Source organism: Bacteroides sp. D55t1_190419_B8, from assembly GCF_015558905.1.
Lineage (GTDB): Bacteria > Bacteroidota > Bacteroidia > Bacteroidales > Bacteroidaceae > Bacteroides > Bacteroides vicugnae.
The window spans coordinates 57,672-115,342 of sequence record NZ_JADMOU010000018.1 but is presented as its reverse complement, the minus strand read 5'-3'; the positions used below and the strand labels follow the sequence as shown (position 1 = coordinate 115,342).

Annotated in this window: 47 protein-coding genes and 2 tRNA genes (2 of these 49 cut by a window edge); 28 read left to right on the top strand and 21 right to left on the bottom strand. The window is 41.6% G+C overall.

The features are described 5' to 3' along the window. The 10 genes from I2I13_RS15765 to I2I13_RS15720 form a co-directional block, all read left to right on the top strand. Positions 1-53, top strand: the 3' portion of a protein-coding gene (locus I2I13_RS15765) for a MotA/TolQ/ExbB proton channel family protein (protein WP_148367038.1). 745 nt of this gene lie to the left of the window's left edge; the window shows 53 of its 798 coding nt (coding positions 746-798); its start codon lies beyond the left edge, outside the window; the stop codon is at positions 51-53. Positions 54-86: 33 nt separating this feature from the next. Continuing rightward, positions 87-692 (top strand): biopolymer transporter ExbD, encoded by a 606-nt coding sequence (locus I2I13_RS15760; protein WP_004296287.1) that lies wholly within the window; start codon positions 87-89, stop codon positions 690-692. Positions 693-707: 15 nt separating this feature from the next. Beyond that, entirely contained in the window at positions 708-1,361 is a 654-nt protein-coding gene (locus I2I13_RS15755; protein WP_122138839.1) for a biopolymer transporter ExbD, read from the top strand. A 26-nt stretch (positions 1,362-1,387) separates the two neighbouring features. Then, positions 1,388-2,203, top strand: coding sequence for an energy transducer TonB (locus I2I13_RS15750; RefSeq protein ID WP_148367039.1), 816 nt, complete (start codon positions 1,388-1,390; stop codon positions 2,201-2,203). A gap of 3 nt (positions 2,204-2,206) precedes the next feature. Beyond that, positions 2,207-3,151: a PstS family phosphate ABC transporter substrate-binding protein gene (locus I2I13_RS15745; protein WP_195649944.1), complete on the top strand. Its 945-nt coding sequence runs from the start codon at positions 2,207-2,209 to the stop codon at positions 3,149-3,151. Positions 3,152-3,172: 21 nt separating this feature from the next. Continuing rightward, positions 3,173-4,639, top strand: coding sequence for a tetratricopeptide repeat protein (locus tag I2I13_RS15740; RefSeq protein ID WP_167511885.1), 1,467 nt, complete (start codon positions 3,173-3,175; stop codon positions 4,637-4,639). Positions 4,640-4,811: 172 nt separating this feature from the next. Beyond that, positions 4,812-5,657, top strand: coding sequence for an ATP-binding cassette domain-containing protein (locus I2I13_RS15735; RefSeq protein ID WP_148367041.1), 846 nt, complete (start codon positions 4,812-4,814; stop codon positions 5,655-5,657). A 6-nt stretch (positions 5,658-5,663) separates the two neighbouring features. Beyond that, positions 5,664-6,488 carry a hypothetical protein gene (locus I2I13_RS15730; RefSeq protein WP_148367042.1) on the top strand — a complete coding sequence of 275 codons (825 nt, stop codon included), beginning with the start codon at positions 5,664-5,666 and terminating at the stop codon, positions 6,486-6,488. A gap of 11 nt (positions 6,489-6,499) precedes the next feature. Further along, positions 6,500-6,868, top strand: a complete 369-nt coding sequence (locus tag I2I13_RS15725) for a GntR family transcriptional regulator (RefSeq protein ID WP_004296279.1) — start codon at positions 6,500-6,502, stop codon at positions 6,866-6,868. A 17-nt stretch (positions 6,869-6,885) separates the two neighbouring features. Beyond that, positions 6,886-7,692 carry a hypothetical protein gene (locus I2I13_RS15720; protein WP_195649943.1) on the top strand — a complete coding sequence of 269 codons (807 nt, stop codon included), beginning with the start codon at positions 6,886-6,888 and terminating at the stop codon, positions 7,690-7,692. A gap of 171 nt (positions 7,693-7,863) precedes the next feature. Here the strand turns inward: I2I13_RS15720 and I2I13_RS15715 are convergent, their stop codons facing one another. Next, entirely contained in the window at positions 7,864-9,501 is a 1,638-nt protein-coding gene (locus tag I2I13_RS15715; RefSeq protein WP_195649942.1) for an alpha-galactosidase, read from the bottom strand. A 1,453-nt stretch (positions 9,502-10,954) separates the two neighbouring features. Here I2I13_RS15715 and I2I13_RS15710 point away from each other — a divergent pair. After that, positions 10,955-12,610, top strand: a complete 1,656-nt coding sequence (locus I2I13_RS15710) for an ATP-binding protein (protein ID WP_195649941.1) — start codon at positions 10,955-10,957, stop codon at positions 12,608-12,610. Positions 12,611-12,635: 25 nt separating this feature from the next. Next, complete coding sequence (locus I2I13_RS15705) at positions 12,636-14,222, top strand: hypothetical protein (RefSeq protein ID WP_195649940.1); 1,587 nt, start codon at positions 12,636-12,638, stop codon at positions 14,220-14,222. A gap of 104 nt (positions 14,223-14,326) precedes the next feature. On the opposite strand, the gene I2I13_RS15700 is transcribed toward I2I13_RS15705, so the two are convergent. Together I2I13_RS15700 and I2I13_RS15695 are read right to left on the bottom strand one after the other, a co-directional pair. Further along, a tRNA-Pro gene (locus tag I2I13_RS15700) sits at positions 14,327-14,399 on the bottom strand. 13 nt (positions 14,400-14,412) lie between these two features. Further along, a tRNA-Phe gene (locus tag I2I13_RS15695) sits at positions 14,413-14,485 on the bottom strand. A gap of 199 nt (positions 14,486-14,684) precedes the next feature. Between I2I13_RS15695 and I2I13_RS15690 the strand changes: the two genes are divergently transcribed. After that, entirely contained in the window at positions 14,685-15,953 is a 1,269-nt protein-coding gene (locus I2I13_RS15690) for a cell wall metabolism sensor histidine kinase WalK (RefSeq protein ID WP_148367044.1), read from the top strand. Positions 15,954-16,188: 235 nt separating this feature from the next. Here I2I13_RS15690 and gadC read toward each other — a convergent pair whose 3' ends face one another. After that, the gene (gadC, locus tag I2I13_RS15685; RefSeq protein ID WP_195649939.1) at positions 16,189-17,916 is read right to left on the bottom strand and encodes a putative glutamine/gamma-aminobutyrate antiporter GadC; all 1,728 of its coding nucleotides are present in this window, start codon (positions 17,914-17,916) and stop codon (positions 16,189-16,191) included. Between the two features lie 216 nt (positions 17,917-18,132). On the opposite strand from gadC, the gene I2I13_RS15680 reads away from it, so the two are divergent. Then, positions 18,133-18,912 (top strand): potassium channel family protein, encoded by a 780-nt coding sequence (locus tag I2I13_RS15680; protein ID WP_148367046.1) that lies wholly within the window; start codon positions 18,133-18,135, stop codon positions 18,910-18,912. A gap of 161 nt (positions 18,913-19,073) precedes the next feature. Here the strand turns inward: I2I13_RS15680 and glsA are convergent, their stop codons facing one another. Continuing rightward, on the bottom strand, positions 19,074-20,039 hold the full coding sequence (gene glsA / locus I2I13_RS15675; RefSeq protein ID WP_148367047.1) for a glutaminase A: 966 nt from the start codon (positions 20,037-20,039) through the stop codon (positions 19,074-19,076). Positions 20,040-20,047: 8 nt separating this feature from the next. Continuing rightward, positions 20,048-21,490 (bottom strand): glutamate decarboxylase, encoded by a 1,443-nt coding sequence (locus tag I2I13_RS15670; RefSeq protein ID WP_148367048.1) that lies wholly within the window; start codon positions 21,488-21,490, stop codon positions 20,048-20,050. A 250-nt stretch (positions 21,491-21,740) separates the two neighbouring features. Between I2I13_RS15670 and I2I13_RS15665 the strand changes: the two genes are divergently transcribed. Then, positions 21,741-22,997: an MFS transporter gene (locus tag I2I13_RS15665; RefSeq protein WP_148367049.1), complete on the top strand. Its 1,257-nt coding sequence runs from the start codon at positions 21,741-21,743 to the stop codon at positions 22,995-22,997. Between the two features lie 4 nt (positions 22,998-23,001). Further along, the gene (locus tag I2I13_RS15660; protein WP_148367050.1) at positions 23,002-23,898 is read left to right on the top strand and encodes a DMT family transporter; all 897 of its coding nucleotides are present in this window, start codon (positions 23,002-23,004) and stop codon (positions 23,896-23,898) included. Between the two features lie 56 nt (positions 23,899-23,954). Here I2I13_RS15660 and I2I13_RS15655 read toward each other — a convergent pair whose 3' ends face one another. The 3 genes from I2I13_RS15655 to I2I13_RS15645 all read right to left on the bottom strand — a co-directional run bounded on the left by I2I13_RS15655 (position 23,955) and on the right by I2I13_RS15645 (position 26,196). Then, positions 23,955-24,347: an HIT family protein gene (locus tag I2I13_RS15655; RefSeq protein ID WP_195649938.1), complete on the bottom strand. Its 393-nt coding sequence runs from the start codon at positions 24,345-24,347 to the stop codon at positions 23,955-23,957. A 51-nt stretch (positions 24,348-24,398) separates the two neighbouring features. Continuing rightward, complete coding sequence (greA, locus tag I2I13_RS15650; protein WP_032844195.1) at positions 24,399-24,863, bottom strand: transcription elongation factor GreA; 465 nt, start codon at positions 24,861-24,863, stop codon at positions 24,399-24,401. 181 nt (positions 24,864-25,044) lie between these two features. Continuing rightward, positions 25,045-26,196, bottom strand: coding sequence for a DUF4369 domain-containing protein (locus I2I13_RS15645; RefSeq protein WP_074636488.1), 1,152 nt, complete (start codon positions 26,194-26,196; stop codon positions 25,045-25,047). 196 nt (positions 26,197-26,392) lie between these two features. Between I2I13_RS15645 and pnp the strand changes: the two genes are divergently transcribed. After that, entirely contained in the window at positions 26,393-28,519 is a 2,127-nt protein-coding gene (gene pnp, locus I2I13_RS15640) for a polyribonucleotide nucleotidyltransferase (protein ID WP_004323285.1), read from the top strand. A 411-nt stretch (positions 28,520-28,930) separates the two neighbouring features. Next, positions 28,931-31,915: a hypothetical protein gene (locus I2I13_RS15635; protein ID WP_195649937.1), complete on the top strand. Its 2,985-nt coding sequence runs from the start codon at positions 28,931-28,933 to the stop codon at positions 31,913-31,915. A 454-nt stretch (positions 31,916-32,369) separates the two neighbouring features. Here I2I13_RS15635 and I2I13_RS15630 read toward each other — a convergent pair whose 3' ends face one another. Beyond that, complete coding sequence (locus I2I13_RS15630) at positions 32,370-32,633, bottom strand: hypothetical protein (protein ID WP_148367054.1); 264 nt, start codon at positions 32,631-32,633, stop codon at positions 32,370-32,372. A gap of 219 nt (positions 32,634-32,852) precedes the next feature. Between I2I13_RS15630 and I2I13_RS15625 the strand changes: the two genes are divergently transcribed. Both I2I13_RS15625 and I2I13_RS15620 read left to right on the top strand, forming a co-directional pair. Continuing rightward, entirely contained in the window at positions 32,853-33,302 is a 450-nt protein-coding gene (locus I2I13_RS15625; protein ID WP_148367055.1) for a helix-turn-helix domain-containing protein, read from the top strand. Positions 33,303-33,331: 29 nt separating this feature from the next. Continuing rightward, a complete protein-coding gene (locus I2I13_RS15620) occupies positions 33,332-35,089 on the top strand; it encodes an ATP-binding protein (RefSeq protein ID WP_195649936.1) in 1,758 nt (585 codons plus the stop codon). A 214-nt stretch (positions 35,090-35,303) separates the two neighbouring features. Here I2I13_RS15620 and I2I13_RS15615 read toward each other — a convergent pair whose 3' ends face one another. The 3 genes from I2I13_RS15615 to I2I13_RS15605 all read right to left on the bottom strand — a co-directional run bounded on the left by I2I13_RS15615 (position 35,304) and on the right by I2I13_RS15605 (position 40,050). Next, on the bottom strand, positions 35,304-37,586 hold the full coding sequence (locus tag I2I13_RS15615) for a GH92 family glycosyl hydrolase (RefSeq protein WP_195649935.1): 2,283 nt from the start codon (positions 37,584-37,586) through the stop codon (positions 35,304-35,306). A gap of 417 nt (positions 37,587-38,003) precedes the next feature. After that, entirely contained in the window at positions 38,004-39,065 is a 1,062-nt protein-coding gene (buk, locus tag I2I13_RS15610) for a butyrate kinase (RefSeq protein WP_074560082.1), read from the bottom strand. A gap of 25 nt (positions 39,066-39,090) precedes the next feature. Then, positions 39,091-40,050, bottom strand: coding sequence for a phosphate acyltransferase (locus tag I2I13_RS15605; RefSeq protein ID WP_195649934.1), 960 nt, complete (start codon positions 40,048-40,050; stop codon positions 39,091-39,093). A 179-nt stretch (positions 40,051-40,229) separates the two neighbouring features. Between I2I13_RS15605 and I2I13_RS15600 the strand changes: the two genes are divergently transcribed. The 4 genes from I2I13_RS15600 (at position 40,230) to I2I13_RS15585 (ending at position 43,548) form a co-directional block, all read left to right on the top strand. Further along, positions 40,230-41,033, top strand: a complete 804-nt coding sequence (locus I2I13_RS15600; protein WP_148367059.1) for a glycoside hydrolase family 16 protein — start codon at positions 40,230-40,232, stop codon at positions 41,031-41,033. An 8-nt stretch (positions 41,034-41,041) separates the two neighbouring features. Beyond that, the gene (locus I2I13_RS15595) at positions 41,042-41,950 is read left to right on the top strand and encodes an LD-carboxypeptidase (protein WP_195357894.1); all 909 of its coding nucleotides are present in this window, start codon (positions 41,042-41,044) and stop codon (positions 41,948-41,950) included. Between the two features lie 70 nt (positions 41,951-42,020). Next, positions 42,021-43,016 (top strand): M28 family peptidase, encoded by a 996-nt coding sequence (locus I2I13_RS15590; RefSeq protein ID WP_074636473.1) that lies wholly within the window; start codon positions 42,021-42,023, stop codon positions 43,014-43,016. A 109-nt stretch (positions 43,017-43,125) separates the two neighbouring features. Beyond that, the gene (locus I2I13_RS15585; RefSeq protein WP_074636471.1) at positions 43,126-43,548 is read left to right on the top strand and encodes a SufE family protein; all 423 of its coding nucleotides are present in this window, start codon (positions 43,126-43,128) and stop codon (positions 43,546-43,548) included. 75 nt (positions 43,549-43,623) lie between these two features. Here I2I13_RS15585 and I2I13_RS15580 read toward each other — a convergent pair whose 3' ends face one another. From I2I13_RS15580 to I2I13_RS15560, 5 genes are all read right to left on the bottom strand, one after another. After that, the gene (locus I2I13_RS15580; RefSeq protein ID WP_074636469.1) at positions 43,624-44,418 is read right to left on the bottom strand and encodes a CPBP family intramembrane glutamic endopeptidase; all 795 of its coding nucleotides are present in this window, start codon (positions 44,416-44,418) and stop codon (positions 43,624-43,626) included. A 102-nt stretch (positions 44,419-44,520) separates the two neighbouring features. Then, positions 44,521-45,468 (bottom strand): bifunctional riboflavin kinase/FAD synthetase, encoded by a 948-nt coding sequence (locus tag I2I13_RS15575; protein WP_195357902.1) that lies wholly within the window; start codon positions 45,466-45,468, stop codon positions 44,521-44,523. A gap of 10 nt (positions 45,469-45,478) precedes the next feature. Next, a complete protein-coding gene (locus I2I13_RS15570; protein WP_074636464.1) occupies positions 45,479-46,102 on the bottom strand; it encodes an HAD family phosphatase in 624 nt (207 codons plus the stop codon). Further along, positions 46,092-48,797 (bottom strand): calcium-translocating P-type ATPase, PMCA-type, encoded by a 2,706-nt coding sequence (locus I2I13_RS15565; RefSeq protein WP_195649933.1) that lies wholly within the window; start codon positions 48,795-48,797, stop codon positions 46,092-46,094. Before I2I13_RS15565 ends, I2I13_RS15570 begins: the two co-directional genes overlap by 11 nt. A 90-nt stretch (positions 48,798-48,887) precedes the next feature. Further along, entirely contained in the window at positions 48,888-50,063 is a 1,176-nt protein-coding gene (locus I2I13_RS15560) for a HAMP domain-containing sensor histidine kinase (RefSeq protein WP_099146908.1), read from the bottom strand. A gap of 222 nt (positions 50,064-50,285) precedes the next feature. Between I2I13_RS15560 and rd the strand changes: the two genes are divergently transcribed. Further along, entirely contained in the window at positions 50,286-50,450 is a 165-nt protein-coding gene (gene rd / locus I2I13_RS15555; protein ID WP_004306971.1) for a rubredoxin, read from the top strand. Between the two features lie 134 nt (positions 50,451-50,584). After that, a complete protein-coding gene (locus I2I13_RS15550; protein WP_195649932.1) occupies positions 50,585-51,283 on the top strand; it encodes a hypothetical protein in 699 nt (232 codons plus the stop codon). A 79-nt stretch (positions 51,284-51,362) separates the two neighbouring features. Here I2I13_RS15550 and I2I13_RS15545 read toward each other — a convergent pair whose 3' ends face one another. Beyond that, positions 51,363-53,060 (bottom strand): Na/Pi cotransporter family protein, encoded by a 1,698-nt coding sequence (locus tag I2I13_RS15545; RefSeq protein ID WP_074636458.1) that lies wholly within the window; start codon positions 53,058-53,060, stop codon positions 51,363-51,365. A gap of 82 nt (positions 53,061-53,142) precedes the next feature. On the opposite strand from I2I13_RS15545, the gene I2I13_RS15540 reads away from it, so the two are divergent. Together I2I13_RS15540 and I2I13_RS15535 are read left to right on the top strand one after the other, a co-directional pair. Continuing rightward, on the top strand, positions 53,143-54,816 hold the full coding sequence (locus I2I13_RS15540; RefSeq protein WP_074636456.1) for a nucleoside kinase: 1,674 nt from the start codon (positions 53,143-53,145) through the stop codon (positions 54,814-54,816). Positions 54,817-55,033: 217 nt separating this feature from the next. Continuing rightward, positions 55,034-55,435, top strand: a complete 402-nt coding sequence (locus I2I13_RS15535; protein WP_099146918.1) for a hypothetical protein — start codon at positions 55,034-55,036, stop codon at positions 55,433-55,435. A 4-nt stretch (positions 55,436-55,439) separates the two neighbouring features. On the opposite strand, the gene I2I13_RS15530 is transcribed toward I2I13_RS15535, so the two are convergent. Beyond that, on the bottom strand, positions 55,440-56,750 hold the full coding sequence (locus I2I13_RS15530; protein WP_167511886.1) for an acetylxylan esterase: 1,311 nt from the start codon (positions 56,748-56,750) through the stop codon (positions 55,440-55,442). A gap of 213 nt (positions 56,751-56,963) precedes the next feature. Beyond that, positions 56,964-57,671, bottom strand: partial view of an aminopeptidase P family protein gene (locus I2I13_RS15525; protein ID WP_195649931.1) — the 3' portion only. 666 nt of this gene lie beyond the right edge of the window; the window shows 708 of its 1,374 coding nt (coding positions 667-1,374); its start codon lies off the right edge, out of view — the gene reads right to left on this strand; the stop codon is at positions 56,964-56,966.

The following is a 57,671-nucleotide window of genomic DNA, read 5'->3' as shown; positions in this document are numbered from 1 at the left end:
GACTCGACGAAGTCGGATTCTCTATCGTGCAAACTTTTGCTGCTACTCACTAATTCTGCGAACCCTTATAAAATCTATTATTAATCATGGGTAGAGCGCAAATTAAAAAGAAAAGTACGTTCATAGATATGACAGCTATGAGTGACGTTACTGTATTGCTTCTGACTTTCTTTATGTTGACTTCAACATTTGTGAAGAAAGAACCAGTACAAGTTACCACTCCGGCTTCCGTATCGGAAATCAAGATTCCGGAGACGAATGTACTCCAGATTCTGGTTGATCCGGAAGGAAAAATATTTATGAGCCTCGACAAGCAGCAGGATATGCAGGCTGTATTGGAGAGCATGGGTGAAGAGTATGGCATTAAGTTTACTCCGGAACAGGAGAAGAGATTTATCTTGTCTTCTACTTTTGGAGTACCTATCAGAAGTATGCAGAAATATCTTGATCTCCCGGAAGATCAACGGGATAAGATCTTAAAGAATGAAGGTATTCCATGCGATAGTGTTGACAATCAGTTTAAATCGTGGGTACGTAATGCACGTACTGCTAACGCTGATCTACGTATTGCTATCAAGGCAGACGCTACGACTCCATACTCAGTGATAAAGAACGTTATGAACTCACTTCAGGATTTGCGGGAAAATCGGTACAATCTGATTACTTCTCTCAAAGCAGAATCTGAAAATTAAAAAGGAGGAAATACAATGAGTGCTGAAGTACAAGAGAGCGGCGGAAAAAGAGGAAAAAGCAAGCAAAAGAAAATATCTGTCCGGGTGGACTTTACACCGATGGTGGACATGAACATGTTGCTGATTACTTTCTTTATGCTTTGTACCACACTGAGCAAACCTCAGACGATGGAGATAAGCATGCCGAGTAATGACAAAGATATAACTGAACAACAAAAGAGTATGGTGAAGGCTTCACAAGCAATTACGTTATTGCTGGGAGCTGATAACAAACTCTATTATTACGAGGGAGAACCTAATTATAAGGATTATACCTCGTTGAAGGAAACTAGCTACGGCGCAGATGGACTGCGTGCCGTACTTCTTCAGAAGAATGCTGTTGCTGTCAATAAAGTAAGGGAATTGAAGCAGCAAAAACTTGATCTAAAGATCACGGATGATGAATTTAAGAAGCAGGTTTCTGAGATAAAGAGCGGAAAGGATACACCGACCGTAATTATCAAAGCTACCGATGATGCTTCTTATATGAATCTGATTGACGCGCTGGACGAAATGCAGATATGTAATATTGGTAAATATGTGATAACAGATATCGCTGAAGCTGATGAATTCTTGATTAAGAATTACGATGCGAAAGGTGGATTGTCACAGAACTTAGCCGATAATTGATGTAACACCTAAAAAAGAAAAGTAAAATGGCAAAATTAGATTTAGCTTCTTCGGAATGGTGTCAACTGATTTTTGAAGGCAAAAACCAAGCATACGGCGCATATAGACTGCGTGCCAATTCAACAAAACGACATAATGTCGCTATGTTGATTGTAGTGGTCATAGCAGCGGTTGGATTTAGTATCCCTACACTGCTTAAGTTGGCAACTCCGGAGCAGAAAGAAGTGATGACAGAAGTAACTACTCTGTCAAAATTGGAAGAACCTGAAATCAAACAGGAAGAGATGAAACGCGTTGAACCGGTGGCACCTCCTCCCCCTGCATTGAAGAGTTCTATCAAGTTTACAGCTCCTGTCATCAAGAAAGATGAAGAAGTGCATGAAGACAATGAAATCAAGAGCCAGGAAGATTTGAATGCTACCAAAGTATCTATCTCCATTGCCGACGTAAAAGGTAATGACGAGGCTAACGGTAAAGATATCGCAGACCTTAAGCAGGTGGTAACACAGGCTGCACCGGAACCGGAAAAAGTTTTCGATATGGTAGAACAGATGCCGACTTTCCCCGGTGGACAGTCTGAATTGATGGCTTACCTGGGTAAGAATATCAAATATCCGACTATTGCACAGGAGAATGGAACACAAGGTCGCGTTATTATACAGTTTGTTGTGGAACGTGATGGTTCTATTTCTGACGTACATGTGGCTCGTGGTGTAGACCCTTATTTGGATAAGGAAGCTGTTCGTGTGGTAAAAAGCATGCCGAAATGGCTCCCTGGTAAGCAGAATGGAAAAGCGGTACGTGTGAAGTTCACCGTTCCGGTAATGTTTAAACTACAGTAAAGAATGATGAAGAGACAATTAAGGCTGATAGGAATTGTTGTGTTAGCGACGTTGAGTGCTTGTAACTCAAAGTCAAAAGGACCGACGGATACTTATTCTTCCGGTGTGGTATCTATCGCAGCGGATGAGAGTTTTGAACCTATCATACAAGAAGAGATAGAGGTGTTTGAAAGCCTTTACCCTTTGGCCGGGATTGTCCCTCGCTACACAACTGAAGTGGAAGCGATAAATTTACTTCTGAAAGACAGTGTCCGGTTGGCTATTGCAACCCGGACACTGACTAAGGAAGAAATGAATTCATTCCACAGCCGTAAGTTTTTCCCTCGCGAGATAAAATTGGCTACGGATGGTCTGGCATTGATTGTGAATCGTGCTAATCCGGATTCTTTGTTGAGTGTACGTGATTTCCGCCGCATCCTTACCGGTGAAGTGAAAAACTGGAAAGAGGTAAATCTGAATTCCCGTTTGAAAGGGATTCAGGTGGTGTTCGATAATAAGAACTCCAGTACCGTACGTTTTGCAATGGATTCAATCTGTGGTGGAAAAGAGTTGGCTGAAGGTAACGTCAGTGCCTTGAAAACCAACCAGCAGGTGATAGATTATGTAGCGAATAATCCCGATGCTATGGGAGTTATTGGAGTAAACTGGTTGGGGAACCGCAGTGATACAACCAATCTTTCTTTTCGCGAAGAGATCAAAGTGATGTCAGTGAGTGCAGAGGATGTAGCAACTCCTGCTAACAGTTATAAACCTTATCAGGCTTACTTGTTTTATGGTAACTATCCGTTGGCACGATCTATTTATGCATTGCTGAATGATCCTCGCAGTGGGCTGCCTTGGGGATTTGCTTCTTTTATGACATCCGACAAAGGGCAGAGGATTATATTAAAATCCGGACTTGTTCCGGCTACTCAGCCGGTACGTATTGTCCACGTGAAAGACGAATAATAACTAAAATTAGAGACTATAATGAAAAGAGTACAAATGTTTTTAGCTGGAGCGTTTATAGCAGTAGGGTCGCTCTATGCGCAATCATCTGATGCCGAATGGCAGGCCGGGGTTGCGAAATTGAAAGAAACTATTCAGACGAATCCGGCACAGGCTGCTGAAGAAGCTGAGCATCTGATTAAAGGAAAAAATAAGAAAAATGTGGAATTGCTGGTAGCTATTGGAGATGCATATCTGAATGCTGACAAGATTCCAGAAGCGCAGGAGTATGCAGCTCTTGCCAGAAAAGCGAATGGTAAATCGGCTCTTGCTTCTGTATTGGAAGGAAATATTGCCGTAAAACAGAAAAATGCGGGTCTGGCTTCTCAAAAGTATGAGGAGGCAATTTATTTCGATCCGAAATGCACGGAAGCTTATCTGAAATATGCAGATATTTATAAATCAGCCAATGCAAGTCTTGCCATTGAGAAGCTGAACCAATTGAAGGAACTGGAACCGTCCAACACAGCTGTAGATAAAAAATTAGCCGAGATTTACTATTTAAAAAATGATTTTAATAAAGCGGTAGAGGCTTATGCGAATTTTGCAATGGGACCTACTGCTACGGAAGAAGATTTGGTGAAGTATGCTTTTGCTCTATTTTTGAACCATGATTTTGATAAATCACTCGAAGTAGCTAATATGGGATTGCAAAAGAATGCCCACCATGCTGCGTTCAATCGTTTGGCAATGTATAATTATACTGACCTGAAGCGTTTTGATGAAGCGTTGAAGGCTGCAGATGTCTTCTTCAAGGAATGTGATAAAGCCGATTATTCATATTTGGATTATATGTATTATGGACATCTGCTGGAGAGTCTGAAAAAATATGATGATGCAGTGGTACAATATGAGAAAGCGGTAAAGATGGATCCGACAAAGACGGATTTATATAAGAATATCTCTTCTGCATACGAACAGAAGAATGATTATAAGAAAGCAATCAGTGCTTACCAGAAATATTATTCATCTCTTGATAAAGAAAAACAGACTCCGGACTTACAGTTCCAGTTTGGTCGACTTTATTACGGTGCTGGTACGCAACCTGATTCATTAGCAATCACTGTTGAAGAACGCAAGCAAGCGTTAATGTCCGCCGATTCTACTTTCCATGCAATTGCAGAAGCAGCGCCGGACAGCTATTTGGGTAACTTCTGGAGAGCTCGTGCCAATTCAGCACTTGACCCTGAGACAACTCAAGGACTTGCGAAACCTTTCTATGAGGAAGTGGCCGCTTTATTGGAAAGCAAAAACGATCCTCATTACAATTCAGCTTTGGTTGAATGCTACAGTTATCTTGGATATTACTATTTGTTAGCTATCGAAAATCCGGCATTGAAAGCCGAAGCAAAGGCTAATAAAGATAAATCCATCGAATACTGGAGTAAAATTCTGGCTATAGACCCCGCTAATGCTACTGCTAAAAGGGCATTGGACGGCATCAAATAGTGAATAATTTTAGTTGTTTGTCGTGACAGGAGGAGTGGAGAGTGATCTTAGCTCCTCCTTTTTTTGTACTTTTTTCTTCTTTTCTATTGGAATATTCAAAAGATTGTCTACTTTTGTGGTGTACTATTACACTAATACACCAAAAGAACATTATTCATTAAACAGAAATACTATGATTACAGTAGAAAATCTTTCATTTACTTATCGTAAATCGAAGCGTGCGGTACTACATGATTTTTCGCTTTCGTTCGAATCCGGCAGGGTATATGGACTGTTGGGAAAGAATGGCGCGGGAAAATCTACTCTTCTCTATCTGATGTCCGGCTTGTTGACTCCTAAAAACGGTAAAGTGATGTTCCACGATACAGATGTGCGCCGTCGGTTGCCGGTTACTTTGCAGGATATGTTTTTAGTTCCCGAAGAATTTGAGTTGCCTTCGGTTTCTTTGGTCAGCTATATTGAGTTGAACAGTCCTTTTTATCCTCGTTTCAGTAAGGAAGAGATGATCAAATATCTTCATTATTTTGAGATGGATATAGATATTGATCTCGGAGCGCTTTCTATGGGGCAGAAAAAGAAAGTGTTCATGAGTTTTGCGCTTGCTACGAATACCTCTCTTTTGTTGATGGATGAACCGACCAACGGGTTGGATATTCCCGGCAAAAGTCAGTTTCGTAAGTTTATAGCATCAGGTATGTCGGACGATAAAACGATTGTGATTTCCACGCATCAGGTTCGTGACATAGACAAAGTGCTCGATCATGTGTTGATTATGGATGACAGCCGTGTGTTGCTGGATGAGTCGACAAGTAATATTTGCGACAAACTTTTCTTTGTGGAGAGTGATGATCGGGAATTGGCCAAAAGTGCACTTTTTGCAATTCCTACTATTCAGGGTAACTACCTGATCCTTCCTAATGAAAAGCAGGACGAGTCGGAACTAAACCTGGAACTTCTTTTTAATGCTACACTGGCTACTCCTGAAGAGATTGCCCGATTGTTTCACACTCAAAAATAAAAGACGATGATAAAAGATACTTTTTTCAGTTTGCCTCGTTTTATAAATCTCTGCCGTAAGGAGATGGTGGAGAATTGGAGATCGAATGTGCTTCGTATGGTGTTGATGTATGGAGTGATGGCAGTGGTAATGGTTTGGAATGGATATTTTGAGTATAGAGGTACTTATAATTATCAGGAGGATCCGGCGTGGGTATTTCTTCTTGTCACTTTTATCTGGGCTTTGTGGGGATTCGGCTGTTTGAGTGCTTCGTTTACAATGGAAAAGATGAAAACGAAAACGAGCCGTACTTCCATGTTAATGATTCCGGCAACTCCTTTCGAGAAGTTTTTCTCCAGATGGTTTGTATTTACGGTTGTGTATCTGGTTGTTTTCCTGATATGTTATAAGTTGGCGGACTATACGCGCTTTGCTGTCTATTCTTTAGCCTATCCGGAGAAGGATTTTATTACTCCTGTCGACTTGTCACATTTGGTTGGTGATGAAAAATATTATACTTTATGCAGGCGAGGGTTGGAATTTGGAGCGCTGATATCAGGGTATTTCTTTGTTCAATCCTTATTTGTGTTAGGTAGCTCTATTTGGCCTAAGAATTCTTTTTTGAAAACATTTGCATCGGGAACGATTATAGGCATAGTATATTTTTTAGTGGCTGCTTTGGTGAGTAGGGGGTTGTTGGAAGGCAGTAACAAGCACTATTCAGGAGGCGTATTGGAGTCACAGGAAGTTGTCATGTGGATCGTAATTGGCGTCGGCATCTTTTTTGCGTTGGTGAATTGGACACTGGCTTATTTCCGCTTTAAGGAGTCTGAAATTATTAATAGAATGTAATACCTTAACCTATGAATTTTAAAGAAAGTAAAGCTATTTATTTACAGATTGCAGATAGAATCTGTGATGAGATATTGCTGGGGCAATATCCGGAAGAGGAGCGGATTCCTTCTGTCAGAGAGTATGCTGCCATTGTGGAGGTGAATGCTAATACGGTGATGCGTTCCTTTGACTATCTTCAGGTACAAAATATTATTTATAATAAACGTGGCATAGGGTATTTTGTAGCTTCGGGAGCAAAAGAATTGATTCATTCTCTCCGTAAAGATACCTTTTTGAAGGAAGAATTGGACTATTTCTTTCGTCAGTTGTATACGCTTGATATACCGATAAAAGAAATAGAGACAATGTATCATGAGTTTATAAAAAAGCAGAAATAGAATAAAGACGAAATATTATGAAACGTACTACTTATATATTTATAGGCCTTCTCGTTTCCGGATTGATTGTAATTGTGGCAACTATTATTTTCATATTTATGTCGGGGAAGCCGTATCAGGAAGATGGAGCCTTTTTGGGTAATGAACAGGTGAAGATGGATTTGAATGGCATACATGTTATAAAGGTGTTTACCAGCCAGGATGGAGTACCTGAAACGAGACGTGTGTTTATTAGCGGCGAAATGAAAATAGGATCTACTGCCGCTTCGTCAGGGAAAGAACAGGTTTCATATCCCAAAGGGGACTATTTGAATGTTACCCAAAAGGATGATACTTTGTTTATGAAGTTAGATCTTAATGTGAACAATAGTCCGGAAAAGTATCGGGACAGAGATTATATCTTTGTGAGTGGTTTTGATGTGAGTTTGGCTGTGGATTCGCTGGCCAGTATCATTGCTGATGCAGAAGGCTTGAAATTGAATCTGATAAATGTTGAAACAGATTCATTGTTTGTTCGTGGTAATCGTTATAACATATCATTGGATTCTTGCCGACTTGGTTCGTTTGATATTCAGGGAAATGGACTGGACTTTCATGCAAAAGATAGTAAAATTGAAAACTTCTATTTGAATTTGGATGGTGTATGGAGATGGACATTTGAGAATACGGAAGTGGGGACGGAATATCTGAGTGGCAGCGATCGTCACTCTAATGATCTGCAGAAAGGAGAATGTAAGCGGGTGGTCTGGACACCTCTGACAGAAGATGCACGTTTGCAGGTGAATGTAAGAGAGGAAGCGGTGATTATGATAACACCGGAATAAACAGGAATAAGTATGAAGAGATCAAATATGATACGGATTACTAGACAGTATCTAAACTAAAAAGGAGCAATAATGGATTTTAAAGTGCCTCCTAAAAGTAAGATGAAAAACTTTTAGGGGCACATTTATTCCGTTATTGCTCCTTTTAATAGATGAGGTTATATAGTCAAATTACAGCGCTTTCTTCAGAGTGAAGCAGTCGATATCCGGTGCCCAGTTATAACTATTACCCATGCGAATAGTGTTGTATCCGGCTTTTAATTCGACGGGAACTGTGATTTGGTTATGACCATTATCCTCTCCCAGAGAGTCGATTTTGGTAATGATGCCGTTTACGTCCAGTTCTATTTGTCGTCCTTTGCCATATAAATAATGGATGGTCATATCATAGCGTCCGCCATCTTCGCTATATACTTCCCGCCATTCGGCATAATTTTCCGGTTGTCCGCCAAGGAAACCTACTTTCATTTTGCCGGAGGCTTCCTTATCATGGGCATAAAGAATACCTTTAGGATTTTTGCCAAGGTCATTGAAAAGAGGTAAATAAGCCCATTCCGCTTCGTACAAGGTCGGTTCCAAGCGTGTTTCACCTTCTATGCGGAGAAACATGGCACTGTGTGCAGGAAGCGTTTGTTCGAAGGTACCGGAGAAGTTTCCTAAATCACTATGTTTTACCAGATCACGTACTTTTACGTTTCCTCCAAATTCCAGTGAAGAGAACGGCACGGAGAAACTGCAGATGGTATCGGAAGGATTGTAAAGAGCTACTGCACGTACATTCCCACGTTTCTGTTCAATATCTTTAACGAGTACATAGCCTTCATTTTCATGCTGCACTACATAGGCCTGCAAGCCCAGCGGATCTTGGTTGAGGGCAATCAGTTCTTTATTAGTCAGCAGTTCGAGCGAAGAATCCGGTATGTTTTCCAGATTGCATCCGATAAGCAAAGGAGAGCTCATGATACACCATAAACCGAAATGAGCTTCTTCTTCTGTCTGAGTAAGACCTTGTCCGCCTACTTTACTGTCGTTACGGAATCCGATGACCATCATATCCATGTCATTATAATGTCCGTTTCCGGCATAGGCTGACAGGTAGAGATTCTTTCCTACTACATATCTTAATGATCCCCAATGTGCATTAATATCTCCACTGATACGCCAGGAAGTTGCTGCATCTTTAGCCCAAGTGCCTGGAAAAGCCCATCGGCAGATGTTGATGGAAACATCTTTGTTTACTTTGTCTATACTGTTCCGGATGGAAGTGTATCGTTCCTTTTCATTAAGTCCCAGCGCATCTCCTCCGCAATAATCAATTTTGATAAAGTCGAAACCCCAGTCGCCAAAGTACAATTGGGCGTCTTGTGGTTCGTGTCCATAGATACCAGCTCCTATACCTGCTGTATCATTGTCCCACATGGAGCCACATGTGCTGTTGCCCGCATCGGTATAGAGACCGGCTTTCATTCCCAAGCTGTGAACGTAATCCGCAATCGGTTTCATCCCATTCGGGAAACGTTGTTCGTGGGTATGCATAATCCCGTTGTCATCGCGCTTTCCGAAATAGCCGTCATCAACATTGACATAATGATATCCGGCATCTTTCAGACCTTTTTTCACCATCAGGTCGGCTTGATGCTTGATGATGTCTTCGCTGATATCTACACGAAATGCATTCCATGAACTCCATCCCATGATGGGAGGATTGACTGTCTTTTCATTCTCGGAAAGGATAGTTTGAGTCTTTGTGCAACTGATGCACATAAATGAAGCTACTGCTACTGTAAAGAGATAAATCCTGTTTTTCATGATATAATGGGTTGTTTTTTATTACATATCCGTCCTGAATTTGTTCAGGTGACTGAATAGAAATAAAGGGCAACTTGCTGTACTCCAGAAAGCTACCCTTTGTTTTTGTCGGAATGAGGCGAATTGTCGCGCAATTATTCTCTCGCAAGGGTAACTGATTATTAAATAGTTATACTCCTTAAAATCTCACGGTTAGAACTTTCTCGTCCCGATTGCATCCCGGATAACGGGGCTTCATTCTTACTATTATTTTTCATAATGTTCATCAAAATTATTGCATTGTTAATTAGTATTTTGAAACTATATAGATTATTTCTCCAAATCTGATTCGCTTACATTGGCTTAAACCTTTATATTTTATAAAATTTATAAGTCTTTCTTTTACAGTCATGTATCGGTTTGCTAAATTGTTTTTAATTGTACAGAGAGAAATTCTATAAATTGGTTGAATTTTACAGATAAATGCTCCATGTTTGCATCGTGTTATAAAAATAACACCACGAAGTTAATAAAACATCTTGTAATAACATTAGTATAAATTAAAATTTTATCAATCATGGCATTTAGTAAGTATATAAAGCTTTCCGAATTAGCAAACTGATACAATAAAACGGATTGCTGACTTGCCGAGCTCGACTACTGCATCTGTGTACCGATGGATAGCAGGTAAAGCTTCCCCACCTTTTTTTAGAAGAGAATATATCAAGGCTTTTACGATCTTAAGATTGCTGCTTGGCTGAAAGAGCAGAAAATGTCAAGACTAAGATGCAAAAGGTTGACTTTTAATTAATTAGAAAGATTGAAAATCTTTTGGTCAAAAGGATAATAAATCCTATCATAATCATTAACGTAACGGTATGGAAATGAATCAAATGCTTATGATTCTTTTTAGGCACGGATTACACGGATTTCACGGTTTTAGCGTAGTGAGTGCGCAAAGCTACCGTGTAATCTGTGTAATCCGTGCCTAAATTTTATGACTTGTTTAATTCAGAACCGTACGAAAGAGAATCAAATCATGAAAAAAAAACTTATGGATTGATGTGGTTGGTTCAGTAGAAGAAGCTGAACTGATGAAATGTAAATTGTATGCTAATAATGGGACTAAAGTGGTTAGAAAACTTTATATAATATACAGCGGTATTCTGTTGTGTAATTTATACTGATATATTAATTTTTATATCAGACTATAGCTATGATGAGGCCCTTCGGGCTGCTAAAACAATTAAATAATACAAATTAGAAAGTTCTAATAATTTCCTATATTATAGTGTTCATGGGAATTTCAAGCATAAATCATTTCTTTCTGATAGCCTGCATATTAACCTTGGAATATACTGGGCTGAACCTATTCGTTTTGCTGTATGTTCTCTTTACATAGACGAAGGAATCAGAATCGTCACATTTGGTCGGTGAATGTGGCATATTGTTTCACTTTTAAATGTATACGAATATGAAAACTTTATTTGTTTTTCTGTTTGTTTTGCTTGCATTTTACTCCTGTGATATGGACGATCCGATTAATGCAGAAGATTCATTGGTTACAACCGATAAGGAGACTGATGCTATCGAGCTAACTGCCCAATCTGGTAGTTATCTCATCTGGCTTAATGGAGCAAGTGCAGAAACAAAGAAGATTGCAGATCAGCTGCAAGCAGTGAACCACTATGACAAGGCGTTGTCTTTTAACGATTTACCTGGAGTTGATAAGTCGGCAACATTGGTCGCGATGGCAAGAGATACACTGAATGACTTGACTATCGTTGGCAATGTTGCCGATTTTATCGCGGGTACATATACTCCTGAAATGATACAAGATGTTCGTCACAATCGTCAGGGAGTGATCCTGATTGCCAATGACAGCAAAGGCGAAGATTTGAAAGAACAAATGCTGAAACTTTTCGGACTTTATGTAGATAAGGGATATTATAAAGTTAGTTTTCCGCGTGAGCAACGGTACGCTTATTATGATGTGAATGATCCGGATGCTTTGAAGAAACTTTGTGGTACTGGAGGGCTTATTCCCAACACACGTGATATGTTTTCTGCTCCCGGACCTACAGATGATCCATCGGCTCCGGAAGTAACTGCGCGGGCATTGCATGCTATGAAGAAAATTTATATCAGCAACCGTTTTTATGTTTATACTAGCGACTACAAATATCATATGACGGGATATGAGTCGCTTTTGCCTTATACGGCGGAAATTCGGAATTACGTTCCAAGAGATGATAAAAGGTATGATGGACTGGTAGACAGGGAATGGACTATTGATGTATATAATCTACGCATTTATGCTCCGACCAATGGAGATAATATGATTGCCGTCTACAGTTCGGGTGGCAATGGATTCTCCAACAGGCTTGACAATTCACTGGTATCGCTCGACAATCCACCCATGTATGAAGTTTGGGCACTAATTTGGGGATTGCGTAACAATGCCTATACGAAGATTAACATCCGTGATGGCCAGCGCTCGCAACTGAACCTGAAACTGATTGATTTTGCACCCGGGCTGCCGGAAACCGAAAGTACCATCGGGCATTCGTACAGCAAGAGCGTAGGCTTTGATTTGGGAGTAAGCCCCGTTTTGAAAGGTGATTACTGTTGGGGGAAATCCATCACTTATCAATTATCGGAGATGACTCGGGAGGTGACTCGTACTATCACCGATGCCGAGATGGAGTATTGCTGGAAGTGGTATCCTGAAACTCTCTTTCGGGGTAGTAAGGCTATGAAAGCGAATGGCATGATTGATGGTGCTGCTATGATTTCGCCTGCATGGTATGATATTCTTTACGATCATGTGGCGGGTACTCCAGGTACGGACAATGTTTTCTGCGACTATGATAACGATTTGCAGTTTAATCAAAACCTGCTCAATTACCAACAGGAGTGTGCTATCACTGCTCGGACAACTGGGGCATCGGCAGGTGTGGTAGCTGTTGAAATTACTGATGGGATGGCGTTGCAGCGTGGAGGAGCCTGGTTCACCAGCTGGGGACAGGCCGTCCTACATCCTTTGCCCAGTAGTGCCGGCACAGCCTATGATACAACGGTAGATGTGCATAAAACCACTACCGTATGGATTGATTATAATAATTGGTAAAACGAACTATTAAAAAGGGATTACGATGAGAACAAGAATATTATATAAGACACTCTTGCTTGCAAGCCTTTTTTTCGGGGCATGTGTACAGGATGATATCAACGATGATCCGGTGGCTAATTATAGTAACGAAGAAAAGAAAGATGTCGTCCTGATTCGTATGGGAACCGATGATGCTGAAGTAAAGGATATCACTTCCCGCCTGTTTAACAACATTCCTGCGTCTTGGGAGATTGGGAAAAAAACGATTGTTGACTATGATAAAATGGCAGATCCGGAGACGGAGCTTAATACTGATATTAAGAACCCGGATATCTATGCGACGGTTGTATTAAATATCAATGATGTGATTTCCGGCAAATATCCGGTATCTTTATTTCGTATGCTGAAGTTTTATAAACGGGATTTCTACATTATAGCAACCGGGACTACGCAGGATCAAAAAAATGAAATGCTTTCTTTGATAGGGGTATATATGGAACCGGGCTATTATGGTATCAACTATGATAACGTTCAGCATTATCGTATCTTCCCTTCTGCCGATCCCTATGCTAAGGATAATATGATAGGCAAGGGAGTGAAATCTTTCAGCCGGAGGTTATTGACCCATTCTGTCGATAATCTGCCTGAAAGTCTGGAATTAGATCCCGGATACAATGCACAGATGGCTGACAAAGAAGCTTTGAAACGTATTGAAATTTATAATCGTATTTATGGCTATGCTCAAGGAGATATGAATTATTCCATGCAAGCGGTTCCTTATAAGATGAAAGAGGGCGCCACTCCGGATGTGATAATAGATAATGCTTGGTCAATAGATGCCTATAACTTTCAGATATATAGTAAAAACAATAACTGCATATTGAGTGTAACAAACACTGCCGGCAATGGTTTTACGGCTAATATCAAGGATTATACAACTCCCAAGGGGATTGATGTATATGCTTATATCTGGAACATGATGCGGCAAGCATCCAGTGAGGTGACAATTCACTCTGATGGAGGTATTTTTCGGGAAGTCAGTTATCAACCGCAAACGGTGAATCATGGAGCTAGTTATACAGAGAACTCTTTTTGGAAAGTATCTGTTGAAGTATCGCCCGTCAAGTTGGCAGAGAAACCTTGGGAAGCTCTTCAAGTATCATTTGGCAAAGAGTCATCTACAGATGTATCTTATAAAACTCTGTCCATGGATTATTCTTGTAAAGGACAATTTGGAAACGGGGTGTATAGTAAACTTTGGCAATTTATTCCCGGTGAGTTTTACGACAAAGCGGAAGCTTTTGTTTACGAAACAAGCGAAGGAAAGCGATGGATTGATGCTGCGCAGGCTATGACCCCCAATTACGTGACATGGGGAGGTTATACGCTACGTCAGAACTATTTAAGCCATATCAATAACAGTATGAAATTACATCAACAACAGTGTATCTATTCTTTGAGTTCAGATGCACAGCCCGGTGTCGTTTCTGTTGTCATTACTGATGCCATTGATCTGCAAAAGTCTTATGTGCATTATAACTGTGGTATCCGCTATGGGCACGATTCAGCCAAGACAGATCTCAAAATGACGAAGATGGTCTGGATTGATTTTAGACAATGGGATAATTGAAAAGCTATTAGATTAATATAGGGTAGCCGTCCCGATTTCGTCCCGGCTGTTATTGAAAAATCGGGGATAACTTTCTGCTAATCAGCTAGTTAACCCCGATTTTGTCGGAATGAGGCGACTCGAACGCCCGACCCCTACGTCCCGAACGTAGTGCGCTACCAACTGCGCTACATTCCGATTGCTTAAGAAGTGGTGCCACCAGGAATCGAACCGGGGACACAAGGATTTTCAGTCCTTTGCTCTACCAACTGAGCTATGGCACCTTTCTCGTTTGCGGGTGCAAAGATAAGTATATTTTTTAATACCGCAATAACTTAAGGGGAAATTTTTACCAATTTCAGACTCGTAGAAATATAAATGCATTTTTGCTAGAATAAATATGTAGATAAACAGCTGTTTGTGCGACATATTTTATAAATTTACGGACTGAAACGATCAAAACAATATAAACACTCTATTACTATGTCATTACTGGCGATTATTGTTATAATAGTTTTGTTAGCTGCCTTCATTTATATGTGGGCAAAGTGTCAGTCACTCCAGAAAGAGGTGCATTTGAAGGAAAACAAAGAGAATGAACTTAAAAAGTTGGCTCTGGTTTTGCAGAACATCAATGCTTACTTTTTATTGATTGACAAAGATTTTGTAGTTTGTGATACCAATTATTATTCTTTGAACCATCTTCCAGTTCAGGTAGGTGGAGTTACAAAAAGAGTGGGGGATTTGCTGCATTGTAGAAATGCGATTGCAGCCGGTGAATGTGGTCAGCATGAACAATGCAAACTATGTTGTATCCGTGCGTCTATCGGTAAGGCTTTTTGCAAGAAAGCAAGTTTTAAAAATCTGGAAGCTTCCATGAAGTTATTGAGTGAGGATGAAACGAAAGTGACTCCTTGCGATGTATCGGTATCGGGTACTTATTTGAATATTCATGGCGAAGATTATATGGTGTTGACTGTTTATGATGTGACGGAGCTGAAAAATGCGCAAAGGCTACTGTCTATTGAAAGAGAACATTCTGTTTCTGCCGATAAATTGAAATCTGCCTTTATTGCTAATATGAGCCACGAGGTACGTACACCGCTAAATGCGATTGTCGGATTTTCGGGCTTGATGGTATCGGCTTCCAGTGAAGAGGAACGAAAAATGTATGCTGATGTTATTGCAGAGAATAATGAACGCTTGTTGCGCCTGGTGAATGATATTTTTGATCTTTCTCAAATAGAATCGGGAACAGTAGATTTTGTTTATACAGATTTTGATGCCAATGATTTACTAAGAGAGTTGGAGGGAATTTTTAAAACGAAATTGAATAACTCGTCGGTGGAATTGGTTTGTGAGGCACACATACAACCTATAATGATGTATTCGGAGCGGGAACGTATCATTCAGGTATTGTCCAACCTATTACATAATGCAATGAAATTCACCGAATCGGGTGAAATTCGTTTTAGTTGTAGCCAGAAAGGAACGGAAGAAGTTTGTTTTGTTGTGTCCGATACAGGCATTGGCATACCGGAAGAGGAACAGAAAAAAATATTCTCACGTTTCATAAAACTCGATCGTGAAATGCAGGGGACAGGACTTGGGCTGACTCTTTCACAAACGATCCTCCAAAATCTGGGTGGAAGTCTCGAACTTGATTCGGAAATTAACCGGGGATCTACTTTCAGCTTTGTGTTGCCACGGGTGATAAAGCCGGAACGGATAAAGCCACAGGCAATAAAATAAGATTCTTCAATCGACAGGTATTGTATCGATTAAATGATGGGGAACATACTTCTAAATAAGAAGGCTGGAGAAAATCCCCTAAAATAAATCACCCTCACTACAACCGTGGAGTGCATCCCAAAGGTTTTATAACTGACTTTAGGGGAGCACTTCACTGTAGTGAGGGTAATTTTATAAGTTCAAGGCTGTTTGAATAACCTCTTATTTTTTTGTGAACAGGATGGACACTTAGTCTTTACGACTTAGGTGCATCCTTATCTTTGTCTCCGGTTCCCGGAGATGCTTTGCCGGAAGTAGAATTTCCACTGGATGTAGCAGAACTGCTGTTTGATGGAGTAGCACCGGAGGCGGTGGCACCAGAGGATGCCGCATCAGAAACTGCTGCATTAGGAGCGGTTGCACCGGGCTTAGCTGTACTTGTCCCGGTTGCGCCTCCTGTATGTACAGAAGTTGCGGTAGGACGGGCAGCATTAGTGTTATTTGCACTGACATTGACAGTGGCTGGTTGAGCTTGAACTTCCCAGTGGAACGGTTCGAAATTGGAGTTAGGATCTACCCAAGACGGTTTCTTGGAAGCGTAGATAATAAACGGAGCAACAACAACGATAATAGCACCGATAATCAGTACGGAGAACCAAACGGTGTTGCTACCTGTAGAGATCTGGCTGGGCGGGATGAAGCTGAGGATAAAGGCAAGTAATGATCCGCAGAAACCAAGGCCACCGACAAACCACATCAGACCGTTGCCGGATTTACCGATACGGAACGGACGGTTGAGTTTCTTCATCTTATAACGCAATGCGATAGCTCCGGAGAACATCAACAAGTACATAATCAGATAAAGAATAACTGTCAGCTGTGACAGAATCTGATAGAAGCTCTGTACGGACGGCATGACAACGAACAACAGACTTAATACAGTTACAGCGATACCTTGTACGAACAGGATATTCTTCTGTACACCCAGTTTGTTTGTTTTCTGGAAGAACGGAGGCATATATCCGGCTTTGCCTACGGCAAATATACCTTTTGACGGACCGGCAACCCATGTTAATACACCAGCCAGTACACCAAATGCAAGGGCGACGGCAATGATTGGTGACAACCAAGAAGCATGGATATACTTGAAATAGTTGTCGAAACCGACAAGCAGACTTTGAGTCAGGTTGATATCTTTTGCAGGGATAATCACACCTAATGCAAAAGTACCCAAAACGAAGATCAACACTGTGATAAGTGCACCGATGAATACGGCTTTCGGATAATTTTTAGAAGGATTCTCTACGTCTTTTACGTGGATACCCCCCATTTCCATACCGGCATAAAACAAGAAGATACTGGCAGCAAGAACGACATTGTCAAAGTTGGTAAAGTCGGGGAAGAAGCTGCTATTGAAATCCATATTGGAATGTCCGCCGCTTGCCAGATAAATGATTCCCAAGATAATCAGCAGGGCAGCCGGGATAATTGTACCGACCATACCACCGACTTTGGCAACTTTACCTACCCAGCTCATACCTTTCAGGGAAATGAAAGTAGCCAGCCAGTAGATGATAAGTACTACGACGAGCGTATAATACTTATTGTTTGCCAGTGACATGTCATGTACGTCATTCATTCCGATGAAAGCGATAGATACGGCACCAAACGTTAACACTGTCGGATACCAGATCGTACTTTCGATCCATTGTACCCAAATGGCGAGGAATCCCAGCTTTTTGCCGTAGGCTTCGCCTACCCACCGGAACACACCACCCTGTTTATCCTGAAACATCGCCGCCAACTCGGCTGCAACGAGCGATGTAGGGATTAGAAAGACAATAGCTGCAAAAAGATAATAGAAGGCCGAACTCATTCCATATACGGCCTCGGCTGGTAGTCCACGCAAGGATACTACTGCCGTAACATTCATGATAGCCAGGGTAAACACGCCTAGCTTCACTGCATTTTTAATATTCGCCATAAGTTAAGGTTTTAAGTGAAAAATATTTTAAAGTCAGTGTTATAACAACATTTTGCGTGAGATGTTTCCGCAATCTCTTTCAAAGTTCGTTAATTAACATCCCCGAAATGGGAGATTGTAATCCCGGATTTACTTCTTCCGAAACAATCGCTTTCTTCGATTGTTTCTAAACCATCTAAATAATATATGAATCATTTTATTATAAACTAAGTAGTTATGAAATCAGCGCTTTCAGATTTTATTTCCGGGAAAAAGGGAATCTATGGTATTCTTCACATTATTATATTAATAATGTCCCTATTCCTGGTTATCAGTATCTCGGTGGATACTTTTAAGGGAATACCGTTTTATACACAGTCTTCGTACATGAAAGTACAGCTATTTATCTGTCTTTGGTTTCTTTTTGATTTTGTATTGGAGTTCTTTCTGGCAAAACATAAGGGACGTTATTTGCGGACGCATTTTATCTTTTTATTGGTGGCGATTCCTTATCAGAATATTATCGCTTATTATGGGTGGACATTTTCGGATGAGATCACCTATCTGCTCCGTTTCATTCCTTTATTGAGAGGAGGATATGCACTTGCCATTGTGGTCGGCTGGTTGACTTACAACCGGGCTTCGAGCTTGTTTGTTTCTTACCTGACGATGTTGCTGGCAACAGTCTATTTTTCCAGTCTGGCATTTTTTGTGTTGGAGCATCGGGTGAATCCTTTGGTGAATGGTTATGGAGATGCTTTGTGGTGGGCTTTCATGGATGTCACTACCGTCGGCTCGAATATCATAGCGCAGACGGTGACCGGACGTGTACTTTCCGTTTTGTTGGCTGCTTTAGGCATGATGATGTTTCCTATCTTTACGGTTTATATAACCAATCTGATTCAGCAATCCAACAAACGTAGAAAACAATATTACGAGGAGGAGGAACAACAGAAAAAGGCTTCCGCACAAAAAGAATTGGCGGAAAAAGCAGCCGTGCAAAAAGCAAGTACATAATAATGTGCTTGCGGATAAGGGCAAGAACAATAGTATTCGTTACTAAATGAATGAACTCCACCTTGTCCCCCCCCAAAAAAAAAAGGTATGGGGAATAGAAAAAGGTTACTATCGGGAGATAGTAACCTTTACCTTTCTTATAAAAGAGATAGAGAGAGTTTTTAGTCAACAACGGTGATGTGGTTGTTGCTAAATACATTCAATTCCAGCTTGTTCATGATGTATTGAATAGCTAACTGCGCTTTCACGGAGTTGCCCGAACCATCCAAAGGAGGAGCAAATGCGGCAATACCGAACTGTCCGGGCAGAACACCCATCACACCGCCACCTACACCTGTTTTAGCAGGAATACCGGAAGTATACATCCAGTCGCCGGTATGTTCGTAGAAACCTACTGCGGCAATCATGGCAGTGATCTTGGGAGCTAGTGCGGCATCAAAAACCTCTTTTTTAGTCACAGGGTTCACACCACCGTTGGCGATTGTACCAGCTGCAATGGAAAGCTGCAATGCAGTAACTCCCAATGAGCATTGGCGGGTGTAAAGGTCTAATGACATATCCGGGTCATCATAAATCCGGTTGTAATTCTTCAGCAGCCATGCGATAGAACGGTTGTTGAAGTTGGTGTCCGATTCAGATTTGTACAATTCATCAATCAGTTGCGGGGCACTTCCGCATAGGTCTGTCACATTTCCTACGATGGCCTCCCATTTCCCGGCAGAGTCTCCGATAGGTTTCACCATGCTGCAGGCAGAAATGGCTCCGGCGTTTACCAGGGGAGTAGACGGATGGTCGTTCTCCAGCAAGATAGCGATGATTGAATTGAAGGGCAAGCCTGTTGCGTCCGCTCCAATCTTGTCCAGGATTTCTTTAGCACCGTATTGGCGCAGTGCCAGGATAGCCGTATGCACTTTGGATACGGATTCTATACCGAAGCGATAGTCTGTGTCTCCCACATGGATGGTCTGCCCGTTGAGCAGGCAGACGCTGATTCCAAAGAGATCCTTGTTGACATTTGCCAGATAAGGAATATAGTCGGCATTCTTGCCGCCGGTATTGGTCTTTACCTGATCGTATGCCTCCTGTACCACTTCTTTCAATTGAGCGAGTGTTACTTTTTTATCCATAGATCCTTTTATTTTTTTACGGTTTTACGGCGACCACCGTGGTTGAACATCTTGGCTTCTACCGGAAGATTCTTTTCTTGAGCCATGCGGGTAGGAGTCGGATATTCCAGTTTTTCCAGTTCGGCGATGGCATTGTTGATGTCTCCCAGAAGCATATCTGCCATGTCGCGGCTGAATCCCTGACGAACAACGACACGCATCACTACATAATCTTCCAGTTTAGAAGGCAATGTGTAAGCAGGAACCATCCAACCGTGTTGAGACAATTTGTCTTGCAAATCATACAAAGTCCATTTGGCGTTCTTTGCATATTCCGGTTTCATATACCAGATGAATAGTGGGTTCACGACATCTTCGGAGTAGTTGACGAATGGAACCATCTTAGCTATTTCGCTATGGATATATTTGGCTATTTGCAGAGAGTTGTACTGCACTTCTTTGTAACCCTGGAATCCTAAACGGATGAATTGATAATATTGTCCCAGAATTTGTGCGGCCGGACGAGAGAAGTTCAAACCTACCTGTGTAATGTTGGCTCCCAGATAATTGACGCTGAATGACATTTCTTCGGGCAGATATTCTTTGCCTTTCCAACAAACCCATCCGAGTCCCGGATATACCAAACCAAACTTGTGGCCCGATACACTGATAGAAAGTACCCATTTCAAACGGAAGTCCCATTTCTTTTCCGGATACAGGAACGGAAGGATGAAACCACCACTGGCGGCATCTACGTGGATAGGAATGTCATAACCGGTCTTGGCATTGTAAGCATCCAGAGCTTTGTCCAATGCTTCGACATCATCATTCAGTCCAGTCCATGTAACACCTTGAATCGGTACGATACAGATGGTGTTTTCATCACACATTTTCAGAGCTTCTTCGGGGTCAAGAGTGGTTTTTTCAAGTGTCAAAGGCACTTCACGCATTTCGATCTGCCACAACTGTGCAAACTTTTCCCAAACAACCTGGAAACCTGTAGAAATAACAAAGTTTGGTTTATCAAACGGTTTGCCCTGTGCTTGTCTTTTCTTACGCCAACGCAACCAGGCAGCTACACCACCCAACATACATGCTTCTGAAGAACCGATAGCCAAAGCACCTGTTTTCCAAGTCTCTTTTTCAGGAGAGTTCCACAAGTTGGCAACGATGTTGATACATTTGCCGTTCATCACAGCGATACGCGGATATTCTGTTTCATCAATGTAGTTGATGTTGATGGCCTCATTCATCAGCTTGGTAGCATATTCGTCCATATAAGTGGTAACGAAAGTAGCCAGATTCAAACGGGGCTGAGTTTGAGCAAATGTTTCATCTTTCACCATTTGATAGGCGACTTCAGGAGTAGTAGGTCCATCAGGTATTTTCTCTACCGGAGAGGGTTGTAACATTCTGTCTGAACCAAATACATCGGTTTTTGCATCACCTTTTCTGAAATTTAAATCTTCCATACTAATTTGTTTTTTTTTAAAGGTTTAGGGCGATGGGGATTTTCCCCGTCGAATTTCCCACAACAACAGCAGATAGGTTTGAAAGTTTCCGGCTTTTACATTATTTGGCGTTTATTAAGGGGGTGGGTTTGCCTGCACGGAAGAACTTCCCGGGATGCTTTTGAAGCGATGAAGCCCGGATATACGTTTTTTGAACTTTATAAGAAGACTATTGTTTTCTTCAAACCTAAACATTTAACGAATAAGCATTATGAAGATACAGACGGGACGGGGAACAATTCCCCTTATTACTTTAATTGCTATCTGGTCTATTTCGGCATTGACTTCATTGCCGGGACTAGCTGTTTCACCTATATTGGGTGATCTTACGAAGATATTTCCGAAAGCTACGGATTTGGACATACAGATGTTGACTTCGCTACCATCACTGCTCATTATTCCTTTTATATTGCTGGGGGGTAAACTGACAGAGAAAGTCGATTATGTCCGTGTATTAAAGGTCGGACTCTGGCTTTTTGCCGCGAGCGGCATTTTGTATCTGATTTCCAATCGAATGTGGCAATTAATTGTGGTAAGTGCTTTGCTCGGTATCGGTTCCGGTTTGATTATCCCTTTATCTACCGGATTGGTTTCCAGATACTTTGTAGGAACCTATCGGGTGAAACAGTTCGGATTAAGCTCCGCTATTACTAATTTCACGTTAGTGATAGCAACTGCCGTAACGGGCTATCTTGCAGAAGTCAGCTGGCATCTGCCTTTCCTTGTCTATCTTCTCCCATTGATTTCCATTCTGCTGGTAGGACATTTGAAAGAAGACCGGACGGGAGAAGTCGCTTATACACCCTCTCCTTCCTCTTCTGCAGATACTACAAAAGACAACGAAGCCTCCGAACAATCTACTTCCATAGATATAGGGGGCAGCAAATACGGTATTCACATCAAACATCTGATAGAGTTGATGCTCTTTTATGGGGTGATAACCTATATTGTGGTAGTAGTGATTTTCAATCTGCCTTTCTTAATGGAGAAGCATCACTTTTCCAGTGGTAATTCAGGATTGATGATTTCGCTCTTCTTTCTGGCTATCACCGCTCCGGGTTTCTGTCTGGATAAGATCGTAGCACTGCTGAAAGGACGTACGAAAGCATACAGCCTGCTGTCAATAGCGTTGGGACTGCTATTAATCTGGATAGCTCCAATCGAATGGCTGATTATTCCCGGATGTATCCTGGTTGGTTTGGGATATGGCATTATTCAGCCTATGCTTTATGATAAGACCACGCAGACTGCCTTACCGCAAAAGACTACCTTGGCTTTGGCATTTGTGATGATGATGAATTATCTGGCTATCTTGCTTTATCCCTTTATTGTCGATTTTTTCCAGTGGATATTCCATACCCAATCACAGGAGTTTCCTTTTATCTTTAATCTTCTGATAACTATTGTCACTCTTTTCTGGGCATATCGGCGCCGTAATACCTTTTTGTTTAACGACCAATTGAAATAAAAAAATGAAGAATAAGAAACTGGAGGCCAATCTTAGCATGGCTGTCTCGAAAGTATTTAGCGGTTTAAATATGAATGCCTTAAAGTATCTTCTGCCTTTGTGGATGAGTCCATTGACGGGAGCCGCGCTTCGTTGCACATTTGCAGCGGCTGCTTTTTGGGTGATCGGGTGGTTTATGCCTCCGGAGAAATCGTCAGCCAGAGATAAATGGCTCCTCTTTCTGTTGGGGGCTTTGGGACTTTACGGTTTTATGTTTCTCTATCTGTCCGGATTGAGTAAAACAACTCCTGTTTCCAGTTCCATTTTTACCAGTCTCCAGCCTATTTGGGTTTTTCTAATGATGATATTCTTTTATAAGGAGAAGGCGGGCGCTAAAAAAATAATAGGAATTTCTATCGGTCTGATAGGAGCGTTGGTTTGCATCTTAACCCAGCAAAGCGATGATTTGGCCTCTGATGCTTTTATGGGGAATATGCTTTGTCTTCTTAGTTCTGTGGTGTATGCTGTCTATCTGATTCTTAGTCAGCGCATCCTCACGGCCATTGGAGCAATAACGATGTTGCGATATACCTTTTCCGGTGCTGCCGTGTCTGCCATTATAGTCACATTTATTACTGGATTTGATGCCCCGGTATTCTCCATGCCGTTCCATTGGACACCTTTCCTTATTCTGATGTTCGTATTGATTTTCCCTACCACTATCAGTTATATGCTGCTGCCTGTCGGTTTGAAATATCTGAAGACAACGGTCGTCGCTATCTACGGTTATCTGATTCTGATTGTGGCGACCATTGCCTCCCTTGCTCTAGGACAAGATCGCTTTAGTTGGACGCAGACGTTTGCAATCATCTTTATTTGTATTGGAGTTTATCTGGTTGAAGTAGCCGAAAGTAAAGAATAGTAAAGAAAAAAAGGCATTCCATCACGGAATGCCTTTCATTATTTCATCATCATGTTTTATAGAGAGGAGTTGATTGCTTTTGCTATGGACTTGAATTCCTCGTCCGACAATTTCAGTTTCGGATTCGAAAACAGCATATCCGATTCCTTTTGAATAGGAATTAAATGAATATGTGCATGAGGCACTTCCAGTCCGATAACAGCTTCACCTACCTTTCGGCAAGGGAATGCTTTCTCAATGGCACGGGCTACTTGCTTTGCAAACACATGCATAGCAGCCAGGTCTTCATCGCTCAAATCGAAAATATAGTCTACTTCCTGTTTGGGCACTACCAATGTATGTCCCTTTACCAACGGATTGATATCGAGAAAAGCAAAAAACTTTTCGTTTTCCGCTACCTTGTAGCAGGGTATCTCGCCTGCGATGATTCTACTGAATATTGTTGCCATAACTTTTATTGATAAATTAAGGCAAGCCCCACACGGAGACCTGCCTTTACGTTAAATTGATATGTTTACTACTTCCAGTGCAATTTTACCTTGTGGAACAGTGATTTCTGCTACATCACCCACTTTCTTGCCAAGCAGACCTTGTGCAATCGGGGTATTAACGGAAATCTTTCCTTCCTTCAGGTTAGCTTCACTTTCTGAAACGATGGTATAAATCATCTTCATGCCATTCTTTACATTCTTCAGTTCCACCTTATTTAAAATCTGTACGGAATCTGTTTTCAATTTAGATTCATCGATGATTTTTGCATCTGCAATGGTAGCTTTCAATTTGTTGATACGCATTTCGAGCATACCTTGCGCTTCTTTTGCTGCATCGTATTCAGCGTTTTCAGACAAGTCTCCTTTATCTCTGGCTTCGGCTATTGCCGCAGAGATCTTCGGGCGTTCCACTGTTTCCAGTTCCTTCAGTTCCGCCATCAGTTTTTTGTAACCTTCTTCTGACATATAAGCCATGATGTTTTCCTCCTTTAATTGTTTTAAATGGTCATATAAACAAAAAAGAATTCCAACATGAGCCATGTTGGAACCCTCTTTTCATTATTTCTTTGCAAAGATAGCTTTTTATGTGATACGTGTCAAGTGAAAAAAGATGCTATGTAACATATTTAAAAGAAATATGCTAAATTATAACAACTTAGAGTAATGACTTGACAGCTGCTTCCAAATCCTTAATATCTTCGCCACGAAGCTTCAATTCGTTGTTACGATTAATCAAAAAGATAGATGGAACCTGACGAACATTATATACAGCTACGTTGGTAGAGTAAACTCCGTTTCCATCGCGCACACAGACCCATGGAAGGTTGTCTGCCGCTGTTTTCCAGTAGTGTTCGTCCGCGTCGAGAGATACCTGGTATATTTCCAGTCCTTCTTTAGCGTATGTATTATATAGTTCGCGAAGCATCAGGTTGTGAGGAGCTCCGGCAGGTGACTGGAACACAGAGAAATCAAGCAAAACGACTTTGCCTTTCAGGTCGGTCAGCTTGCGCACATTTCCTTTCACATCACGCAAGGCAATGTCGATGATGCCGGTTTCTACGATCTTATCCTGTGGAATTTCCAGTGCTTTCGTTTGCGGTTGGCGCGTGTTCTTCATTCCTTTGATTACAATATTATAAAGGTTTTTGGAACGTACCGCATGAGGGAACGAGTTGTTGAGGCTCGTAGCAACAGCAGCGAAACATTTCACATCGTCTTTATTGTTCAACGGATCGAATATCAGATAATTATTGAGCTTCTGGAACAGGGCAAAGTAAGCCGCAGCCGTGTTGGGAGCAGCGAAAATATAGTTCACCTTGACATCTTCCTTATAGTTGTTGAGCAACGTAGCCAAGCTATCTTCGAACACATCGTGCCCTATCCTGTTGCTGCGCAAGGATGCCAGCAAATCGTCCACCTCTTTTTGAAGCCGGATCTGCTTCAACGTCAGTTCTTTGATTTTATTGCTGTTTTCCGAACCTTCCACCGCATAAGCAGTAGAGAAGTCCACATACGGAGCTTTGATCTGGATCGTTTCGATAGAATCTACAGAAAAATTGATGATTTTGTCGTCAATCCGCAAACGGTAAAATTCGGGTGACTCAGGACGAGGCTGCTTGAAACTGAATGTGCCTTCCCCTTTCAGCTTTACTGAATCGAGCGGAACAATACCTTCCAGACCGGAAGCTTCGAGATAAAGCATTTTACCGTCGGCTCCTGATACATCCCCGTTCACCTGGAATTTAGGGCCGGAACTACAAGCAGTAATAGTAAGTGCGGCGAGCGCTGCAAAAGTAACCTTTTTCATATAGTGTGTGTTATTAACGAGATGCAAATATACTTCTTTTCGAGATTAGTCAAAGCATTTTGCTGTGTTCTTCATCCTAATTTTGAAAAAAAATCAGTTCACCACTAACTTTTTACCTCATTTCCACCTAATTACCACGATAAATGTATATCTTTGCAGGAATTTTGAAAGAAAAAGTATAGATAAAACAATTTTTATGATTAACCCAATTGTTAAGACAATCGAGTTACCTGATGGAAGAACCATCACACTCGAGACGGGAAAGTTGGCAAAACAGGCAGACGGTTCTGTAATGCTCCGCATGGGAAATACCATGTTGTTAGCTACTGTTTGTGCCGCTAAAGATGCAGTTCCCGGAACAGATTTTATGCCTTTACAGGTAGAGTACAAAGAAAAATTTGCGGCATTCGGCCGTTTCCCCGGTGGTTTCACCAAGCGAGAAGGTAGAGCTTCTGATTATGAGATTTTGACTTGCCGTCTTGTCGACCGTGCTCTCCGTCCTTTATTCCCCGATAATTATCACGCAGAGGTATATGTAAACATCATCCTCTTTTCTGCTGATGGTGTGGATATGCCGGATGCATTGGCAGGACTTGCCGCTTCTGCAGCACTTGCCGTTTCAGATATTCCTTTCAACGGACCGATTTCTGAAGTACGTGTAGCACGTATCGACGGTCAGTTCGTTATCAATCCTACTTTTGAACAACTGGAAAAAGCTGATATGGATCTGATGGTAGCCGCTACTTATGAGAATATCATGATGGTAGAAGGTGAAATGCACGAAGTATCCGAAGCTGAATTGCTGGAAGCAATGAAAGTAGCTCATGAAGCTATCAAGGTTCATTGTAAAGCTCAGATGGAGTTGACTGAAGAGGTTGGAAAAACAGTGAAACGTGAATACAACCATGAAGTGAACGACGAAGATTTGCGCAAGGCTGTTCGTGAAGCATGTTACGAAAAAGCTTATGCTGTTGCCGCTTCCGGAAACAATAACAAACACGAACGTTTTGCTGCTTTCGAAGCTATCCGTGAAGAATTTAAAGCTCAATTCTCTGAAGAAGAGTTGGACGAAAAGGGTGCGTTGATCGACCGTTACTACCACGATGTAGAAAAAGAAGCAATGCGCCGTTCTATCCTTGACGAAGGTAAGCGTTTGGATGGTCGTAAGACTACTGAAATCCGTCCGATCTGGTGTGAGGTTGGTCCTCTGCCTGGTCCTCACGGATCTGCTATCTTTACTCGTGGTGAAACACAATCACTGACTTCCGTTACTCTGGGTACCAAACTGGATGAGAAGATCATTGACGATGTTTTGGAACACGGAAAAGAACGTTTCTTGTTACATTATAATTTCCCTCCTTTCTCTACAGGCGAAGCAAAAGCACAACGTGGTGTAGGCCGTCGCGAAATCGGTCACGGTCACTTGGCTTGGCGTGCTTTAAAAGGACAGATTCCTGCTGACTATCCGTATGTAGTACGTGTGGTTTCAGATATTCTCGAATCTAACGGTTCTTCTTCTATGGCTACTGTATGTGCCGGAACATTGGCATTGATGGATGCTGGTGTGAAGATCAAGAAACCGGTATCAGGTATCGCTATGGGATTGATTAAGAATCCGGGCGAAGAGAAATATGCTGTATTGTCTGATATTCTGGGTGACGAAGACCACTTGGGTGATATGGACTTCAAAGTAACAGGAACAAAAGATGGTATTACGGCTACTCAGATGGATATCAAGGTAGACGGTCTGTCTTACGAAATTCTGGAACGTGCTTTGAATCAGGCAAAAGAAGGACGTATGCACATCCTGGGTAAGATTACTGAAACAATCGCTGAACCACGTGCCGACCTGAAAGAACATGCTCCACGCATTGAAACGATGACAATTCCTAAAGAATTTATCGGTGCTGTGATCGGTCCTGGTGGAAAGATCATCCAAGGTATGCAGGAAGAAACAGGTGCTGTGATTACTATCGAAGAAATTGATGGTATGGGACGCATCGAAGTTTCCGGAACAAACAAAAAATGTATTGATAATGCAATGCGCATGATTAAAGCAATCGTTGCTGTTCCTGAAGTGGGCGAAGTTTATAAAGGTAAAGTTCGTTCTATTATGCCTTATGGTGCATTCATCGAATTCTTGCCGGGCAAGGATGGTTTGCTGCACATCTCTGAAATTGATTGGAAGCGTCTGGAAACAGTAGAAGAAGCTGGAATTAAGGAAGGTGATGAGATTGAAGTAAAACTGATTGATGTTGACCAGAAAACTGGTAAATTCAAACTTTCAAGAAAAGTGTTGATGCCAAGACCGGAAAAGAAATAAAAGAGTCATATCTTCTATATAATGAATAGTCTGAAAACTTAGTTTTCAGACTATTTTTTTTAATTCCACTTCTCAGAAAGTATAGTATCAATGAGGTGATACCCTCCCCTTGAAGCGTGATTGTTCAAGGGCTTTTTTGTATATGGATGTATAGGGATCTATTCGTTGCGAATTTCGAATATCGAAACTTGGGTTTTACGGATTTTGTGAAATCCGCAAATGCTGATGCGCTGTCAATACGCTTTTTGCATTTTACAATGTATGTGCCTTTGATTTGCATAATCAGTTGTTATTCAATACGTTTATTGCTTATATCAGAAATGGATATAATTCATAGAGTTACGCGAATTCACGATATTTGCATATTGAGAATAGAGAGAGAATTTGATGTTGTGTAAAAGGAAACAATGAATGATGAAGAGTGGAAATAGAATATATAGAAATTGGCTTTATGCGTTATTGCTGATTGTCTTTTCTTCTTGTATAGATGAAACTTTCACCGAGAATACTGTGGAAGGGACATTTCTGACAGTGAGAGGGATAACACCTCTGGGAGCAACCACACACGAGGGTACTCCGGAAGACCGAGTAGTGCGCACCCTGCGTATTCTGGCATTTGATCGGACGACTGGAAATAAGATTAGTAATGTATCTTATGCTGCATCAACAGGAGATATCATTCGGCATCCTATTGATCCGGGAACGTATGATTTTGTGTTTTTGGCCAATGAACCTCCTCATATACCGGTTAAAACCAAGTTGGAAGCTATTGGTAATTACAGTGATTTGAATCATATTGCTTATCCGGCAAGTTTTTTCTCATCGGAGCAACTCATCCCGATGATGCAGGAGATAAAGAATGTAACCGTACTTTCCAATGGTCAGGGGGCCACACTGGAAAATGGTACGACAGTGTCCATGCTACTATTGGCTTTGGAACGACTTGGAGTGAGGGTAGATGTTGAACTGAAAGCAGTGGATGACTTGAATAGTGTTTTTAAAGGAGTAATATTCAGTAATATCCCCAATCTCGTTCCCTTGACGGCAGGTTATGATGGTCCGGCTATTGAACGGAATGTGGTACGTAAGTTTACCTTAACCGACGATGGGGGGTATTTTGCTGACGGCACTGCTACCGCCGAATGGGGATGGGGCAAGAAAGTCAACCGTATTATCTTGCCGGCAAGCGAACCGGCATCTGTCAATGACGAAGATGAGGCTGTGATTTTCACCGTTGATATGGTAGATAATTATAGTCCGTCTTGCGAATTGAAGATAAATTCGAGTCCGGTGAATTATAGTTTGCCTAAAAATACGAAGCTCGACTTGACAGGATATATACAAGATCCATTGCAGGTGAATATAATAGCATCGAAGTGGGAAGATGTGGATGAAGATTGGGACATAGTAGGTGTCAAAGTATTGAATGTATCGACTTTGGAAACCGGTATTACCGATTTTAATGGGGCGCGGATCTCTTTCAGTTCCAATATGCCGATAGTGAAAGTGTTACCCGAATTGTATGTGGGTGCTACGGGAACTACTAAGGCCGAAACAGAAAAGATATTTAATGACCTTGTATTAAAGTCTAATGATGCCAAAGATAATGGGGCGACGATCACATACGCCACTTCCCGTTTTCTGTACACCTATGATAAAACATCTCAAACCGGTACAGGATATATGGATGTGTTGCTTGATGAACAGAATGTGAAGGGTGCACGGGAAACTTATCGGATTGTTTTGTCTGTTGAAGACGAAGACGGTGGCAAACTGCAAAGAGAAATAAAAGTCAATACAGTTCAAGACGGAAAACGTTTTGCATTTAATGCATACGGAACTGGGTACATAGGTGCTTTTTTTAGAGATGATGAGATTGGTGAAAGAATTATTTCCGGACAGCAGGCTAGGATAGCGGGAGCAAGCGAGCGTCCGGAAGATTTGGGAGCAATTTCTCCTTGGAAGGCGACTGTGGAATCCGGTGATTTTGTAGTCTTGAGTTCTACTCCAAGCTTCGACCCTCGTGTCGGAATGGATGATCCGGGGAATCCAGAACACTATCAGGTGCTCCCTAATGCATATAAAGGAGAGGGAGGAACCTATGTGGAAGGTAGGGGACGTGTCTATTTCCGTATTGGTGTAAAAGGGAAAAATACGGGAGCAACTCCAAGGTATGCCAGAGTTAAAATTGAACGTTATGGAGGTAGATGGGGGACAGGGGACAATCAAGTGTGGTACAGTGCAGAATATCTGTATGTCCGGCAGGGGGAAGAGCCCGATTATATTATGAGGCCGGGAACTGCAGACCCTATATCTAAAGGGCCATTGCAAGGTAAATCCCGTGATTATGCTCGTAAAATATCACCTTATAATCTGACCTCTCCGGCCTATTATAACGGTAGTAATGCCCTGTATACTCCGGTGGATCATAAGCAGGCAAAGTTTGTAAAGTATCCAAGTCAGGCTGGGGCTTTCTTTCAATGGGGACTTCCCAAGAAGGCGAATCAGGATTATTTCCGGTTAGCTTATCATCCTACTGCCCTCACTGTAGACCATTGGATTAAAGATATACAGTTCCTCAATGAAACGTATAAGCTGTTTTTACCGGTATGGGGAGCGGCTCCTTCATCACCGGAAATTATATATGATTATGGATACACAGAGGTTTTTGAATCTTGTCCTGAAGGATATCACCGCCCGTCGGATGGGTATATTGATAGAGTCTCTTATAACGGACCGTATCCCAATAATTTGGATCAGAATGGCGATCATGTCATTGTTGATACCGATAAAAATGTCATAAAGGCAAATTTGGTGGATTATAGCGATGATATAGCTTTTTCCGAGTTGCGGCAATCTTTATTTATAAATCCATTAAGTGGAGATGCCGGTTTGAATTCGAATATTGGAGGATATGATGGTTCGGCGGGAGTGGGTGGAATTAAGGTAGACCGATATCAGAACTTTTGGAAGGATAGAAATAGTACAAGTGAAGCACAAGAACATATGAAATTCTCTATAGGTTTTTATGCTGATGGTTTCTTTGACCGCCGACCTGTCAAAATGGGATCGGGTGACGGGAATTATCCTTATTGTGTTTCATCGGAGAATGCGCAGGCTGCGTATATGGGAATTCTGGTCTATAATGAGTCGAATGGTGCTTCTGTTTTCTTTCCTTCGGCGGGAAGACGTCGTAATCAGAATAGTAGTCTGGAGTATGCTGGGCAGACAGGTTATTACCATACCTCTTCCATAGCTGCATCGTCTGCCGAAGATCCTCATGCTGTATGGAGTATGTTTTTGGGTAAATGGCCGAATCCGGGACTTATGTATCAGTTGCCGACATTTGGGCAGTCTATCCGCTGTGTTAAAAATGAAACATCGGGTACGAGATAACCCACAGTATATTCTAATCTGACTCTGACTTAATTTATTGCTTTGGTTAAGCCGAGTCTGTTTTTCTTTGCATTTAATCCCGTTTTTTTTAAAAACGGGATTTTTTATTAGTAACATTCAGAGTTGACCTGTTTTATATAAAAAGAATCGGAAAGTACCCCCATACTTCCCGATTCGAAACAGTCAAAAATCGACCTTAATCAATTTATTAACTTAACACGTCGCAAAGATATGAGAAAAATTTCTTTGAAAGAGCTTTTTTGCTCAAAAAGTTTATGATACAGGCAAATATACCCGCTAATAAAGCCGCTTTTCTTGCTTTAAAACCAACGCTTCGTTCCTTTTAAAGGAGCGACCCCTTCCTTTTAAAGGAAGAGGCCGTTGGTTTAAAAGGAACTGATAGGGTGTTTATATAGAGATTAGGATTAATGATTTTTCGATTATATCAGTTAGTTTATAAGTTTGTTTTATACTCCTCTTCTATTCGTTTTATATGTGCGAGGTTTCTTTCCAGTAATTCATTTAGCTCGTGATTAGAAAAGCAAGCTCCTAAATAGATCGTGCTTTCTGCTTCAAAGTCAAACGATTCATTGTCTTCATTCACTACAATCTCAATTTTTCCTTGTGCATCTGTAGAGATTACTACATTGTATCTAGCCATCAATCCTTTGAGCTCTTTTATGAATCTATATTCTTTGTTTGTTAATATTCTTTTCATGTCGGTCAGCTCTTTTGTTTTGCTATTCTTTCGTGTGGTAAAGTTCGTAATTATTTAACACATTACACGCTATTTGAAGTATTCATTTTATTCTATTTGTCAGGTTGTAATATTCCTTTTATTCATATTATCACATCTATTCGTTTTTTTCGTATATTTGCTTCGAGCGAAACTTTTCATTTGTATATTTGTTGGATTTTAAAAAGAAAGAAAATAAAAATGGAAACAGAAGAATTGATTATTGGGAGAGTCCATCACGGACGCAATATACGTCGTACCCGTGTTGAAAAGAATATGAACCAGGAGGGTTTGAGTGAATTAGTACATCTCTCACAGCCTGCTGTTTCTAAATATGAGAAGATGAGAGTGATTGATGATGAAATGTTGCAACGCTTTGCACGGGCGTTGAATGTGCCTTTCGATTATCTCAAGACTTTGGAGGAGGATGCACAGACGGTGGTGTTTGAGAATATTACAAATAATGGTAATGCAGCCACAAATGCTAATATTGGATTTGTTGATGAAGTTGGTGAGGACAATCGAGTTAACAATTTCAATCCTATCGACAAAATCACTGAACTTTATGAGCGTCTTTTAAAAGAAAAGGATGAAAAGTATGCCGCTTTAGAACGTCGTTTGCAGCATATTGAAGAAAGTTTGCAGAAATAAAGAATAGATAAATTGAAAGGAATCGCAATATGATGAAACAAATACCTTACGGAATAACTGATTTTGGTAGAATCCAGAAAGAAAATTATTATTATGTGGATAAGACAATGTTCATTGAAAAAATAGAGATGCAACCACCTTATCTATTTCTGATTCGCCCTCGCCGATTTGGTAAGAGTTTGACTTTGGCAATGTTAGAAGCTTATTATGATGTTAGTTATGCTGAACAGTTCGACGAGTTGTTTGGTCAACTATACATAGGTCAGCATCCGACGAAGCTTCACAATCAGTTTCTCATTATGCGATTTAATTTCTCGGAAGTGAGTTCTAATGTCAACGAGGTAGAGCGTTCGTTTAAACTTCATTGCTGTAACAAACTACAAGAATTCGTTTACAAATACGAATATTTGCTGGGCAAAGAAATATGGAGTGTTCTCAACGAGGATATACAAGAGGATCCCGGAGCATTTTTATCTGCAATAGGTTCTTATGCTACTCGTAAGAAAAATCTTCGTATTTATTTGCTTATTGATGAATATGACAATTTCACCAATACCATTCTTTCAACCTATGGTACGGAATTCTATAGAAAAGCAACGCATGGTGAAGGTTTCATTCGTGGCTTCTTTAACGTGATAAAATCCGCTACAACAGGAACGGGCTCTGCCCTTGAACGGTTGTTTATTACAGGAGTGAGTCCGGTGACGATGGATGATGTTACTAGCGGTTTTAACATCGGGACTAATATCACAAATGATTCATGGTTTAATGATTTGGTCGGATTCAGTGAGAAAGAGTTGCGTGAGATGTTGATATATTATAAAGAGCAGGGAGTGCTTGAAGAATCTATAGATGAAATAGTTGCCATGATGAAACCTAATTATGACAATTATTGCTTTAGTGAAGACACATTAGAGCAGTGTATGTTTAATTCCGATATGACTCTTTATTTTCTGAAATCTTTTGTACTTCATCATAAAAAGCCTAAAGAAATTGTAGACCCCAACATCCGTACTGATTTCAACAAACTGACATACTTGATAAAACTCGATCACGGATTGGGAGAGAACTTTTCCGTTATAAAAGAGATAGCCGAGCAGGGAGAGATTACTACTGACATCGTTACTCATTTTTCTGCATTGGAGATGACGGATCCTAGTAACTTCAAGTCTTTGCTATTCTATTTCGGGCTTCTCTCCATTAAAGGTGTAGATATGGTGGGAAGACCCATTTTGCATGTGCCGAATTTAGTTGTAAGAGAGCAGCTGTTTAATTTCCTGATACAAGGCTACGTCAAGCATGGTATCTTTAAAATGGATATGAACAAGATGAGTGCTTTATTTGAGAATATGGCTTTCAGAGGGGACTGGAAACCGTTGTTCGATTTTATTGCCGACGCTGTTCGTGAGCAAAGCCGTATTCGTGAATATATTGAAGGTGAAGCGCATATTAAAGGCTTCTTGCTTGCTTATTTAGGAATGTATCGGTATTATCAGCTCTACCCGGAATACGAATTGAATAAAGGCTTCGCAGACTTCTTCTTCAAACCTAGTCCGTCGGTTCCCGTACTGCCTCCTTTCACCTATCTGCTTGAGGTGAAATATGCAAAAGCCGGCGCTTCGGAAAAAGAAATACGTACCCTTGCCGATGAGGCACGTGGTCAGTTGCTGCGTTATAGCGAAGACGAACTGGTGGCAGAAGCCAGAGCGAAAGGTGGGTTGAAGTTAATTACGATTGTTTGGCGTAGTTGGGAGCTTGCCTTATTGGAAGAAGTTACTCTTTCTTAAAATACAAATACCATAAATGTTGCTAGATGGTTTGCGGTTCATCTATTTTTGCCTGATTTTGAAACGTTGATGAATAAGGAGATAACTTTTTCCTTTTAATGAATATCTCTAATAAGTCTTGAAGAATAAAATTTGCCTCTGCTATGGATTCCCATAATAGAGGCAAACTTATCAACATGAGACTTAATTAAACAGTCTCTTGTTTTTTATGAATTTAATGAATCTTTTTTAGGACTTTAGAGAAGGAGTAAGGAAAGCTTTCCTCTTCTGTTCCTCTGCTTAAATTGGGCTGGCTTCCCATTTGGAAGTTGATGTTTCCTCCTTTTAATAAGTCTTCATGGCGTAGATAGTTCTTTTTATATTCTGTGCCGTTCAGATTCATTGTTTGAATATACATATTCTTCTTGCTGTTATCGGTTGCCTGGATGATGAGGCTGTTACTGTTTTCAAGATGTAAGGTTGCTTTTTTAAAAAGAGGAGCACCAACGACGTATTCGTCGGTTCCCGGACATACGGGGTAAAAACCTAATGCGGAGAAAACATACCATGCCGAAGTCTGCCCATTATCTTCATCTCCACAATATCCGTCAGGACCCGGTGTGTACATTTTATCCATGACCTGGCGTAGCCAATACTGCGCTTTCCAGGGTTGACCGGCATAGTTGTATAGGTAGATCATGTGTTGGATTGGTTGGTTGCCATGTGCGTAATTCCCCATATTCATGATTGTCATTTCACGAATCTCATGAATAACCTGCCCGTAATAACTTTCATCAAAGACAGGAGGTACGGAGAATACAGAATCCAGCATAGTGATAAACATATCTTTTCCTCCCATTAAGTCAATTAATCCTTGTGGATCGTGGAATACAGACCATGAGTAGTGCCAGCTGTTTCCTTCGGTAAATGCATCCCCCCATTTCAATGGTGAGAATGGAGATTGGAATGTTCCATCTTCATTTTTTCCTCGCATGAGCTTGGAGTCTTTATCGAATACATTCTTATAGTTCATCGCCCGTTTGGCAAAGAGCTGTATTTCTTTTTCCGGTCGCTTTAATTCTTTGGCTAATTGATAGATACACCAGTCGTTGTAGGCATACTCCAAAGTTCTGGCAGTGTTTTCATTGATTTTTACGTCATAAGGGACGTAGCCTAGCTTATTATAATATTCGTATCCGCGTCTTCCTGTGGAAGATACGGTGGGATGTACGCTTTTTGTTCCATGTATTAACCCTTCGTACAAGGTTTTCACATCTTCTACTTTAATACCTTTTAAATAAGCATCTGTCAGTATGGAAGCCGAATTATTTCCTATCATGCAGTCTCTGTGTCCGGGGCTGGCCCATTCGGGGAAGAATCCGCTTTCTTTGTAGGTATTGATGAGCCCTTCCTGCATTTCTTTATTCATCGACGGATACATCAGATTCAGTAATGGGAAAAGACACCGGAAGGTATCCCAAAACCCGGTGTCGGTAAACATATATCCCGGTAGAACTTGCCCGTTATAGGGGCTGTAATGAACAGGTTTTCCGGCTTCGTCCAGTTCGTAGAATTTTCGGGGGAAAAGTAACGAACGGTATAAGCAGGAGTAGAAAGTGCGGTATTGATCGAGATTTCCTCCTTCCACTTCGATTTTTCCCAGTACCTGGTTCCATGCTTTCTGTCCTTTTTGTTTTATCTGCTCCAGATTGTCATTTCCTAATTCTTTCATATTCCTTGCAGCCTGTTCGAAGCTGATAAAGGAAGAAGCGATGCGTGCATGTACTTGTTCTCCACGTTGAGTTTTAAAACCTATAATGGCTCCTGCATGGTCAGTAGTCTGTTCGGTTGCATTTTCTTGAATACTTCCATTATTCACAGTGGCTTTATAGGTGAAAGGCTTATCGAATTGAATAATGAAATAGTTCTTGAAGTTTTCGGGAACTCCTCCGCTATTGCGTGTACTATAACCGATAATTTTGTTTTCTTCTGGGATAATCTGAATAAAAGACCCTTTGTCAAATGCATCGACTGCAATATACGAATGTTCGTTTTCCGGGAAAGTGAACCGGAAGAGTACAGCACGTTCAGTAGGAGACATCTCCGTGACAATATCGTATTCGGCCAGATACACCTTGTAGTAATAAGGAGTTGCTTCTTCTCCTTTGTGTCCGAACCAGCTAGCCCGCTTTTCTTCGTCGAATTCAGGTTTACCTACCATCGGCATAATGGAGAACTGTCCGTAATCGTTTATCCATGGGCTGGGCTGATGGGTTTGTTTGAATCCACGGATTTTATTGGCTGTATAGACATATTGCCATCCGTCTCCCATTTTTCCGGTCTGTGGCGTCCAGAAATTCATTCCCCAAGGGCGGGCAATGGCAGGGTAGGTGTTACCTGTTGATAATTCAAAAGATGATTGTGTTCCCATTAACGGATTAACGTATTGTGTCCAGTCTTTGGACTGGGCAAGAAGCGTGCAGCTAAGCACTAAAAATAATAACCAACATTTCTTCATAATTTTCTTTTTGAGTTTATAGCTTGCGAAGTAATCACAGCGTTTTCATGTGTTGCCAACGTTGAATGTTCCAACGGGTTGAGACATGACAAAAGTATAGCTTCGTGGTTAAGGTCGTGGTTAAAATCGTGGTTAATGCGATGGCTAATAGGCGCTTTTTTTATTAACCCCGCTAAAGAAACTATCGCAAAATTCTTTTTTTATTATGTTATTCAACTATCTATGTGAAATAGACAAATATTACCTTACTGTTATTATTTGTATTAGTGTTCTTTTTTTGTCAAACCATTTATGTGCTCAAGGCTTTATATTAGCAGGCATTGTGAATGGTGCTGTACAGTTAGCCGTTTCCAATTAGAAACAGAAACAATCAACTGCTTGGTGATTGGTTACTAAATAGCCTTTTTGTGCGACTGCCTATTTATAGATTTGTATCGGCAATTCCCCCTTTAGTGCTCCTACGGCATTAAATGCTAACGACTCCATTTCATTTTCTCCGGGATAAACGTAGATGGGAGCCAGGAAAGAAATTCTTTTTTTCAGTCTTGAAATCACATAGTCCGAATAAGCGATGCCTCCTGTCAGAAGGATGGCATCTATTTTTCCACAAAGTACGGTGGCACTAGCTCCTATTGCTTTTGCAACATTGTAAATCATGGCATCCAGTATCAGTTCCGCTTTTTTATCTCCTTCTTCGATAGATTGTATAATGGCGGGAACATCGGTTGTACCTAGATGGGCGGTCAGTCCGGCGCGTCCGGAGATACGTTTTTTCAATTCGTCTTTGGTGAGTTGACCGCTAAAACATAGGTCGATCAGTTGACCGGCGGGAAGTGTACCGGCACGTTCCGGTGAGAAAGGACCTTCACCGTCCAATGCATTGTTGGCGTCAATGGCTCGTCCGTGGTGATGGACTGCGACAGAGATGCCACCTCCCAGATGGCAGATAATTAAATCCAGCTTTTCGTATTGGGTTCCCTGCTCTTTGGCAAAGCGGCGGGCGATTGCTTTCTGGTTTAATGCATGCCAGATAGTAATCTTCGGCATTAAAGGAGAACCTGTGATGCGTGCTATGTCTTCCAGTTCATCCACCACTCCCGGATCAGCAATGAAAGCCGGACAGCCGGGCAATGTAGCCGCCAGTTCGCTGGCAATCAATCCTCCTAAGTTACAGGCATGGGTACGCATGGCATGTACGGTATCACGTTTCATGGCTTCATTTACCTCATACACTCCGCCTGGTATCGGTTTTACTAAACCGCCGCGTCCGATGATGGCATCAAAAGAAAAAGGTATCTTATTGTTTTCCAATTCTTGTAACACCAGGTTTTTCCGGAATTTAAACTGGTCTATCACCTCGGGAAAAGCGGATAGTTCTTCTACTGAATGTTTTATATTGCTGACGAACAGAGGAGTGTCATTTTCGTAAACCGCTATTTTGGTAGAAGTAGAACCGGGGTTGATGACCAGAATTTTCATGAATGGTAGGCTTTTAGTGGTGAATTTAGAATGATGAGCCGGTGACTTGGCTGACTTGTTTTCTGCATTTGCAATCTCCTGACACTTGTAAGCATGCCATCGCAATGCTGTAATATTTGGACAAGCCGGAATCACTACGCGATGGAAGCACTACAGGGCAAATGGGGCCTTGCAGCAATCCTGCCATTTCTGCCTGTGCAAACAGGGAAACGGATTTGTAGAATGTGTTACCCGATTCAATGTTCGGGAATATCAACACATCCGCTTGTCCGTTGATAGGAGATACAATCCCTTTAATATCACCACTTGCTTGTTCGCAGGCAGTACGTACATCCAGCGGACCGTCAATAATCACATTTCCGAATTCTCCCGCTTCGGCAAGTTCTACGATATTCACATAGTCTAGTGAATGAGGGAACTTGGCACTCACTTTTTCTGTGCAGTGAATCAGTGCGACACGCGGTTGTTCGATACCAAAGTGACGGCAGGTACAGATAGCATACCAGACCATTTCTATACGTTGCTGTAGCGTGGGACGCGGAATGACAGCAGCATCCGAGAAGAAAAGCAGTTTATGGTAAGTAGGAATTTCCATCACTGCCAGATGCGTGAGAATTTTCCCTTTCGGTAACAAACCTTTTTCTTTGTCGAGTATGGCACGCAGTAAGTTGTCCGTATTGATAATCCCTTTCATCAAAATATCCGCTCCTCCTTCACGGACAATGCGGACAGCTTCGCGCGCCGCTTCATCCGGATTTTCTATGTGGATGGTTTTTACGTATTCGGGATATTGCTTGAGCGTGGGATATTTCTTCAGAATGGTAGAATCTCCAATCATCAGAAATTCTGCAATCCCTTCTTCCAAAGCACGGGAGATGGCATATTCAGTATTAGGATCGTTCGCACAGACCACGGCAATTCGTTTTCTATGGTTTAGTTTTTTAAGATGAGCCGTTAACTGGGCAAAATTTAGAATAGGTTCCATAACGTTAGATTTTTAGCAAATATCAGAAAAATGATTGAAAAAATAATGATTATAACCCGAAAAATTACATCCATTATGTAACATTTTGCTATATTTTATTTGTTTTGGCCGTTGGATGTGCATGGAACCGTTTTTTCCTGTATTTTTGCAAATAAATCCCCCAATAAAATAAAAGTGCCATGAAACAGTTTAAAAATCTATTATTTCTTAGCTTAATTTTCCTTTGTTGGACGCTTGTTTCCTGTAAAAGCAGCAAGATATCTTCCGGTTGGTCTTTGATCTGGGAAGAGAACTTTAATCAGAAAAAGAACTTTGATTCACAGGTCTGGAGCAAGATTCCACGAGGAAAGTCAGACTGGAATAACTATATGACGGACTTTGATTCCTGTTATGCCATGCGTAAAGGCAAACTGGTGTTGAGAGGTATTGTCAATCATACCCAACCCAATGACACTGCCCCTTATTTGACAGGTGGTGTTTATACGAAAGGTAAAAAGGCTTTTGCGAACGGGCGTATTGAGATTTGTGCCAAGCTGAATGCGGCGGGAGGAGCATGGCCTGCCATCTGGATGCTGCCTGAAGGAGCGGCATGGCCATCCGGTGGTGAGATTGATATCATGGAACGTTTGAATAATGATTCTATTGCTTATCAGACCGTTCATTCCCATTACACTTATACGCTGGGAATCAAGGATCACCCGGTATCACATTCTACGGGAGTGATTCACCCCGACCGCTACAATATTTTTGCAGTCGAAATGTATCCTGACAGTCTTTCATTTTATGTCAATGATGTGCATACGTTTACTTACCCCCGCATACAAACGCAAGAAGAGGGACAATTCCCTTTTAATCAGCCATTTTATCTGCTGATTGATATGCAGTTGGGAGGCTCGTGGGTGGGAGCAGTCTCTCCCAAGGATCTTCCGGTAGAAATGGAAGTGGACTGGGTACGTTTTTATCAACGAAAGTCAATAAAATAAGAACATATATGGATATTCAATTTCCTCCCTTTTTGCAGAATGGTGATAAAGTGGTTATTGTATCACCTTCGAGTAAGATCGACCAACAATTCCTGAAAGGAGCCAAGAAACGGATGGAATCATGGGGCTTGAAAGTGGCTATAGGAAAACATGCCGGAAGTTCATCCGGAAGATATGCCGGGACAATCAAGCAGCGGCTGAAAGATTTGCAGGATGCGATGGACGACCCTAAAGTGAAAGCTATTCTTTGTAGTCGTGGAGGGTATGGGGCGGTACATTTGATCGATAAAATTGATTTTACGGCCTTTCGTGAGCATCCGAAATGGTTACTGGGGTTTAGCGATATAACCGCCTTGCACAATCTGTTTCAGAAAAATGGATATGCGTCCCTTCATTCATTGATGGCCCGTCATCTTACGGTGGAACCCGAAGATGATCTTTGTGCAAACTATCTGAAGGATATTTTATTGGGAAATATTCCTTCTTACACGTGCGAGAAGCATAAATTGAACAAGCAGGGAACTGCACAAGGTGTTTTGCATGGCGGTAATATGGCGGTAGCCTACGGTTTGCGTGGGACTCCTTATGATATTCCGGCGGAAGGGACTATACTGTTTATTGAAGATGTTAGCGAACGTCCGCATGCTATCGAGCGTATGATGTATAATTTGAAACTAGGAGGCGTACTTGAAAAACTGTCCGGATTGATTATCGGTCAATTTACGGAATATGAAGAAGACTGTTCACTGGGTAAGGAATTGTATGCCGCTTTGGCAGATTTAGTAAAAGAGTATGATTATCCCGTCTGTTTCAATTTCCCGGTGGGGCATGTGACTCATAATCTCCCGCTTATCAACGGTGCAAAAGTAGAGCTTGTGGTGGGAAAGAAAAATGTGGAACTGAAGTTTATATGTTAATAATCCATTCCATCTGAACGATGCTGTGGTGAAAATGACTAATTTTGAGGCTTTAATAGATAAAAGGACGATGAAAAAGAAAACTATGATAGTATTAATGAGTGCCTTTTTGTTATTGTCAGCATTCTCTTGCGGTGGAGGTAACAAGGCAAATAGTACGAGTGAACAAAATGAAGAAACTGTCGTGAATGTACCTCAATTTGATGCGGATAGTGCTTATTTGTATGTAAAGAATCAGGTAGATTTCGGACCTCGTGTTCCTAATACAAAAGAACATGTTGCCTGTGGCAATTACCTTGCCGGTCAGTTGGAGGCTTTCGGTGCTCAAGTGACTAACCAATATGCCGATTTGATTGCTTATGACGGGACGTTGTTGAAAGCGAGAAACATTATCGGTTCTTATAAGCCGGAAAGTAAAAAGAGAATCGCTTTGTTTGCACATTGGGATACACGTCCATGGGCGGATAACGATTCTGACGAGAAGAACCATAAAACTCCGATTCTGGGTGCAAATGATGGTGCCAGTGGGGTAGGAGCTTTGCTCGAAATAGCCCGTCTGGTCAATCAGCAACAACCGGAATTGGGAATTGACATCATTCTATTGGATGCAGAAGACTATGGTGCGCCACAGTTTTACACGGGGCAGCACAAGGAGGAGTTCTGGTGTCTGGGATCGCAGTATTGGGCACGTAATCCTCATGTACAAGGATATAATGCACGTTTTGGTATCCTGCTTGATATGGTAGGAGGTGAAGGCAGTGTGTTTATGAAAGAAGGATATTCGGAGGAATTTGCTCCGGACATAAATAAGAAGGTTTGGAAAGCGGCAAAAAAAGCGGGTTACGGAAAGACTTTCATGGATGGAAACGGAGGATTTGTAACAGACGACCATCTGTTCATTAATCGTCTGGCACGTATTAAAACGATTGATATTATTCCATATAATCAGGAGGGTGACTTTACCCCGACATGGCATACTGTCAATGACAATATGGAACATATTGATAAGAATACGTTGAAAGCAGTCGGTCAGACCGTATTAGAAGTGATTTACAATGAGAAATAATAGAATCGAGAAATAATATAATAAGGTGTCGATATACTGGTGTGCCGTTTTTAAATACGGCATCTGTTATTCGCACATTGGTATATTGTCTAATTAAATAATTACTATAATGTCAATTAATGAACTACAAGATGAAGTGATTGCGGAATTCAGTGACTTCGACGATTGGATGGACCGTTATCAATTACTTATTGATCTGGGGAATGAGCAGGAACCACTTGAAGAAAAATATAAGACGGAACAAAATCTGATTGAAGGATGCCAGAGCAGGGTATGGCTTCAAGCGGATGATGTGGATGGTAAAATCGTTTTTAAAGCAGAAAGCGATGCTTTGATTGTAAAGGGAATTATTGCCTTGTTGATTAAAGTCCTTTCCGGACATACTCCTGATGAAATCTTGAATGCAGATCTTTATTTTATAGACAAGATCGGACTGAAAGAGCATCTATCGCCAACGCGTAGCAATGGTTTGCTGTCGATGGTAAAACAAATACGAATGTATGCATTAGCATTCAAAGCGAAAGAGAAATAAAATTCACCACAGAGGACGCTGAGTACACAGAGTCTTTTTTGAATTACACATTTTGCGATTACTACATATCCCTTGTCAGTATAAACCTTTGTGTCCTCTGAGTCCTCTGTGGTGAAAATTCATGGTCAGTATGATACCGATAAACAGGAGGATTGACCCGAATAGGACGATGAGATACGGGGTACCGTTAATCAGGTCGTCCATATTTTCTGCTTCGGGATATTTGATACTAAGATAGACTGACAATGAGTTGTTTAGTACATGCATGAGTATACAAGGTATCAGACTGCCTGTTTTGTAATAAGTCCATGCCAACAGGATACCGATCAGAAATGCCGGAAGGATCTGGGCGGGATTTATATGAAAGACACCGAACAGAAGTGCGGAAATCAGAATTGCTTTAGTCGGATTGTATTGCTGAAGTAAAGCGTGGGTGATGGCTCCGCGAAACAATAACTCTTCAAGTACGGGGCCTACGATAGCTATTGCAAGAATACCGCCCCAGCCGGATTGGAGAATGTTGAAAGATTGTTCCATGATATTAGGAATCCAATCCAGCAGGCTCATTAATGAGGAGACTGCAAACCCGCAAGTGAGGATTGCGATGGCACTGCAAACCAGATAAGAGGCCGATACTGGTAACCATGTTGCCCTCTTTTTACTGATATAACCGGCTTTCCATAGATAAATACCCATCATAATCTGACCGGCTAGCTGTGCCGGAATCATAATCATTTGCGTCAGAGTGACTTTATCCAGATTTCCCGTGGTGACGAACAAATAGATCGTACAAGGAATCATAATCAGGATTGGAGCAACAATCTGCGCAATGAGAAGGTCTATTAATACTAATTTGATAGCCGTTTTCATGGTTTTTTATTTAGTGGTAAAGAAACTATAGATAAACATAGCTAACATGGATATAGCTATTACCACCAAAGAGATACTCATAAATGACTTTTGCATAAGAATCTATTTTTTAAGAATTGTTTCTGTCTCTTCAGCATCCTTATGGAGCTGTGTTATTAACTCGTCGATACTGGAGAATTTCAGTTCGGGACGTGTCCGTTTTACAAAAGTAAGCCGGATGAATTTATCATATATGTCGGAATGGAAGTGGAGGATATTCACCTCAATCGTCCGGTTCGGACCATTGTCTATCGTCGGGCGGACACCTATATTCAGCATCCCCATATACGTTTTCCCGTCAAATGTCACCCATACGGCATATACTCCATCGGCAGGAATCAGTTTATCGGGATCATCCACCCGTAAATTGGCTGTTGGGAAACCTATTTTTCTGCCTACCTGATAGCCGCCTACTACTATCCCGTCGAGGAAATATTCATATTTCAGACAATGGGCGGCCAGGCTAACTTCTCCTTCATGAAGAAGTTTACGGATCAAGGAAGAGCTTACCGGAATGTTGGGCTCGTCCCCTATTTCTATATTGCTGGTATACGCTTTGGCGCGAATTACTTCTATGCCAATTTCTTTTCCATAACGTACATAATCCTCGAAACCTTCGCTGCGGTTATGCCCGAAACGATGGTCATAGCCGATTACCAGATATTTTACCAGATAACGCTCTTTTAGCAACTGTGTCATAAACTCCCGGGCAGTGAGCCGGGAAATTTCAGGAGTGAAGTCAAGCATCAGGCAGTAATCTACCCCGATGTCTGCAAGCAGGCTTATTTTTTCTTCGGGAGTAGTCAGCAGTTCCGGACGATACTTCGCATTCATCACTTTTCGGGGATGAACGGGAAAAGTAACCAATGCAGAGCGTAGACCTTTCGCGGCGGCTATCTCCTTCACTTGCTGAATCAGATAGCGATGTCCTGCATGCACCCCATCAAAGAAACCGATAGTAGCTACGCAGGGTTCCGGGGTAATTGCCGATGTGTCACGTATAATCTGCATATCTCTAAATTTATTTAAGGTTGAAAAGATGGCTCCAGTCTTCGCCTGCTTTCGCTGTATAGGTGGAAATTCCTAAATTTTGGGCTGTCTTACAGTTCATTTCAGAGTCATCAATAAAGAGCGTCTCTTGCGGTTCGATTCCGGCATCCTCTATGATTGCCTTGAAGATCTCCGGTTCGGGCTTGGCCATTTTCATTTCAAAAGAGAGGTATGTTTTTTCAAAATAATCTTCCACCTTAAAGGTGCGGTAAGGAAACAAATGAGCGCATGTCCATTCCCAATGAATTTGGTTAGTATTGCTCAATAAGTAGACGACATATTTCTCACGTAATTTTAATAATAAATCAAGTTTTTGTGTGGGTATATCTACTAGAAAACTATTCCAGGCTGCATCTATTTGTTTGTCGCTAACTGCTTTGCCTATCATTTTACGAACTCCGTCACGGAATTCGGCAGGTGTAATCAATCCTTTTTCTTGTTGCATCAGGATTCCGTCCTGATTCTGGATATCCAGCAAGTCATCCACGTTTTGGAGCCCTAACTTCTGAAAGTGCTCAATGCAACGTTGGCGGTCGAGATTGATAAGTACACCACCCAAATCAATAAGAAGGTTTTTTATTCCTTTACTTTTCATTTCTGTTTTTTTTGTGAATAATACGTTGAACAAGGCGAATAAGTTCTCCAACCCATAACACCGTGGACGAAACGCCTATAATAAGAAGCCAGGTTTGCCAGTCAAGCGGTTCCGTACGGAATACAGCTCCACCGAACTGTACGATGAGGAATTGTCCGCCAAGAATAGCCAATACAATAAGTTCCATTCCATACGATTTGGAAAGTCCCTTGAATGCCGAATCGGTAGTGCCGAATACACGGGCATTGAACAAATTCCAGAATTGCAGCATGACAAAGAAGGTGAAGAAAATGGTCAGGTTGTGCACATTCATTCCTTGTGTACTGTGGTCGAAATAATAAATCATTCCGAGCAATACGATGAGGAAGATAGAGCCCGCACCTATTATATTAGATCTCATTGCCTTACTGATAATAAAATCGGTACTGCGACGGGGTTTCTCAAGCATGACAGTTTCGCTGGGTGGAATGGAGGCAAGAGCCAAAGCGGCAAAAGTATCCATAATCAGGTTCACCCATAACATCTGTGTTACAGTCAGCGGAAGTTCCGTACCGATTACGGAGCCTAGCAGAACGATAAGCAATGCCACAAAGTTGATTGTCAGCTGGAAAACTATGAAACGCTGGATATTCTTATACAATGAACGTCCCCACATAACAGCGGTTCCGATACTGTTGAAGGAGTCATCGAGCAATGTGATATCACTGGCCTCTTTGGCTACAGAAGTACCTGTACCCATTGACAAGCCTACTTGGGCATGATTTAAAGCCGGGGCATCATTCGTTCCGTCTCCGGTCACAGCTACGACAGCTCCTTTTTGTTGAAGCAGTTGTACCAGACGCTGTTTGTCTGTCGGGCGGGCGCGGGACATGATTTTTAAGTCCATCACTCTGTCCAGTGCTTCTTCGTCGCTCAATTCGGCAAATGCAACACCGGTGATTCGATTTCGTTCCGTATCAGTTTCGGGGTTCCAGAGACCGATCTGGCGTGCGATTTCCGTGGCAGTTCCCGGAGTGTCACCGGTCACGATCTTGATGCCGATACCTGCAGACTGGCATTTCGCAACCGCAGCAGGCACATCCGGACGAATCGGGTCGGAGATGGCAACCACTCCCAAGAAATTGAGGTCGTTGGCTGAAACTAGTTCCGTGCAATCGTTCGGCTCATTTTCTCCGACAATCTTGAATGCAAATCCAAGTGTACGCATAGCCATATTTTGATAGCTCAACAGTTGTGCTTCCACTGTAGAACGATACTCTACCGCATCCACTCGCCGTCCATCCAGAACAACTTCTTTACACTTGCCCAGAACAATTTCAGGAGCTCCTTTTATATAAAGTATTTTTTTGCCGATCAGGGGAGATTCAACAAGAGTTGCCATGAATTTCCGTTCGGTAGAGAAGGTGAGTTGATCGAGGACATGTGCTTGCTCGCGGAGTTGCAGGTAATCTCTTCCCTGTTTGTTAAGCCAGAGCAATAAAGCCACTTCGGTTGGATTTCCTACACCTTTCGGTTTCTCTCCATGGGTTGATTCTTCAAGGAAAGCTGTTGAATTAGCACTGATTCCCTCTGCGATAAGTGCGCTGATATCATCATCAGACAAGTCGCTGCCATTTTTGATACCATAGAAATTGGGTTCGTGCACTTGCATCAGATTTTGCGTCAGTGTGCCGGTTTTATCCGTACAAATCACGGTGATGGCTCCCATTGTTTCGCAAGCGTGCATTTTCCGCACCAAGTTGTTGGTGGAAAGCATACGGCGCATATTCAATGCCAGACTAAGCGTGACACTCATTGGCAATCCTTCAGGCACAGCTACTACAATCAGTGTAACTGCCATCATAAAATATTTCAGTGTCCGTTCGAAAACCGGAAGCCACTCATGCCACCCGTTCAGCGAACCGAAATCAAAAAATAACAATACATCCTTGACAAAGAATATGAGAAAAGCAAGACCGGCAACGGTAAAGCCGATCTTTCCGATCAGGTTTGCAAGTTTGGTCAACTGTATGTTCAGCGGGGTGGGCTCGAGGTTGTCCTCTGTGCTCTGCCGGGCTACTTTCCCGATTTCAGTAGCATCACCCACATGCAGCACACGCATGGTTCCATGACCATCCACTACTGTAGTACCACGCATCACCAGATTAGAAGCATAAGTCGCTTCTTCATCAAAATCCGTTTCTACAGTGGTTTTATTGATAACAGGTTCTCCGGTCAGATTGGATTCATTCACTTGCAGAGAGATAGCTTCCAGTAACTCTCCATCAGCGGGAATTTCTTCACCTGTTTCCAGAATCACAATATCACCTACCACTATGTCTTTACGAGGGATTTCCTGTACACGTCCGTTCCGGATCACTTTTACCAATGTTTCTTCATTGACTGCATTCAGCAAGTCAAATTTCTTGCTGGCATCATATTCGAAAAAGAAACCGATTCCGGTAGCCAGTAAGATAGCGGCTATGATTCCGATTGTTTCAGCATATTCGTTTTCGATGATGGAGATGATTAACGAGAAAGCGGCTGCCACTAATAACACACGCACAACCGGGTCTTCAAATTTTTCCAGATAGAGCTTCCAGAGAGAAGGACGCTTGGGGGGCGTTAACAGGTTAATACCATTTTTCTCCCTGCTTTGTAGGACTTCGTTATCCGTAAGTCCTAAATGATAATAGTCATTTTTATTTGTACTCATGCAGATACATGCGTTTAATTTGAACTGCAAAAATACAACATATAATTGTGATAGAATGTTTAATTAAAACTTTTTATGAAGTCGAATATGTTAGCGTGGTTTACCGCATGACCGATAAGGGATTGTAAACCAGAATGTGGAGCCTTTGCCCTCTACGGAATCCGCCCCGATTTGCCCGCCAAGTTTGGCGACAATGGTTTGAGAAATGGAAAGTCCCAGTCCCGCTCCCTTCTTATCTTTGTTCAGTTTCACGAAGCGCTCGAATACATCCGGTAATTTCTCTGCCGGAATTCCGGCTCCGGTATCCTTGACATAAAAGTAAAGTTCGGTGTCTCTGGCTTCATAGCCGAGGCGGATACTACCTTCATGGGTGAACTTAATGGCGTTGCCGGCAAAGTTGGAAAGCACTTGTGCCACCCGGTTCCGGTCTGTTTGAATCATGCAGGAAGAGCGAGACGGCTCTGCTATAATTTGTATCTTTCCTCCGACGTCATCAACTCTCATTTGAAAAAGTTGTTGTAAATCTGAGAGTAACAGATTGACGTCGACTGTTGCCTGCACAAATTCCAATGTTCCGGCTTCGATTTTTGACATATCGAGTATGTCGTTGACCAGTTGCATCAGGAGGTCGGCATTCATTTTTATGATTTCCTGATATTGAGCTTTCTCCTCTTCTGTAGTTGCACTGCCTAATACCTCTGCAAATCCGGTAATAGCATTGAGAGGGGTACGGATTTCATGGCTCATGTTGGCTAAGAAGGCAGATTTTGAAATATCAGCTTTTTCTGCTTTTTCCTTGGCTAGTAGCAGTTCCTTTTCAGCTTGTTTCCGCCGGGTAACATCGTGTACGGTGATTACCATATTCTCTTCTTCGTTAAGGAGGAAGTAAGAACCGGATATGACAGCATCACATTCTACGGTAGTATTATCAGACGTAACTACGGATAAAGTGGCTTCCAGATCCGTGAAGTTTCGTCTCTGTTCGAAAGCTTGGCGTATGGCGGTACGTATCGGACAAGAACCGCAGAAGCTATGTGTGCCGCAACCTCCCTCGGCTGCTAATGCATTGCGACATTGCAACAGGTCGCCCACTCTTTTTTCTTCTGTTCCTTTTTTTGTTCCGGTTTTTTGGTAATAGTTGGTTTTCAGAACTTTAAAGTCATTATCTATTAATAGGATAAAGGCGTGTACATTCTTTAAGATGGCACCGGCGATATGGCTGGTGCGTTCCAACTTTCTGGATTCACGGAACAATCGTTGTTGCATCCGCAGGCATTTTCTACGCTCCCATAAAAAACTGATTAGTAGGACTGCGCATAAAACTATTAAAGTAGACAATAGTGCTATAAGCATAGTATGATATTGTTGTTTTAGCTTGATAATATGGATACAAAGATAGTTTTTTTCTTTAGTTTGGAAATAGTGTTGAACAAATATCTTGCTGTTTGTGTTATATTATTTAGAAAACCAATTAAAAATACGAACGTTATGAAAAAGTACATTTGCACGGTCTGTGAATATATTTACGACCCCGAACAAGGAGATCCGGAAAGCGGAATTGAGCCAGGAACAGCATTTGAAGATATTCCTGATGATTGGACTTGTCCATTATGTGGAGTCGGAAAAGAAGACTTTGAACCGTACGAAGGATAAAACCAAGAGAGAGAATTATTAAGAGGAGAATGACTGGGTGTATGAATATATGCCCGGTCATTTTTTTATTTTTATGGCTGGAAATTATTCTGCTGATTATAAATGTAATATCTTTGACGCAAAAATCGGAAGTTATGTATAATAAAGCAACTGTTATGACCGATCTGAGATGTTTTTTATCTCTCTCTCTGTTATTAATATGCGGCCTTCTGATGGCTGGTTGTAGTGATGATGAAAATGAAGAACAGCCTCCTGCTCCGGATGTTCCGGATTATAGCACGATCATAGTGAAAGATATACAGAATATACCTGCGGATTTTACATTCGACCGGGTTGAGGTGAAAGTGACGGGGGCGGATTGGCAAGTGATTGAGACTCTTGAATTTCCTTATAAGGACGGACAGATTGTGATGATACTTCCCACGAGTTTTCCTTCGGAAAAGCTTCAGGCGGTAGACCGGCGTAATGGCATGGGCGGTTACTGGACCGGGACCTCGGATGATGCGGATGCTCTTGTGGCGACCCTAGGGGATTTCTTTGTTTTTAATGGCGATAAGAGAGTGGGACGGATTGCTATTTCCAACTGGTCCGCTAAAGAGTCTTCTGCCGGAAAAGCTACACTGGTGGGGTATCAGTATGCCGACCGTCCTTTTACGTTGACAGGCAGTGACAAATCGTATTATTATAATAATTGTTCTTTTAATAAAGGGTGGAATATATTTGCCAATATCAATCCGACCTCGGAAGACGGGACTGCAAAAGTGCTTCGTACAACTACTGTTCCGGAATCTACGTTATTTTGGCGCTTGGCTGAATCATACATATACAATTAATTTATAAAAGATAATGCTATAAATAAAAAGGAGAATCAGTTGTATCAATACATACTTGATTCTCCTTTTATTTTCTTTATTAAGAAGCTTTTTTCTCTTTCACATCACTGCTGGCTTCCACTACATTCACCACATAGTCACCAAGTTTTTCGCATTCGGCGATGATATCCATGTAGTAAACTCCCATTTGATAATCATATTCTTTGTTGTTCACATCCAGAATATTTTGATTCTTCAATTGGTTGCGGTAGTTATTGATTTCGTTTTCAAGATTGAAGGATTTGTTAATATCGATGCTTTGATGTTCCGGTTTCTCTACCACCACAATCATTTGAGCAAGTGCATCGTTAGTCAGTTTCATCATGAAGTGGATATGTTCGTATTGTTTTTCGGTAAAGTCCAGATTAGTCTGGCGTTTCCGGTTGATGGTACGTGCCAGGTTATAGCAGCTATCGCCGATGCTTTCGATTTCTGTCACTTCACGCAACATAGCACGTATTTGTAGCTTACTTTCAGAACTCAAACGGCCTTCGGACACCTGATTCAGGTAGTTGGCTATTTCAAGTTCCATATTGTCACTGATATTTTCATATTTCTCTATCCGGCTGAACAATTTATTAAAATCGTCATCCTTTTCCGTATGCAACAGATCCTGCACCATGCCGAACATCCGGTGTGTACGTTCTGCGAAAAGATGGATTTCCTTGCGTGCCTGAAGGATAGAAAGTTCGGCAGTGGAAAGCATACCGCCGGTGATAAATCGCAGGCGGGGTTCTTCGTCTTCTTCTTTCGGATGAATTAAAGCACATACGGTACGCTCAATCAGTTTCACAGCCCATATCAGTATACAAACGTTACAGATGTTGAAGATTGAGTGGAAAGCCGACAATTTGTAGGAGATGGCAACTTCCGGATTATTGCTTTGGAAAAAAGTATCTACTACCCAGTTTACCAGTTCCATGAAAGGGTGGAAGACAATCAATACCCAGATAACGCCGAACACATTAAAAACAAAATGGGCCAATGCTGCCCGCTTAGCCTGTGTGTTGGCTGTAAGTGCGGCAAGATTGGCCGTGATAGTAGTTCCGATGTTTTCTCCCAATACGAGTGCTGCTCCCAGTTCCAGGCTGATCCATCCGTTGGCACACATAATTAATGTGATTGCCATGGTGGCTGCGGAGGCTTGCACAATCATCGTCAGTATCGTACCGATAAGCAAGAACAGAATGATGGAGAAAAATCCCATATCCGTGTAGTTCTGTACGAAGGCAAGCATTTCCGGGTTGGCATTCAGGTCGGGTGCATTTGATTTCAGATAAGAAAGCCCCATGAAAAGGAAAGAAAAACCAAAAATGAATTCACCGATGGATTTGCGGTTACTTTTACCGGAGAAGATAAATGGAAGGGCGATGGCCAGGAGAGGAAGGGCAAAGGCAGCCATATCAACCTTAAATCCGAAAATTGAAATGATCCAGGCGGTTACGGTAGTACCGATATTGGCACCCATAATGACGCTGATGGATTCGGCGAGTGTGAGTAGTCCGGCGTTAACGAAACTGACGACCATTACCGTCGTTGCTGAAGAAGACTGGATAAGGGCCGTGATTAACACTCCTGTTAGAACTCCCGTTACCCGGTTGGTGGTCATTGCCGTTAGAATACTTCGCAATCTATCACCCGCGACCTTTTGTAAGCCCTCGCTCATGATTTTCATTCCGTAGAGGAAGAGTCCTAATGAGCCTATGAGCTTTAAAAAATCATAAAAAGAATATTCCATCTATAATATTTTTAATGGTTATTTGTTCTCTATCTGATTATAAGTATATTAGTACCAAATTATTCACCTTTTAACGAACTCGATGAAACAGATGTTACAAATATGTTGCAAAAATAACAATATTTCTAAAGAATTCCCTATCGGAAGCTCACTTTTGGATATTTATTACGGTTTTAATCTTAATTTTCCTTATCAAGTAGTGAGTGCCAAGGTCAATAATCGCTCCGAGGGACTTAATTTCAGAGTATATAACAATAAGGATGTAGAGTTTCTGGATGTGAGAGATCAGTCCGGTATGCGTACTTATGTCCGTTCGCTTTGTTTTGTCTTGTTTAAAGCTGTCACGGAATTGTTTCCCGAGGGAAAATTGTTTGTGGAACATCCTGTGTCAAAAGGCTATTTCTGTAATTTGCGGATTGGGCGCCCTATTGAACTTGAGGATGTGAAGCGTATCAAGCAACGGATGCAGGAGATCATTGCGGAAAATATTCCTTATCACCGCATTGAATGTCATACGGCAGAGGCAGTACGGGTTTTCAGTGAGCGGGGGATGAATGATAAAGTGAGGTTATTGGAAACTTCCGGTTCCCTTTATACCTATTATTATACGTTGGGTGATACTGTTGATTATTATTATGGTAATCTGCTGCCCAGCACCGGATATCTTAAATTATTCGATATTGTGAAGTATTATGACGGGCTGCTGCTCCGGATTCCGAGCCGGGAAAATCCGGATATGCTCGAAGAGGTCGTGAAACAGGAGAAAATGCTGGATGTCTTTAAGGAATATCTGAACTGGAGTTATATCATGGGACTTAATAATGCCGGAGATTTTAATCTTGCCTGTGAGGAAGGACATGCCACTGACTTGATTAATGTTGCGGAAGCATTGCAAGAGAAAAAGATAGCGCAGATAGCCGATACTATTTTCCATCGTGGCGAAAATGGTAACCGGGTAAAACTGGTCTTGATTGCCGGACCGTCTTCTTCGGGAAAGACAACTTTCAGCAAACGGCTTTCTATTCAGCTGATGACAAATGGATTGAAGCCATTCCCGATCTCTTTGGATAATTATTTTGTAGACCGTGAAGAAACCCCTTTGGATGAAAACGGAAACTATGATTATGAATCACTTTATGCGCTCGATCTGGAATTGTTTAATCAACAGTTGCAGGCGCTTCTCCGTGGCGAAGAGGTGGAACTGCCCCGTTTTAATTTCTCTCTAGGCAAAAAGGAATATAAAGGGGATAAACTGAAAATAGAAGATAATACAATTCTGATTCTGGAAGGTATTCATGCCCTAAATCCGGAACTGACACCGCATATACCGGCTGAACGGAAATTCAAGATTTACGTTTCAGCATTGACCACTATTTCGTTGGATGATCATAACTGGATTCCGACTACTGACAACCGTTTGTTGCGCCGCATTATCCGCGACTTTAACTATCGGGGATACTCTGCACGTGAAACCATATCACGTTGGCCTAGTGTGCGTGCCGGTGAAGATAAATGGATATTTCCTTATCAGGAGAATGCTGATGTAATGTTTAATTCAGCACTACTCTTTGAATTTGCCGTACTTCGTTTGCATGCCGAACCTATTCTGATGGGTGTCCCGCGAAACTGTCCTGAATATTGTGAGGCCTACCGGTTACTGAAGTTTATCAAATATTTTATTCCGGTGCAGGATAAGGAAATTCCGCCTACTTCTTTGTTGCGTGAATTTTTAGGAGGAAGCAGCTTTAAATATTAAGTAGAAAAATTAGGATATATTCGTGATTTGTATTTCCTTTGCAGAAAATACAAATAAACCTTTTGTTGTAGTGAAGCAAAGGAACACAAAAATAAACAATATTTGAGTGATATTTAGGGAAAGAATGTTATGGTTGTTATACAAAACTTTAAAATATTGAACCTTTGATTGCTTTTGCTGTTAAGAAGGGACTACATGCAACAAAAAAAATGTGAATATGATTTTTTATAATAGTCTTTTAGCGAAGTGGTTCTTAGGAAAAGGGAAGAAACACTATTTTATGTTAGGCTGGTTTTTCTTTACCCGCTATAAATATCTGGAAGTCTGGGAAGAAATGGAACTACGGATTCATGCCAGACAGTATTGGGAATGTTTTTCTTTAACCCTGATACCAGCACTTATTTTATCAATCCTGTTTTCATGGTGGTGGATGGTGTTGCCATTCGTGACTTATCACATACTTTATTGGTTTGAAAAGATCCTCCGTCCTCATTCTATCTTTAATTGGGAGGCGATAAAGCATAGTGGCGATACGCTTTATCTCAGGAAGAGAAAAGCGTATGCCTGGAAGAAATGGTACGGGAAGAAAGAATTGCCCGCATCCAGATGGAATGATTAAAACTTCACTTTAAATGCTTCTTTATCCAAAGCAGATGTCCATACTCGGTATCGTTGGAAGTCCAATGCTCATTAATGGGAGTAATCAGTGCTTCTTTCGGACAGTCTAGTACATTGTATACGATGTAGCTGGTTGTCGGAGGACATACATCATCGTTGAATCCCCATGTCATATAGGTATCTGCTTTGATTAATTTCGCAAAGTTCACAACATCATAATAGGCCATTGTCTTTATTTTTTCAGGAGTATCCATATCTACCGAATTCCTGAAGAAATGAGGATATCCGCCGGCACGTCCGGCTTTATAGCCTGCCATGTCACTTAATGCAGGATGATTGGCGACACAGGCTGTCACCCGTTGATCCAGTCCGGCAGTGATTAATGCCAAGGCTCCTCCCTGGCTACCTCCTTGTGCTATTACGTTTTTACCATCCCATTCAGGTAGGGAAGTCAGGAAATCAATAGCGCGTACACAGGCCAGATATACCCGTTTCATATAATAATTGTCGCGGCTGTCGAGTCCATTGGTTAAGTAGCCGTTCTCTCTGCCATTAAAAGCATTGCTGATTTCTTTGAATGCTTCGTCACTCATTTCCGGATGAAGGCCGTGTATCTCCATCTCAAAACGGATGCAGCCTTGCTCTGCATAATATTTGTGTCGCAGTGGTTCTTTGATTGTTTTGATTCCTGCTCCCGGAGGGCATAATACAACCGGAAATTTGCCCTCTTTCTTGGGATAGAACAAATATCCGTAGACGCATTGCCCGCGTTTGTTCAATTGCAATTTTACGAGATAACAATCTATTTTATCGGTTGAGTATTTTTCTACATGCTCTTTGGTGTACGTTAGAGGAAATTCTTTTTGTTCCGCTTTTGCTTTTTCCCAGAATTCATTGAAATCCGAAGGCATGGTAGTATATGGAAGAAGCTTTTCCGGCGAAAAACCGACTTTTACATGATGTGAGTAAGTCTTTCCATCTACGGTCGCTTTCAGCCGGCAATCACGGAATCCGGGTTCTTTCATTGTGCCGAGAGGAATTACGGCTTTGCCGTTTTTCAAAGTCACACTCCCTTTGGTGTCAGCGTTAGGCATCATGTCTCCCCCTATTTCATAGGTGACGGTTACGTTATCCCTGGGTATACCATATTTATAGAATTGTACTTCTACAGTTGCTTTTTCTCCTGTTTGATAGAGCCAGTCGGCATGGTTGGGAACTGTGACCCAAAGAACGTCACTTCTATAAGGGTAGTTTTCGGCTACGGCGGATAACAAAGTTAGTGACAATAGCCATACGGATAAAAGTAGTCTCTTCATGGTGTTATTCATTGTTTTTATGGATTTGAAATAGTAAGTTGTTTTAATTCTGTTGCAATATTACGCAAGATTCGGGAAAAGGAGGGTAGAAAAAATGTGATTTTAGATGGACTATTTGGTACTCTGACAAAAATAGCGGAAGTTTTTCACCCGGATGAAAAGCTTCCGCTATTGAACAGAAGAAAGGTTCTTCTTTTATCAGGATGGAACCTTTTATCTTAAGGCTTCCACCTCTTCCGGTGTCAATGGAATCTTTTTGCCTAATCGGCGGGCACCGGTTTCTGTAATCAGATAATCTTCTTCATTGCGGATACCACCGAAGTTTTTATAAGTTTCCACTACATCATAGTTAATGAAATCAGTGAACTTCTTTTCTGCTTTCCACATATCGATCAATTCAGGAATAAAGTAAATGCCCGGTTCTACGGTATGTACAAATCCCGGCTCCAATGGGATGGCGAGGCGTTGCGATTTGCGACCGAACTGTGTGCTCTTCGGCTGGCCGTTGTAACCTACCCATATCTCTCCCAGATTCTCCATATCATGTACATCCAATCCCATCATGTGACCTAATCCGTGCGGATAGAACAACGCATGGGCACCTTCGCGTACAGCATCCTCGGTATTTCCTTTCATCAATCCGAGCGTCTTCATGCCATCCACCATGACGCGGGCCGACAGTTCGTATACGTCCATATAAGGAATACCCGGGCGGAGAGCTTTTACAGATTCCAGGTGCATCGCATTCTGAATTTCGTATACTTCACGCTGACGGGTGGTGAACTTCTTATCGGCAGGAATGGTAGACGACATATCACCCGCATAACCGGATTCAACTTCTGCACCGGCGTCGATTAAGAACAAATCACCCGGCCTCACTTTATTTCCGTGATAATGGTTGTGCAGAGTCTGCCCGTTGAT

Excerpts from the sequence above, each read along its gene's own strand:
- I2I13_RS15760 (WP_004296287.1), top strand. The coding sequence starts at position 87 with ATGGGTAGAGCGCAAATTAAAAAGAAAAGTACGTTCATAGATATGACA.
- I2I13_RS15755 (WP_122138839.1), top strand. The coding sequence starts at position 708 with ATGAGTGCTGAAGTACAAGAGAGCGGCGGAAAAAGAGGAAAAAGCAAG.
- I2I13_RS15750 (WP_148367039.1), top strand. The coding sequence starts at position 1,388 with ATGGCAAAATTAGATTTAGCTTCTTCGGAATGGTGTCAACTGATTTTT.
- I2I13_RS15745 (WP_195649944.1), top strand. The coding sequence starts at position 2,207 with ATGATGAAGAGACAATTAAGGCTGATAGGAATTGTTGTGTTAGCGACG.
- I2I13_RS15740 (WP_167511885.1), top strand. The coding sequence starts at position 3,173 with ATGAAAAGAGTACAAATGTTTTTAGCTGGAGCGTTTATAGCAGTAGGG.
- I2I13_RS15735 (WP_148367041.1), top strand. The coding sequence starts at position 4,812 with ATGATTACAGTAGAAAATCTTTCATTTACTTATCGTAAATCGAAGCGT.
- I2I13_RS15730 (WP_148367042.1), top strand. The coding sequence starts at position 5,664 with ATGATAAAAGATACTTTTTTCAGTTTGCCTCGTTTTATAAATCTCTGC.
- I2I13_RS15725 (WP_004296279.1), top strand. The coding sequence starts at position 6,500 with ATGAATTTTAAAGAAAGTAAAGCTATTTATTTACAGATTGCAGATAGA.
- I2I13_RS15720 (WP_195649943.1), top strand. The coding sequence starts at position 6,886 with ATGAAACGTACTACTTATATATTTATAGGCCTTCTCGTTTCCGGATTG.
- I2I13_RS15715 (WP_195649942.1), bottom strand. The coding sequence starts at position 9,501 with ATGAAAAACAGGATTTATCTCTTTACAGTAGCAGTAGCTTCATTTATG.
- I2I13_RS15710 (WP_195649941.1), top strand. The coding sequence starts at position 10,955 with ATGAAAACTTTATTTGTTTTTCTGTTTGTTTTGCTTGCATTTTACTCC.
- I2I13_RS15705 (WP_195649940.1), top strand. The coding sequence starts at position 12,636 with ATGAGAACAAGAATATTATATAAGACACTCTTGCTTGCAAGCCTTTTT.
- I2I13_RS15690 (WP_148367044.1), top strand. The coding sequence starts at position 14,685 with ATGTCATTACTGGCGATTATTGTTATAATAGTTTTGTTAGCTGCCTTC.
- gadC (WP_195649939.1), bottom strand. The coding sequence starts at position 17,916 with ATGGCGAATATTAAAAATGCAGTGAAGCTAGGCGTGTTTACCCTGGCT.
- I2I13_RS15680 (WP_148367046.1), top strand. The coding sequence starts at position 18,133 with ATGAAATCAGCGCTTTCAGATTTTATTTCCGGGAAAAAGGGAATCTAT.
- glsA (WP_148367047.1), bottom strand. The coding sequence starts at position 20,039 with ATGGATAAAAAAGTAACACTCGCTCAATTGAAAGAAGTGGTACAGGAG.
- I2I13_RS15670 (WP_148367048.1), bottom strand. The coding sequence starts at position 21,490 with ATGGAAGATTTAAATTTCAGAAAAGGTGATGCAAAAACCGATGTATTT.
- I2I13_RS15665 (WP_148367049.1), top strand. The coding sequence starts at position 21,741 with ATGAAGATACAGACGGGACGGGGAACAATTCCCCTTATTACTTTAATT.
- I2I13_RS15660 (WP_148367050.1), top strand. The coding sequence starts at position 23,002 with ATGAAGAATAAGAAACTGGAGGCCAATCTTAGCATGGCTGTCTCGAAA.
- I2I13_RS15655 (WP_195649938.1), bottom strand. The coding sequence starts at position 24,347 with ATGGCAACAATATTCAGTAGAATCATCGCAGGCGAGATACCCTGCTAC.
- greA (WP_032844195.1), bottom strand. The coding sequence starts at position 24,863 with ATGGCTTATATGTCAGAAGAAGGTTACAAAAAACTGATGGCGGAACTG.
- I2I13_RS15645 (WP_074636488.1), bottom strand. The coding sequence starts at position 26,196 with ATGAAAAAGGTTACTTTTGCAGCGCTCGCCGCACTTACTATTACTGCT.
- pnp (WP_004323285.1), top strand. The coding sequence starts at position 26,393 with ATGATTAACCCAATTGTTAAGACAATCGAGTTACCTGATGGAAGAACC.
- I2I13_RS15635 (WP_195649937.1), top strand. The coding sequence starts at position 28,931 with ATGATGAAGAGTGGAAATAGAATATATAGAAATTGGCTTTATGCGTTA.
- I2I13_RS15630 (WP_148367054.1), bottom strand. The coding sequence starts at position 32,633 with ATGAAAAGAATATTAACAAACAAAGAATATAGATTCATAAAAGAGCTC.
- I2I13_RS15625 (WP_148367055.1), top strand. The coding sequence starts at position 32,853 with ATGGAAACAGAAGAATTGATTATTGGGAGAGTCCATCACGGACGCAAT.
- I2I13_RS15620 (WP_195649936.1), top strand. The coding sequence starts at position 33,332 with ATGATGAAACAAATACCTTACGGAATAACTGATTTTGGTAGAATCCAG.
- I2I13_RS15615 (WP_195649935.1), bottom strand. The coding sequence starts at position 37,586 with ATGAAGAAATGTTGGTTATTATTTTTAGTGCTTAGCTGCACGCTTCTT.
- buk (WP_074560082.1), bottom strand. The coding sequence starts at position 39,065 with ATGAAAATTCTGGTCATCAACCCCGGTTCTACTTCTACCAAAATAGCG.
- I2I13_RS15605 (WP_195649934.1), bottom strand. The coding sequence starts at position 40,050 with ATGGAACCTATTCTAAATTTTGCCCAGTTAACGGCTCATCTTAAAAAA.
- I2I13_RS15600 (WP_148367059.1), top strand. The coding sequence starts at position 40,230 with ATGAAACAGTTTAAAAATCTATTATTTCTTAGCTTAATTTTCCTTTGT.
- I2I13_RS15595 (WP_195357894.1), top strand. The coding sequence starts at position 41,042 with ATGGATATTCAATTTCCTCCCTTTTTGCAGAATGGTGATAAAGTGGTT.
- I2I13_RS15590 (WP_074636473.1), top strand. The coding sequence starts at position 42,021 with ATGAAAAAGAAAACTATGATAGTATTAATGAGTGCCTTTTTGTTATTG.
- I2I13_RS15585 (WP_074636471.1), top strand. The coding sequence starts at position 43,126 with ATGTCAATTAATGAACTACAAGATGAAGTGATTGCGGAATTCAGTGAC.
- I2I13_RS15580 (WP_074636469.1), bottom strand. The coding sequence starts at position 44,418 with ATGAAAACGGCTATCAAATTAGTATTAATAGACCTTCTCATTGCGCAG.
- I2I13_RS15575 (WP_195357902.1), bottom strand. The coding sequence starts at position 45,468 with ATGCAGATTATACGTGACACATCGGCAATTACCCCGGAACCCTGCGTA.
- I2I13_RS15570 (WP_074636464.1), bottom strand. The coding sequence starts at position 46,102 with ATGAAAAGTAAAGGAATAAAAAACCTTCTTATTGATTTGGGTGGTGTA.
- I2I13_RS15565 (WP_195649933.1), bottom strand. The coding sequence starts at position 48,797 with ATGAGTACAAATAAAAATGACTATTATCATTTAGGACTTACGGATAAC.
- I2I13_RS15560 (WP_099146908.1), bottom strand. The coding sequence starts at position 50,063 with ATGCAACAACGATTGTTCCGTGAATCCAGAAAGTTGGAACGCACCAGC.
- rd (WP_004306971.1), top strand. The coding sequence starts at position 50,286 with ATGAAAAAGTACATTTGCACGGTCTGTGAATATATTTACGACCCCGAA.
- I2I13_RS15550 (WP_195649932.1), top strand. The coding sequence starts at position 50,585 with ATGTATAATAAAGCAACTGTTATGACCGATCTGAGATGTTTTTTATCT.
- I2I13_RS15545 (WP_074636458.1), bottom strand. The coding sequence starts at position 53,060 with ATGGAATATTCTTTTTATGATTTTTTAAAGCTCATAGGCTCATTAGGA.
- I2I13_RS15540 (WP_074636456.1), top strand. The coding sequence starts at position 53,143 with ATGAAACAGATGTTACAAATATGTTGCAAAAATAACAATATTTCTAAA.
- I2I13_RS15535 (WP_099146918.1), top strand. The coding sequence starts at position 55,034 with ATGATTTTTTATAATAGTCTTTTAGCGAAGTGGTTCTTAGGAAAAGGG.
- I2I13_RS15530 (WP_167511886.1), bottom strand. The coding sequence starts at position 56,750 with ATGAAGAGACTACTTTTATCCGTATGGCTATTGTCACTAACTTTGTTA.